Origin of the sequence: Acidovorax lacteus (genome assembly GCF_039540375.1) — a bacterium.
Taxonomy (GTDB): Bacteria; Pseudomonadota; Gammaproteobacteria; order Burkholderiales; family Burkholderiaceae_C; genus Acidovorax_G; species Acidovorax_G lacteus.
In genome coordinates, this window is record NZ_BAABEX010000002.1 from 57,672 (window position 1) to 115,342 (window position 57,671).

Annotated in this window: 49 protein-coding genes (2 of these 49 cut by a window edge); 10 read left to right on the forward strand and 39 right to left on the reverse strand. The window is 65.2% G+C overall.

From position 1 onward, the window contains the following. The 33 genes from rbfA to surE form a co-directional block, all read right to left on the reverse strand. Positions 1-70: the beginning of a 30S ribosome-binding factor RbfA gene (gene rbfA / locus ABD866_RS01115; RefSeq protein ID WP_345060370.1), read on the reverse strand. Its footprint begins 302 nt before the window's first position; only the first 70 of its 372 coding nucleotides appear in the window; it begins with the start codon at positions 68-70; the stop codon falls past the left edge of the window. Between the two features lie 3 nt (positions 71-73). Continuing rightward, positions 74-2,947 (reverse strand): translation initiation factor IF-2, encoded by a 2,874-nt coding sequence (gene infB, locus ABD866_RS01120; RefSeq protein ID WP_345060372.1) that lies wholly within the window; start codon positions 2,945-2,947, stop codon positions 74-76. Between the two features lie 24 nt (positions 2,948-2,971). Continuing rightward, a complete protein-coding gene (gene nusA / locus ABD866_RS01125) occupies positions 2,972-4,459 on the reverse strand; it encodes a transcription termination factor NusA (protein ID WP_345060374.1) in 1,488 nt (495 codons plus the stop codon). 76 nt (positions 4,460-4,535) lie between these two features. Then, positions 4,536-5,111, reverse strand: coding sequence for a ribosome maturation factor RimP (rimP, locus tag ABD866_RS01130; protein WP_345060466.1), 576 nt, complete (start codon positions 5,109-5,111; stop codon positions 4,536-4,538). A gap of 190 nt (positions 5,112-5,301) precedes the next feature. After that, positions 5,302-6,882, reverse strand: coding sequence for a nitrogen regulation protein NR(I) (ntrC, locus tag ABD866_RS01135; RefSeq protein WP_345060376.1), 1,581 nt, complete (start codon positions 6,880-6,882; stop codon positions 5,302-5,304). Between the two features lie 36 nt (positions 6,883-6,918). Next, positions 6,919-8,010: a nitrogen regulation protein NR(II) gene (glnL, locus tag ABD866_RS01140; protein ID WP_425549526.1), complete on the reverse strand. Its 1,092-nt coding sequence runs from the start codon at positions 8,008-8,010 to the stop codon at positions 6,919-6,921. 2 nt (positions 8,011-8,012) lie between these two features. Next, entirely contained in the window at positions 8,013-8,543 is a 531-nt protein-coding gene (locus ABD866_RS01145) for a hypothetical protein (RefSeq protein ID WP_345060380.1), read from the reverse strand. A 231-nt stretch (positions 8,544-8,774) separates the two neighbouring features. Next, the gene (glnA, locus tag ABD866_RS01150) at positions 8,775-10,190 is read right to left on the reverse strand and encodes a type I glutamate--ammonia ligase (protein ID WP_345060382.1); all 1,416 of its coding nucleotides are present in this window, start codon (positions 10,188-10,190) and stop codon (positions 8,775-8,777) included. 168 nt (positions 10,191-10,358) lie between these two features. Continuing rightward, positions 10,359-11,192 (reverse strand): competence/damage-inducible protein A, encoded by an 834-nt coding sequence (locus tag ABD866_RS01155; protein WP_345060384.1) that lies wholly within the window; start codon positions 11,190-11,192, stop codon positions 10,359-10,361. Beyond that, positions 11,189-12,121 carry an EI24 domain-containing protein gene (locus ABD866_RS01160; protein ID WP_345060386.1) on the reverse strand — a complete coding sequence of 311 codons (933 nt, stop codon included), beginning with the start codon at positions 12,119-12,121 and terminating at the stop codon, positions 11,189-11,191. The genes ABD866_RS01155 and ABD866_RS01160 overlap by 4 nt, the downstream gene beginning before the upstream one ends. Positions 12,122-12,168: 47 nt before the next feature. Further along, positions 12,169-13,152, reverse strand: a complete 984-nt coding sequence (locus ABD866_RS01165) for a sterol desaturase family protein (RefSeq protein WP_345060388.1) — start codon at positions 13,150-13,152, stop codon at positions 12,169-12,171. A gap of 8 nt (positions 13,153-13,160) precedes the next feature. Beyond that, entirely contained in the window at positions 13,161-13,961 is an 801-nt protein-coding gene (locus tag ABD866_RS01170; RefSeq protein WP_345060390.1) for a polysaccharide deacetylase family protein, read from the reverse strand. A gap of 26 nt (positions 13,962-13,987) precedes the next feature. Continuing rightward, entirely contained in the window at positions 13,988-14,941 is a 954-nt protein-coding gene (locus ABD866_RS01175; RefSeq protein WP_345060468.1) for a YncE family protein, read from the reverse strand. A 342-nt stretch (positions 14,942-15,283) separates the two neighbouring features. After that, positions 15,284-16,042, reverse strand: coding sequence for a 16S rRNA pseudouridine(516) synthase (locus tag ABD866_RS01180; protein WP_345060392.1), 759 nt, complete (start codon positions 16,040-16,042; stop codon positions 15,284-15,286). Between the two features lie 445 nt (positions 16,043-16,487). Further along, positions 16,488-17,396, reverse strand: a complete 909-nt coding sequence (hflC, locus tag ABD866_RS01185; RefSeq protein WP_345060394.1) for a protease modulator HflC — start codon at positions 17,394-17,396, stop codon at positions 16,488-16,490. A 12-nt stretch (positions 17,397-17,408) separates the two neighbouring features. Next, positions 17,409-18,782: an FtsH protease activity modulator HflK gene (hflK, locus tag ABD866_RS01190; RefSeq protein ID WP_345060396.1), complete on the reverse strand. Its 1,374-nt coding sequence runs from the start codon at positions 18,780-18,782 to the stop codon at positions 17,409-17,411. A gap of 30 nt (positions 18,783-18,812) precedes the next feature. Beyond that, complete coding sequence (gene hflX, locus ABD866_RS01195) at positions 18,813-20,003, reverse strand: GTPase HflX (RefSeq protein ID WP_486303664.1); 1,191 nt, start codon at positions 20,001-20,003, stop codon at positions 18,813-18,815. Between the two features lie 41 nt (positions 20,004-20,044). Beyond that, positions 20,045-20,302 carry an RNA chaperone Hfq gene (gene hfq / locus ABD866_RS01200; protein WP_345060470.1) on the reverse strand — a complete coding sequence of 86 codons (258 nt, stop codon included), beginning with the start codon at positions 20,300-20,302 and terminating at the stop codon, positions 20,045-20,047. A 261-nt stretch (positions 20,303-20,563) separates the two neighbouring features. Next, positions 20,564-21,907: a ribosome biogenesis GTPase Der gene (der, locus tag ABD866_RS01205; protein ID WP_345060400.1), complete on the reverse strand. Its 1,344-nt coding sequence runs from the start codon at positions 21,905-21,907 to the stop codon at positions 20,564-20,566. A gap of 7 nt (positions 21,908-21,914) precedes the next feature. Continuing rightward, on the reverse strand, positions 21,915-23,024 hold the full coding sequence (gene bamB, locus ABD866_RS01210; protein WP_345060402.1) for an outer membrane protein assembly factor BamB: 1,110 nt from the start codon (positions 23,022-23,024) through the stop codon (positions 21,915-21,917). Positions 23,025-23,074: 50 nt separating this feature from the next. Next, complete coding sequence (locus tag ABD866_RS01215) at positions 23,075-23,752, reverse strand: YfgM family protein (RefSeq protein WP_345060404.1); 678 nt, start codon at positions 23,750-23,752, stop codon at positions 23,075-23,077. An 8-nt stretch (positions 23,753-23,760) separates the two neighbouring features. Beyond that, positions 23,761-25,029: a histidine--tRNA ligase gene (gene hisS / locus ABD866_RS01220; protein ID WP_345060406.1), complete on the reverse strand. Its 1,269-nt coding sequence runs from the start codon at positions 25,027-25,029 to the stop codon at positions 23,761-23,763. A gap of 137 nt (positions 25,030-25,166) precedes the next feature. Beyond that, on the reverse strand, positions 25,167-26,438 hold the full coding sequence (ispG, locus tag ABD866_RS01225) for a flavodoxin-dependent (E)-4-hydroxy-3-methylbut-2-enyl-diphosphate synthase (RefSeq protein ID WP_345060408.1): 1,272 nt from the start codon (positions 26,436-26,438) through the stop codon (positions 25,167-25,169). A 5-nt stretch (positions 26,439-26,443) separates the two neighbouring features. After that, the gene (locus ABD866_RS01230; protein ID WP_345060410.1) at positions 26,444-27,436 is read right to left on the reverse strand and encodes a helix-turn-helix domain-containing protein; all 993 of its coding nucleotides are present in this window, start codon (positions 27,434-27,436) and stop codon (positions 26,444-26,446) included. Further along, positions 27,429-28,229: a type IV pilus biogenesis/stability protein PilW gene (gene pilW / locus ABD866_RS01235; protein ID WP_345060472.1), complete on the reverse strand. Its 801-nt coding sequence runs from the start codon at positions 28,227-28,229 to the stop codon at positions 27,429-27,431. Before pilW ends, ABD866_RS01230 begins: the two co-directional genes overlap by 8 nt. 50 nt (positions 28,230-28,279) lie before the next feature. After that, the gene (gene rlmN / locus ABD866_RS01240; protein WP_345060412.1) at positions 28,280-29,401 is read right to left on the reverse strand and encodes a dual-specificity RNA methyltransferase RlmN; all 1,122 of its coding nucleotides are present in this window, start codon (positions 29,399-29,401) and stop codon (positions 28,280-28,282) included. Between the two features lie 66 nt (positions 29,402-29,467). Further along, a complete protein-coding gene (gene ndk / locus ABD866_RS01245) occupies positions 29,468-29,893 on the reverse strand; it encodes a nucleoside-diphosphate kinase (RefSeq protein WP_345060414.1) in 426 nt (141 codons plus the stop codon). A 120-nt stretch (positions 29,894-30,013) separates the two neighbouring features. After that, positions 30,014-31,507, reverse strand: coding sequence for a pseudouridine synthase (locus ABD866_RS01250; protein WP_345060417.1), 1,494 nt, complete (start codon positions 31,505-31,507; stop codon positions 30,014-30,016). Positions 31,508-31,509: 2 nt separating this feature from the next. Continuing rightward, the gene (gene scpB / locus ABD866_RS01255) at positions 31,510-32,235 is read right to left on the reverse strand and encodes an SMC-Scp complex subunit ScpB (RefSeq protein ID WP_345060419.1); all 726 of its coding nucleotides are present in this window, start codon (positions 32,233-32,235) and stop codon (positions 31,510-31,512) included. Between the two features lie 139 nt (positions 32,236-32,374). Continuing rightward, positions 32,375-33,292 (reverse strand): RluA family pseudouridine synthase, encoded by a 918-nt coding sequence (locus ABD866_RS01260; RefSeq protein WP_345060421.1) that lies wholly within the window; start codon positions 33,290-33,292, stop codon positions 32,375-32,377. 158 nt (positions 33,293-33,450) lie between these two features. After that, a complete protein-coding gene (locus ABD866_RS01265; RefSeq protein WP_345060423.1) occupies positions 33,451-34,365 on the reverse strand; it encodes a peptidoglycan DD-metalloendopeptidase family protein in 915 nt (304 codons plus the stop codon). A gap of 13 nt (positions 34,366-34,378) precedes the next feature. After that, entirely contained in the window at positions 34,379-35,152 is a 774-nt protein-coding gene (locus ABD866_RS01270) for a protein-L-isoaspartate(D-aspartate) O-methyltransferase (protein ID WP_345060425.1), read from the reverse strand. Between the two features lie 3 nt (positions 35,153-35,155). Continuing rightward, on the reverse strand, positions 35,156-35,935 hold the full coding sequence (gene surE, locus ABD866_RS01275; protein WP_345060427.1) for a 5'/3'-nucleotidase SurE: 780 nt from the start codon (positions 35,933-35,935) through the stop codon (positions 35,156-35,158). A gap of 174 nt (positions 35,936-36,109) precedes the next feature. Here surE and ABD866_RS01280 point away from each other — a divergent pair, with 174 nt between their 5' ends. The 4 genes from ABD866_RS01280 to ABD866_RS01295 all read left to right on the forward strand — a co-directional run bounded on the left by ABD866_RS01280 (position 36,110) and on the right by ABD866_RS01295 (position 42,328). Beyond that, positions 36,110-37,084 carry an NADPH:quinone oxidoreductase family protein gene (locus ABD866_RS01280; protein ID WP_345060429.1) on the forward strand — a complete coding sequence of 325 codons (975 nt, stop codon included), beginning with the start codon at positions 36,110-36,112 and terminating at the stop codon, positions 37,082-37,084. A 71-nt stretch (positions 37,085-37,155) separates the two neighbouring features. After that, complete coding sequence (locus tag ABD866_RS01285) at positions 37,156-38,691, forward strand: GGDEF domain-containing protein (protein ID WP_345060431.1); 1,536 nt, start codon at positions 37,156-37,158, stop codon at positions 38,689-38,691. Next, positions 38,688-40,280, forward strand: coding sequence for an alkaline phosphatase D family protein (locus tag ABD866_RS01290; protein WP_345060433.1), 1,593 nt, complete (start codon positions 38,688-38,690; stop codon positions 40,278-40,280). The genes ABD866_RS01285 and ABD866_RS01290 overlap by 4 nt, the downstream gene beginning before the upstream one ends. A gap of 230 nt (positions 40,281-40,510) precedes the next feature. Beyond that, positions 40,511-42,328 (forward strand): gamma-glutamyltransferase family protein, encoded by a 1,818-nt coding sequence (locus ABD866_RS01295; protein WP_345060435.1) that lies wholly within the window; start codon positions 40,511-40,513, stop codon positions 42,326-42,328. A gap of 236 nt (positions 42,329-42,564) precedes the next feature. On the opposite strand, the gene ABD866_RS01300 is transcribed toward ABD866_RS01295, so the two are convergent. Then, positions 42,565-44,214, reverse strand: coding sequence for an acyl-CoA synthetase (locus tag ABD866_RS01300; RefSeq protein ID WP_345060437.1), 1,650 nt, complete (start codon positions 44,212-44,214; stop codon positions 42,565-42,567). Between the two features lie 133 nt (positions 44,215-44,347). On the opposite strand from ABD866_RS01300, the gene dnaG reads away from it, so the two are divergent. From dnaG to ABD866_RS01320, 4 genes are all read left to right on the forward strand, one after another. Continuing rightward, positions 44,348-46,282 carry a DNA primase gene (dnaG, locus tag ABD866_RS01305; RefSeq protein WP_345060439.1) on the forward strand — a complete coding sequence of 645 codons (1,935 nt, stop codon included), beginning with the start codon at positions 44,348-44,350 and terminating at the stop codon, positions 46,280-46,282. Positions 46,283-46,540: 258 nt separating this feature from the next. Then, positions 46,541-48,934 carry an RNA polymerase sigma factor RpoD gene (rpoD, locus tag ABD866_RS01310; protein ID WP_345060441.1) on the forward strand — a complete coding sequence of 798 codons (2,394 nt, stop codon included), beginning with the start codon at positions 46,541-46,543 and terminating at the stop codon, positions 48,932-48,934. Positions 48,935-49,177: 243 nt separating this feature from the next. After that, the gene (locus ABD866_RS01315) at positions 49,178-50,200 is read left to right on the forward strand and encodes a Bug family tripartite tricarboxylate transporter substrate binding protein (RefSeq protein WP_345060443.1); all 1,023 of its coding nucleotides are present in this window, start codon (positions 49,178-49,180) and stop codon (positions 50,198-50,200) included. Positions 50,201-50,232: 32 nt separating this feature from the next. Further along, positions 50,233-51,843 carry a methyl-accepting chemotaxis protein gene (locus ABD866_RS01320; RefSeq protein ID WP_425549527.1) on the forward strand — a complete coding sequence of 537 codons (1,611 nt, stop codon included), beginning with the start codon at positions 50,233-50,235 and terminating at the stop codon, positions 51,841-51,843. A gap of 63 nt (positions 51,844-51,906) precedes the next feature. Here the strand turns inward: ABD866_RS01320 and ABD866_RS01325 are convergent, their stop codons facing one another. Beyond that, on the reverse strand, positions 51,907-53,151 hold the full coding sequence (locus ABD866_RS01325; protein ID WP_345060447.1) for a CaiB/BaiF CoA transferase family protein: 1,245 nt from the start codon (positions 53,149-53,151) through the stop codon (positions 51,907-51,909). A gap of 232 nt (positions 53,152-53,383) precedes the next feature. Between ABD866_RS01325 and ABD866_RS01330 the strand changes: the two genes are divergently transcribed. After that, complete coding sequence (locus tag ABD866_RS01330; protein WP_345060449.1) at positions 53,384-53,692, forward strand: winged helix-turn-helix transcriptional regulator; 309 nt, start codon at positions 53,384-53,386, stop codon at positions 53,690-53,692. Positions 53,693-53,770: 78 nt separating this feature from the next. Continuing rightward, the gene (locus ABD866_RS01335; protein ID WP_345060451.1) at positions 53,771-54,130 is read left to right on the forward strand and encodes an FKBP-type peptidyl-prolyl cis-trans isomerase; all 360 of its coding nucleotides are present in this window, start codon (positions 53,771-53,773) and stop codon (positions 54,128-54,130) included. A gap of 134 nt (positions 54,131-54,264) precedes the next feature. Here ABD866_RS01335 and ABD866_RS01340 read toward each other — a convergent pair whose 3' ends face one another. From ABD866_RS01340 to ppsA, 4 genes are all read right to left on the reverse strand, one after another. Continuing rightward, entirely contained in the window at positions 54,265-54,753 is a 489-nt protein-coding gene (locus tag ABD866_RS01340) for a hypothetical protein (RefSeq protein WP_345060453.1), read from the reverse strand. A 161-nt stretch (positions 54,754-54,914) separates the two neighbouring features. Continuing rightward, complete coding sequence (locus ABD866_RS01345) at positions 54,915-57,002, reverse strand: sodium:solute symporter family protein (protein WP_345060454.1); 2,088 nt, start codon at positions 57,000-57,002, stop codon at positions 54,915-54,917. After that, the gene (locus ABD866_RS01350) at positions 56,995-57,327 is read right to left on the reverse strand and encodes a DUF4212 domain-containing protein (RefSeq protein ID WP_345060455.1); all 333 of its coding nucleotides are present in this window, start codon (positions 57,325-57,327) and stop codon (positions 56,995-56,997) included. Before ABD866_RS01350 ends, ABD866_RS01345 begins: the two co-directional genes overlap by 8 nt. 19 nt (positions 57,328-57,346) lie before the next feature. Next, on the reverse strand, positions 57,347-57,671 hold the end of the coding sequence (gene ppsA, locus ABD866_RS01355) for a phosphoenolpyruvate synthase (protein ID WP_345060456.1). It continues 2,069 nt past the right edge of the window; only the last 325 of its 2,394 coding nucleotides appear in the window; its start codon lies off the right edge, out of view; it ends in the stop codon at positions 57,347-57,349.

The window sequence follows — 57,671 nt, forward strand, 5'->3', positions numbered from 1 at the left end:
TCAGATCGCGCTGAATCTGGTCGGCCACTTTGAACGCGCGATTGGGCGCAGACGACTTCTTCGCAGGCATGGCTTACAGCGTCCGGGCGATTTCCTTGATCTCGAAGAACTCCAACTGATCACCTTCCTTGATGTCGTTGTAGTTCCGGAGCTTGATACCGCACTCGAAGCCTTCCTTGACTTCCTTGACGTCGTCCTTGAGGCGGCGCACCGACTCGACTTCGCCCGTGTAGATAACCACGTTATCGCGCAGCAGGCGGAACTTGCAGTTGCGCGTGACCTGGCCCGAGGTGACGTACGAACCCGCCACCGTACCGATCTTGGACGCCACGAACACCGTGCGGATCTCGGCCGTACCGATCTCCTCTTCACGCTGCTCGGGCGCCAGCATCCCGGACATGGCTGCCTTCAACTCGTCCACGGCGTCGTAGATGATGTTGTAGTAGTGGATGTCCACATCGTTGGTCTCTGCCGTCTTGCGCGCGCCGGTGTCGGCACGGACGTTAAAGCCGATGACGATGGCCTTCGAGGCAATAGCCAGGTTGATGTCCGACTCGCTGATGCCGCCCACGCCGGCATACACCAGCTGGACCTTGATCTCGTCCGTCGACAGCTTGAGCAACGAAGCAGCAAGCGCCTCCTGCGAACCCTGCACGTCGGCCTTGATGATGATCGGCAACGTCTGAACTTCGCCTGCCTGCATCTCGGCAAACACGTTCTCCAGCTTGGCCGCCTGCTGCTTGGCCAGCTTCGTATTGCGGAACTTGCCTGCACGGTAGGTGGCAATCTCACGGGCACGGCGTTCGTCGGCAAGCACCATGAACTCGTCGCCAGCTTGCGGCACGTCCGACAGGCCCTGGATCTCGACTGGAATAGAAGGACCTGCCGACTTGGTGGCACGGCCGTTTTCATCCAGCATGGCGCGCACACGGCCATAGGTCTGGCCGGCCAGTACCACATCACCCACTTTGAGCGTGCCCGACTGGACGAGGACCGTAGCCACCGGGCCGCGGCCCTTGTCGAGCTGGGCCTCAATGACCAGGCCCTTGGCGGCGGCATCCACCGGCGCCTTGAGCTCCAGCACTTCCGCCTGCAGCAGCACCTGCTCGAGCAACTCGTCGATGCCCATGCCCGTCTTGGAAGAGACGGGCACAAAAGGCGAATCACCGCCGTACTCTTCAGGCACGACCTCTTCAACCACCAGTTCCTGCTTCACGCGGTCGGGGTTGGCATCGGGCTTGTCGGCCTTGGTGATTGCCACCACGATCGGCACCTTGGCGGCCTTGGCGTGCTTGATCGCCTCTTTGGTCTGGGGCATCACACCATCATCGGCGGCCACGACCAGAATGACGATGTCGGTCGCCTGAGCGCCGCGGGCCCGCATGGCCGTGAAGGCCTCGTGGCCCGGGGTGTCGAGGAAGGACACCATGCCGCGCGGCGTTTCGACGTGGTACGCACCGATATGCTGCGTAATCCCACCGGCTTCGCCAGCCGCCACCTTGGTGCGGCGGATGTAGTCCAACAGCGAGGTCTTGCCATGGTCAACGTGGCCCATGACGGTGACCACCGGGGCGCGCGGCAGGGCTTCGGCCTGCTGCATCGCCGCCGACTCCTCGGCCGTGAAGGCTTCTGGATCGTCCAGAGCCGCCACCACGGCCTTGTGGCCCATTTCTTCCACGACGATCATGGCCGTATCTTGGTCCAGCGGCTGGTTGATGGTGACCATCTGGCCCATCTTCATCAGCGTCTTGATGACCTCGGAGGCTTTGATCGACATCTTGTGCGCGAGCTCAGCCACCGTAATGGTCTCTGGCACGTGCACTTCGATGATGCGCGCCTCGGCAGCGGCCGCTTGCTGGTGGTCGTCGCGGTCGCGATCATTGCCACGGCGACCACGCGGACCGGCGCGCCAGTTGTTGCGACCCACGCCGCCACTACTGTCGCCGCGGGTTTTGATTTCCTTCTTTTTCGCGGTGTCGTTGGCCCAGCTGGACGACAGCTTGGACGACTTGACTTCCTTATTGCCCGCACCGGCGGCAGGTGCGGCAGCACCCGTACGCGCTGCCCCTGCCGTGGCAGAGCCCGTCGCAGGCTTATGCAGCGTGCCCTTCTTGGCATCGGCTCCGGCAGGCTTGGCCACCGGCTTGGCTTCCTCAGGTTTCTTGGCCACCATGACCGCACGCTTGGGCGCCGCCAGCATTGAGCGGATGGCGGCCGCCTCGGCTTCCGCCTTGCGACGGCGGGCCTCAAGATCGGCTGCGCGGGCCGTTTCTTCTGCAGACCGGGCCGCCGATTCCGCAGCAGCTTTCTCACGCGCCTCGGCAGCGGCCTTTTCGCGGGCCGCCGCTTCTGCCGCCTGCTCGCGAGCTGCCTCCGCCTTCTGAGCGCTGGCTTGGGCTCGCTTGGCGGCCTCCTCGGCAGCATATGCCGCAGCGCGCTCTTCAGCTTCGCGTTCCTTGAGTTCGCGCTCTTCACGCTCCTTGCGTTTTTGAGCCAGCTCTTCCTCCTGACGGCGGATCAACTCGGCCTGACGGCGCGCCTCCTCTTCGCGACGAGTCAGCTCCTGCTGCTGCAGCGCTTCTGCATCGCTCTGGGCAGCGGCTCCTTGGACTGAAGCCTCACCTTCGGCGGTCGCATCCAGACCATCCTCACGCTTGATGAAGGTGCGCTTCTTACGCACCTCCACTTGGATGGTACGGGCCTTGCCGCTGGCATCGGCCTGCTTGATTTCGCTGGTCGACTTCTTCACCAGCGTGATCTTCTTGCGGTCCGCGCTGAGGGTACCGTGGCTGGCCTGAAGGTATGTCAGCAGCTTTTGCTTGTCCGACTCAGTCAGCGGGTCGGCGGGAGACGCCTTGCCCACACCGGCTGCACGCAGCTGGTCCAGCAGGATTTCAGGGGACTTCTTGAGCTCGTTGGCGAACTCGGCGACAGTGTTACTCGACATATACGGTTCTTGCCTCCCTGACCCTTACTGCTGCCCTGCGCTGAACCAATGTTCACGCGCCTTCAGAATCAGGGCTTTCGCTTCTTCCTCGGACTGGCCGGTCAGGTCGGTCAGTTCGTCGATGGCCAAATCGGCCAGTTCGTCACGCGTATGCACACCACCCTGGGCCAGCTTGGCGATCAGCTCGGGCGTCAGGCCTTCCAGATCGCGCAGATCCTGGGAGACCTCTTCGACGCTTTCTTCGCGCGCAATCTCGATGGTCAACAGAGCATCCTTGGCTCGCGCCCGGAGTTCGTTCACCGTTTCCTCGTCGAAGCTCTCGATTTCCAGCATTTCGGCCAGCGGCACATAGGCCACTTCCTCAAGGCTGGTAAAGCCCTCGGCGATCAGGATGTCCGCAATCTCTTCATCCACGTCGAGCTTTTCCATGAAGAGCGCCCGAACGGCGGTGGTTTCTTCCGCCTGCTTCTGAGCCGACTCGTTCGCGTCCATGATGTTGATCTTCCAACCCGTGAGGTCAGAAGCCAGGCGCACATTCTGGCCGCCACGTCCGATTGCGATGGCGAGGTTCTCTTCGTCCACCACAACGTCCATGGCGTGCTTTTCCTCATCCACCACGATGGACTGGACGTTGGCGGGAGCCAGCGCGCCGATCACGAACTGGGCTGGGTCTTCGGACCAGAGCACAATATCGACCCGCTCGCCGGCCAGCTCGTTGGTCACGGCATTCACTCGGGTACCGCGCACCCCCACGCAGGTGCCGATGGGATCCACCCGCTTGTCATGGCTCAGCACGGCAATCTTGGCTCGCGAGCCAGGGTCCCTGGCGCAGCTCTTGATCTCCAGCAGACCTTGCTCGATCTCGGGCACTTCCTGCCGGAACAGTTCGATCATGAATTCCGGAGCCGACCGCGAAAGGATGATGGGCGCACCGCGCAGGGTGAGATCCACCTCCATGATCATGGCGCGCACGCGATCGCCCGTACGCAGGTTCTCCTTGGGGATCATCTCGCCCCGGCGCAGACGCCCCTCGACACGACCAGACTCAACAATGATGTCGCCCTTGTCCATGCGCTTGACCGTGCCGGTGAAAATCTTTTCTCCACGCGACATGAAGTCATTGAGCAGCATCTCGCGCTCTGCGTCGCGAATCTTTTGCAAGATCACCTGCTTGGCTGCCATGGCGCCGATACGACCAATCGGCACTGACTCCACCGACTCCTCGATGTACTCGCCCACTTCGATGTCTGCAATCCGCTCCCGCGCATCCATCAGCAGCTCTTCCGCATCGGGATTCTGCAAGCCAGCGTCGTCTGGCACGACCAGCCAGCGGCGGAAGGTTTCGTAGTTGCCGCTGTCGCGATCAATCGACACGCGGATGTCCACTTCGCCGGGATACAGCTTCTTGGTGGCCTGAGCCAGTGCAGACTCCACTGCTCCAAGGACCACGTCCCGCTCGACGTTCTTCTCGCGCGAAATGGCTTCAACCAACATCAACAGTTCGCGGTTCATGCGACAACTCTCCTATTTCTCAATCTGCGCTGGCATCCGGCAACACCGGCCGCCACTCCATGAATCACCTACCGGCTCACGCCGAGGTGCCGCCACGTCCCTTGAAGTCCACGATCGGCGCCAGTCGTGCGTCACGAATCTCGTCCAGGCTGAATCCGAGAACATGCACCGGCGCGGGCGCCCTCTTCTTGCTGACTTTCTGACCAGGCTTGATCACCACCTCGTCACTCCACACAATCTGCCAGTCGCCGTTTTCAGCCCGCTCCAACGTGCCACGAAATTTCTTGCGATTGGCGCTGACTTGCCCGCCTGCCGCAGCCCCCATCGGCGCCTTCAAGGTGATGTCGATCACCGACCCCGTAAAACGCTCGAAGTCCTGGACGTGGCGCAAAGGGCGATCGATGCCCGGCGAGGAGACTTCGAGCCGACGGTACTCGACGCCATCCACCTCCAACGCAAACTGCAGCTGACGCGTGACTTTCTCGCAATCTTCCACGGTAACGAACTGCTCATGCGCTGCCTCATCCGCTTGAGGCGGCGCCCAAGGCAGGTCAATCGTGACACGCAGCAGGCCGCCCGCAGAGCGCTCCACCTCCACGAGGTCATAGCCCAGGCCGATCACAGTTTGTTCAACGATTTGCTGCAGCGCCACGTGTTTCAGTTCAATCCCGGAAAAACGAAAAACCCGACAACCCCCAGAGGCTTCGAGCTCCAAAAGTGAGCGACCAAAAAAAACGGGCGGTTGGTACCCGCCCGTTTGGTCGTGAAGCCGTGATTGTACCGGGTAAATGCCGCAGATGCCAAGGGAATACGGGGAACCGCCGCCGCGGCAAAGCCCGCAATCAGGATTCGTCGGCGCTATCGAGTCCGAGCTCCTGAATCTTTCGGGTGATGGTGTTGCGCCCGATACCGAGACGTTGTGCCGCCTCCATACGCCGTCCGTGCGTCGCGTGCAAGGCCGTGCGGATCAGCCTGGATTCAAAGCGTCGTGTCAGAATGTCCCACACTTCGGCATGTCCTCCGGCAAGAAGCTTTTGGGCCTCGGTCTCCAGTCCTGACTCCCAGGTCGCTCCCTCGGCAACGCTGGAGCTGCCAGTCACGACGCTCGCGGCGGCCAGCGGCAACGCGGAGGGGGACTCCGCCCCCACCACCGCCACGGGTGTAGCCGCCGGCGCGGGCTCTGACGACGACTGAGCTGCCGCCTGCGAGACGTGCCCCCCCGCGCCACCAACAGACCCCGCCAGAGGCGCATCCAACACCTCGGGCGGCAAGTCCTGCAAAGAGATCACCTGAGCGGGGGCCATCACCGTCAGCCAATGGCAAATGTTCTCCAGCTGGCGCACATTACCGGGAAACCCGAACTGCTCCAGGCGCGCCAATGCAGCATCGGAGATCCGCTTGGGTTCGACCCCCAACTGACGTGCACTTTGCTGCAAAAAGTGCCGTGTGAGCATCGGCACATCCTCCGGCCGCTCGCGCAAGGGCGGCAAGCGCAGTCGGATCACATTCAGCCGGTGGAAAAGATCCTCACGGAAGCCCCCCTCTTTGACCCGCCGCTCAAGGTCTTGGTGCGTTGCAGCGATCACGCGCACATGGGCCTTGACCGGAGCGTGGCCTCCCACGCGGTAAAACTGCCCGTCCGAAAGAACGCGAAGCAAGCGGGTCTGAAGATCAAAGGGCATATCCCCAATCTCGTCCAGAAAAAGGGTCCCCCCCTCGGCCTGCTCAAAACGCCCACGCCTCTGGGTTTGCGCCCCCGTGAATGCCCCCCGCTCATGCCCGAACAACTCGGATTCCAACAAGTCTTTCGGAATCGCGGCTGTGTTGATCGCCACAAACGGGCCGTCTGCGCAGGGTGAGTGCTTGTGCAAAGCGCGGGCTACCAACTCCTTGCCAGATCCAGACTCTCCGGTGATCAGCACCGTCACCTGACTCTGACTGAGGCGGCCAATGGCGCGGAACACGTCCTGCATCGCGGGGGCCTGACCCAACATCTCTGGGGCGGCCGCCTGCCGCTCCTCCACCACCTCTTCGCGCTGACTTTCTTCGACAGCGCGGTGGATCAACTCTACCGCCTTGGGCAAATCAAATGGTTTGGGCAGGTACTCAAAAGCCCCACGCTGGAATGCAGAGACGGCACTATCAAGATCCGAGTACGCCGTCATGATGATGACGGGAAGGCCAGGCTGCAGTTCACGCACCTTCTCAAGCAACTGAAGCCCCGAGCCGCCTGGCATGCGAATGTCGCTCACCAGAACCTGCGGCCCCTGGCGGGCAGGGTCCCCCTGCCCCAGATCTGCCAGGGCATCCAGCACTTCACGCGGATGGGTAAAACTGCGCGTGGGAAGGCTTTCCCTTGCCAACGCCTTCTCCAGGACGAAGCGGATCGAGGGGTCGTCATCTACTATCCAGATCGGCTTCATGTGTGGATCTACCTTCCCATTGATTGCGTCAAGACCTTAGGGCAACGGGATCAGGATGCGAAAGTCCGTGCGCCCCGGCACGCTATCGCATTCGATCAGGCCGTGATGGCGTTGTACGAATGTCTGCGCCAAGGTGAGCCCGAGCCCTGAACCGCCGTCACGGCCCGACACCAGGGGATAGAAAATCCGCTCCTTGATGGCATCGGGCACGCCTGGGCCGTTGTCGATGACATGCAATTCCAGTGCCAGCCGGTAGCGTTGACGCCCGAAAGTAACCTGCCGAGCCACACGTGTTCGCAGGGTGATGCAGGCGTCGCCCCTTGCAATCCGCTCGGTCAGCGCCTGCGCAGCGTTCTGCGCCACATTCAGCAGTGCCTGGATGAGCTGCGCACGGTCACCCCGAAACTCGGGGATGGAGATGTCGTAGTCGCGCTGTACCTTTAGGCCTTGCGGGTACTCCACCAGGATCAGCGACCGCACCCGCTCGCAGACTTCGTGAATGTTCACGTCGCCGACCAGATGGGGGTGGCGGTGCGGCGCCAACAGACGGTCCACCAAAGATTGCAGACGGTCGGCCTCATGGATGATGACCTGGGTGTACTCCGACAGTTCGCGGCTGTCGAGCTCCATCTCCAGCAACTGGGCTGCGCCGCGGATGCCACCGAGGGGATTCTTGATCTCGTGCGCTAGATTGCGGATGAGCTCCTTGTTCGCTTGCGCCTGGTCCCGCAGGCGCTCCTCCCGGTCCTGACGGGCCTGCTGCTCCAGCGGCCACAGCTCCACCATAACCTCCTCAGGAGATTCGGCCACTGTGACGTTCACATGCACTGGCACAGGGTCCTGGTGAAGACGCTTGAGTGCCGCCTCGTAACGCAGGGCGGCAAAATCCTGCTCTCGCGCTCCAGTCAACGCTGTTTGCAGCAATGCAGGATCTGCGAAGAAAGCAGCGAACTCCGTTCCCTCCAAGGTACGCCGCGACAAGCCCAGGGTGTTCTCCAGCGAGGCATTGGCAAACTTCACGGTGCCGTCGCGATGGAGTACCGCGATCAGCGTCGATAGCTGGTCCAGACTCTGGAAGCGCTGCTGGTGCTCCACGGTCAATGCCGTGTCGGTACGTTGCACAGGCATGCTCACCGAGGCGGGGCAGGCGGCAGGCGGCTCAGTTCCCGCTTGATCCCTGCGATGTCGCTCTCAGCGCGCGCGACGCTGGCCTTCAGCTCGGCCGTACGCTCCATGTAGCGCTGCGGGTTGCGCAGATCGAGCGCATTGCGCTCCGGATTCCCGTTGTTGTATTCGCGTACCAGGTCTGCGTGACGTGCCTCCGCCTTGCGCAATTCCGATTCGAGAATCGCCCGCGCATCTGCGTCGCGGGCACGCTGGTCGTTGTTGTCCACGCGCGGCCCAGAGGGCGGAGATGCGGGCGCCGCCGGGGCCGCCGCAGCGGCGGCGGCTGCGGGCGCGGCACTGCCGCTGGCACCTCGCGCGCCCTGCACCACAGTCACATTGCCCCCCTCCACCAGTTTGCAGCCACGCTCGCGTGCCTGTTGCGCATTGTTGGTGTATTCGTTGCCGCAGCGATAAATACGGTCTTGAGCCGTCACGGCAAACGGCAGGCTCAAGAGCAGGGTCAAGGTGGTCAGCGTGATCAGGGTATTCTTCATTCGGTGTCCTCGCACGGTCATGCAGGCGCTGCATGGAGTATCCCCCGAATCACCGGGGTCCGCCAAACAGTCAATGGCCGCCGTGTGGATCAACCAAAGACCTCCATCGGCAGACTCCTGTGCATGTCCGTGGTTCCCAACAGACCAGCATGGCCGATGCGGTGACAACAATAGGCCCAGAACAAAAAAGGCGGCCGAAGCCGCCTTCTGTGCAATGCACCGTCGCTGCAATTACAGCGAGTAGTACATGTCGAACTCAACCGGGTGGGGTGCCATGCGGAAGCGCGTGACTTCGCCCATCTTGAGCTCGATGTAAGCGTCGAGCATCGAGTCGGTGAACACGCCGCCCTTGGTCAGGAAGGCACGGTCCTTGTCCAGATACTCCAGGGCCTGGTCCAGGCTGTGGCACACGGTGGGCACCAGCTTGTCCTCTTCGGGCGGCAGGTGGTACAGATCCTTCGTGGCGGCTTCGCCCGGATGGATCTTGTTTTCCACGCCGTCCAGGCCGGCCATCATCAGGGCCGAGAAGCACAGGTACGGGTTGGCCGAGGGATCAGGGAAGCGCGCTTCGATGCGACGGCCCTTGGGGTTGGCCACGTAGGGAATGCGGATCGAGGCCGAGCGGTTGCGGGCCGAGTAGGCCAGCTTCACCGGAGCTTCAAAGCCGGGCACCAGGCGCTTGTAGCTGTTGGTGCCAGGGTTGGTGATGGCGTTCAGGGCACGGGCGTGCTTGATGATGCCGCCGATGTAGTACAGCGCGAAATCGCTCAGGCCTGCGTAGCCGTCACCAGCGAACAGGTTCTTGCCATCCTTCCAGATCGACTGGTGCACGTGCATGCCCGAGCCGTTGTCGCCCTGGTAGGGCTTGGGCATGAAGGTAGCGGTCTTGCCGTAGGCGTTGGCCACGTTCCAGACCACGTACTTCAGGACCTGCGTCCAGTCGGCGCGCTCGACCAGCGTGCTGAACTTGGTGCCGATTTCGTTCTGGCCTGCGCCCGCCACTTCGTGGTGGAACACCTCAACCGGAATGCCCAGCGACTCGAGGATCAGGACCATCTCGGCGCGCATGTCTTGCGTGCTGTCGACCGGAGGCACGGGGAAGTAGCCGCCCTTGGTGGTGGGACGGTGGCCACGGTTGCCACCCTCGAGCTTGGCGCCCGAGTTCCAGGGGGCTTCGTATTCTTCGATTTCGCTGAACACGCGGCCGGGCTCGTTGCTCCAGCGCACGCCGTCAAAAATAAAGAACTCGGGCTCCGGACCAAAGTAGGCCGTGTCGCCCAGGCCGGAGGCCTTCAGGTAGGCTTCGGCGCGCTTGGCGATCGAGCGCGGGTCACGGTCATAGGCCTTGCCGTCGCTGGGCTCCACCACGTCACACTGCAGGAACAGTGTGGTTTCTTCAAAGAACGGGTCAATGTTGGCCGTGTTCGGGTCGGGCATGAGTTGCATGTCCGAGGCCTCAATGCCCTTCCAGCCTGCGATGGACGAGCCGTCAAACGCATGACCGGTGGTGAACTTGTCTTCGTCAAAGTGGGAGATCGGCACGGTCACGTGCTGCTCCTTGCCGCGGGTATCGGTGAAACGGAAGTCCACGAACTTGACTTCGTTCTCCTTCACCATCTTCATCACGTCTGCAACGGTCTTGGCCATCAGGTTCTCCTGGAAAAGCGCGGTTTAAAAAATGACGCCGGTATCTAAGCAGTTTGCGTGCCAGGCGAGTGCACACACGCACAGGGAAGGAGCAGGCTGCGGGCAAAGGTGCACCTCAGCACGGGCCTGCGCACCAATAAAGTGCAACACAAGTCACCCGACCCACACTCACAAGGTTCGCACCATTTCAGGGCCAAGCGTTGCACCAAATTCGTGCAGACCTTGGCGAAGGCGCACCCAAGCCGCAGGAACCTGCTGCGCGGCTCCCTTGACGCCCAGCTCGATATGGCGCCCGTATTGTGGATGATCCACACTGGGCAAGCTGAACACTCGGATCCCTGGGTGCTCGCGTTCCACACTTTCCATGAGCGGCGTCAACGAAGCCTCCATCGCCCCCATGACGATCACCGAATGCTCGGTCTGGGGCGTGCGGTTGAAGTGCTCGGCGTAGTGCTGGTCAAGCACCCACTCGATCATGGGCCAGGCCATCACGGGAAAGCCCGGCACAAAGTACACGGCACCGCCACCGGGCTGGCTGCAACTGAAACCTGCGATCTTGTTGTAGGGATTGGGAATGATGGCAGCGCCGTCCGGGAACATGCCCATGTTGAGGCGGTGCACGTTGTCGGGCCGATCGGGTTCATAGGGCAGGCCCTGCTCGGCGGCCACATCGCGCATGCGCTCGCGGATCAAGTCGGCCGCTCCGGGGTGCAGAACAAGCGGGCGCGAAAGCGCTGCGGCCGCGCACTGGCGGGTGTGGTCGTCGGGCGTGGCGCCGATGCCGCCGCACGAAAACGTGACGGTGCCCGGCGTGGCAAACGCCCGCGACAGCATGGCCGTGATCCGCGCCGGATCGTCGCCGACGTACTCGGCTTGCGACAGCGCCAGGCCGCGGGCGCCCAGCAGTTCAATGATCTTGGTCAGGTGTTTGTCGGCACGCTTGCCGGACAGGATTTCGTCGCCCACGATGATGGCGTGGAACGCGGGGGTGACAGCGGTCATGGGGCAGGGGCTTGGTTGGAAGGCAGCGCAGGCGGTGCAGCGTCTGCAGAGGGTGTGGCGGTGGGCAAGGCCGTGCGCGCAGCACCGGCATCGTCCGCAACCACCGCTGAAGGAGCGACCACGTCGCCCGAGGGCGACTCGGCACGCAGACGCTCCAGCGCCGCCAGGCAAAAATGCGTGAACCACAGCGAGGAGAAGGCAAACACCAGTGTGTAGATCCAGATTGCAATCGGGATCAGGATGTAAAACGCCGCGAGGAACACCACGCCCGAGGCCCAGACCAGGCTGGGCGCAGCGCCCATGTAACCCGTGACCACGCCGATCAGCAGCAGGCCACCGCGGTGACGGCGGAACAGTTCGACCCGCTCCTCGCGCGAGGCGTGCTCGGCCAGCGCATCAAACGCCATCACACGGTAAGTCAGCCAGCCCCAGATCAGTGGCGGAAGGATCAGCACCAGGGGCGGCACCAGCCACAGCGGCATTGAGACCACGAGCGCAATCCCAGCCAGCAGCGTGGACCCCAGCGACCACGCGAGGCTGGCCAGCAGGGAGCCGCCCTGCTTGCGCTCCAGATGGGCGAAGCGGCGCTCCGTGACCAGCGACACCAAGGCGGGCATCATGAAGAGCGCCACGATAAGAAGCACCACCACCACCAGTACAGGTGTGACCAGCAACACCACCAGCAGAGGGGCCACCACGCCCGTCACGTCGCCAAAGCCCAGGTCTTTGAGCCAGGCCCAGAGCCGGCTGAGCCAGCTGGCGGTCTCGATCCAGGCCAACACCCACTGGACGGCGGCGTCCCAGTAAAAATAGCCCAAGCCTACGGCCAGCAGCACCATCAGGCCCAGCGGCAGCATGGACAGCCCAATGACCCGGGGATGCAGACAGTAGGCGGCGGCCCGCCAGAAAGCGTCGAGCAACAAGCGCATGGAGCCAAGCATACCCGCTTGCCCAGAATCCCCTTCGAATCTGGAGATCAGTTGCGTCCCATCAGGCGCAGTACCCCGCGCCACTGCTGCGACCAGAAACCACGGCCGTAGTCGCGCACGCGGCCGTCGACTCCAGGCTCAACCTGATCACGCACGCCGGTCGGCTCGTAGCGGCCGTCGAAAATGGCTGTGCCAAACAGCATGTCCCACCAGGGCAGCAGCACCCCGAAGTTGTGCCCGCCCAGTACCACACGGCCATTGCGCGCCGTGCTCTCGTGACCAATGCCAATGCTGTGATGCCGGCGGTGGAACCAGGGGCTGACCCACAGCCGCCCGCCCAGGCGACCGAAGTCCAGCCGCAGATTCGCATGCTGCAGGCTTTCGCTGAGTTGCGCGATGGCCACGATGGCAATGAACTGCCCTGGCGCCACGCCAATGAGCTGGGCCACGGTGACGATGATCAGGTCGCGCAGCACATCGTCAAGCAGGTGGTTGCGGTTGTCACTCCACATCGTCATCTGCTGCTGCGAGTGGTGCAGCGCGTGCAGCTTCCACCACCATTCGAACTGGTGCTGGCCGCGGTGGATCCAGTAGTCCACGAAGTCGAACACCACCAGATAAAGAAGCAGACTGACCCAGGCGATGTCGGTCACGCCGGGCCACAAATCATCCAGATGGAACGTGCCCAGTCCCGCCGCGCGCAGGCTGCCGAACAGACTGTCGAGTACCGGCCCGAGCGTGAAGAACAGCGCCACACGGAACACGCCCAGCCGGTGGATGAGGGTGTAAAGGATGTCGGTGCGCACGGCCGCGCGGTCGCGCACCGGCTCTACCGGCCACAGGCGCTGCAACGGCCCGATCAACCCGACGATGACCACCAGCTGCAGCAGGCCCACCAAGAGCCAGCCGGTGGCGGCGTAGCCGTCTTCCAGCACATGCCCGAGGCCCGCATGGAAGAGCACGGGCTGCACCACGGCCTCGAACAGCCATTGCTGGGCATCGTTGAACCAGCGTTCAGGCGACCATTCCATCGTTCACCTCATCGCGCTGGCACTGCGGCCAGCGGCTGTCCGTACACCGGGTGCTCGCGCAGTGTGCGAAAGCAGAAACCCCGCTCCTTCAGGCCCGCGATCAGCGGCTCGAGTACGGCCGGGGCCCAGGGGTCCTTACGCGACCAGATGCCCAGGTGGGCCATCAGGATGTCGCCCGCCCGGATATCGCGCAGCGCCTTGCGCAGCAGGGCGTCGTTGCTGTAGGTCTCGCTGGGCAGTTCGTCGCCCAGGAAGCCGGCCGGCGACCAGCCCACATGGCGGTAGCCGCAGGCCTCGGCCGCCCGCACCAGCTGCGGTGAGGTCTTGCCGCCCGGCGCGCGAAACAGTGGCAGCGGCGGCTGCCCGGTCAGCGCCTGCAGCCGGTCGGCGGCTTTGCGGATCTCTGCGCAGTACTCGGCTGCCGTGAGCGTGAAGCTCTGCCCCTGGCGCGGCCCGGCCGAAGGGCGCACGCGAAAGGCCAACGCATCGCCCTGCCCCAGGTCGGCCCGCCAGTAGGTGTGGTCCCAGGTGTGGGACGCAAACGCATGGCCTTCGGCCGCGCGCGCCTTCCACCAGGGCGCCCAGTGATCGCCCAGACTGCCGTCACCTTCCTGGGTGCGTTCGTGGGCGGCAAAAAAGGTCACCCGCACCTGCTGGCGCTGCAGCACCTGGGCAATCAGCGGGGCTACGCCCATGTGACCGGTGTCCAGGGTGAGGTACAATGGTTTATCGCAGGCAAAACCGGCGCTCGTGCTGACCAAACAAGCACAAGCAGCTACCAATTTAATAGCATTGAACGGGCGGGCCATGGCGGGCTCCTGCGGGGTGCGCAGCGTCAGCGCGGCGCGTGCTGCAAGGTCCATACGCCATGGGGCGACTTGCCCACCGGCACCTGACGCACCACCTTGCGCGTTTCGGTGTCGATCACGGTGAGCTTGCGCGCCCAGCGCGAGGTCACGTAGATGTAGCGGCCGTCGGCCGACACATCCATGCAATCCGGACCACCCGGTGCGGGATAGGTGGCCACCAGTGTCTGGGTTTGCATGTCGAGGCGGCCAATGGTATTGGCCACGCGGTTGCTCACATACAGATGGCGACCATCCCCGGCCGCGCGGAATGCATGGGCGCCTGCACCGGTCTTGATGCGCTTGACGGCCTTGGGCTCGCGGCCCGAGATGTCGAACACCTCCACGCTATCGCCCCCCGTCAGACCCACGAACAGCAGTTGGTCGTCGGGCCGACCGTACACGTCGGCGGGCATGGGGCCGGTCTTGATGCGCCAGCGGATGGTCTGCGTGGCAATGTCGATGCCCACCAGCTCATCACTGTCCTGCATGGTCACATAGGCCACCTGGCTGCGACTGTCCACCCAGATGTGGCTGGGCGTACGCCCCGTGGACACGCGTTTGGCGAGCGTGAGGTCCTTGCCATCCCAGCGGTAGAAATCCACATGGTTGAGCCGGTTGGCCGCCGTGATCAGCCACTTCATATCGGGCGTGAAGCGCAGATGGTACGGGTCGATGATGTCGCGGACCGTACGTTGTACCTGGGCGGTGCGCGGGTCAATGAAGGTCAGCGAATCGCCGAGTGCATTGGCGACGATCAGCGACTTCTCGTCGGGCGTGAGGTACAGATGGTGCGGCTCCTTGCCAGTAGGGATGCGGCTGGTTTCCGTCCATGTGACCGGGTCGATCACGCTGATGTTGGCCTCCAGGGAGTTGAGCACGAACAGCGGCGGGGCCGCCCAGACGGCCGCGGCACCACATGCCACCGCCACGGACGCCAGCATGCGCCCCAGACTACGAAACATCACGACACCAACAGCTTACGAACAGGCGACAAGTGTAGCCGCCGCCTACGCCACCCAAGGCCAAGGCAAGGAGCTTTCATGGCCCACATCAAAGGGCAGCACTGGCCCGCCGCCCACGCCAGGGGCTGAGGGCGTTCCGGAACATCGAGCCTCCATCCGCACCGCACAGCGCGCGACTGCACCCGCGCACACGGCCCCGCTCACCGAGGCCTGCCTGCCGTGAGCCGGCGGCCTGCGCCCGCCCCGCCATGCGGGTCACTCGTGCTTGCCCCCCAGCACACGCCGATCTCAAACAGACACTGCGCTGCCACCGGAGAACACTCAGGCGTGTGCTGCTGCGCCGGAAGCCGTCATCAGCGCCAGATCGGCCTCGGTGAGCCAGCGCCATTGCCCCGGGGCCAGGTCTGCAGGCAGGGTGTAGCCTCCGATGCGCGAGCGGTGCAGGGTTTCGACCCGGTTGTGCACGGCCGCCACCATGCGCTTGACCTGGTGGTATTTGCCTTCGGTCAGTGTGAGCTGCAGCGCGTGCGGGCCGGTCTGCACGCATGCAGCGGCCCGCACCGGCGAGGTTTCGCCGTCGAGCAGCACGCCCGCAAGCAACTGCTGCACCTGCACGTCCGTGACGGGATGCTTGGTGCCCACCTCGTACACCTTGGGCACATGCTTGCGTGGCGAAGTCATGCGGTGGATGAAAGCCCCGTCGTCGCTCAGCAGCAGCAGACCGGTCGTGTCCTGGTCAAGCCGCCCGATGGCCTGCACGCCCATCAAGCCGCCCTTGTGCGGCCGCTGGCGCAGCGGCGCGGGCAGCAGTGTGTAGATACTGGGATAGGTCGACGGCTTTTGCGAGCATTCGGTGCCCGCAGGCTTGTGCAGCACCAGGTAAGCCAAGCGCGCATACGGCCATTCGGTGCCCTGCACGCGCAGGCGCAGGCCCTCGGGCTCCACATCGTGGCTGGCCTGCTGGGTTGTCTGCCAGTCACCGCCCTGCTCTGCATACTCGACCCAGCCCTGCTGAACCAGGCCCGCGCAGATGCGGCGGGTGCCAAAGCCCTGGGAATAAAGCGCGTCCTGCAGTTCCATGCTCAGATCCAACGAGAAAAGGAGAGGCGCGACAGGCGGTCACACCCCGGGAAGATGGGTTGGGCGGTCGACGCAGAGATGTGTCACGGCCAGTCCCGCCGTGCAGCCACGCCTGCTGATCGCCTGCACGGCCATCGGAGTATGGCGTGTCAGCGTACGCAGCCGCCCAAACCCAGCTCAGACAAGGCCCTCACACCGTCCACGGCAGCGCCCGACTGCGCGCACGCAGCCGGGCGTTCACGCCGTGTAGGGCTGCCGTGCAGCAGGCTGTGCGAGGCCGCCACGACGGCCTTGAGCGCTCCCAAAACAGGAGCGGCTCGTGCTTGACTTTGTTGGGCCGCAGCCACTTTTAGCCACAACATTTGAAGGGACTCGGCCGACATCCGCAGATGTGCCACCCTAGCGGCCGCGGCCCCATGAGGGGGCCGCGGTAGGCCCCGCCGCGTTACTTCTTGGCCGCAGCGCCTGCGTTGCCTGCCGAACCGTTGCGCAGGGTCTTGAAGAACTCTGAACTCGACGGATCCAGCACCATCACGTCCGACTTCTTGTTGAACGAGGCCTTGTAGGCTTCCAGGCTGCGGTAGAACTGCGCAAACTGCGGATCGCGGCCGAAGGCTTCGGCGTAGATGCGGGCGGCTTCTGCGTCGCCTTCGCCCATGATCTTCTGCGCATCGCGGTAAGCGTTGGCAATCAGAATGTCGCGCTGGCGCTCGGCGTCGGCGCGGATCTTTTCACCCTCGGCCGCACCGGTGGAGCGCAACTCGTTGGCCACGCGCTTGCGCTCGGCTTCCATGCGGCGATACACGGATTCGGTGATGGCCTCGACGTAGTCCACGCGCGTGATGCGCACGTCCACCACGTCCACGCCCCAAGGCTTTTCGCCGCGCACGGTTTCCAGCACCTCACGGCGCACATCGGTCATCAGGTCTTCGCGCTTGACGGAGAGCAACTCCTTCACGGTGCGCTTGTTGATCTCTTCCTGGAACGCGTTGCGCACCACGCGGTTGAGCTGCACAGCGCCGGCGCGCTCGTCCAGACCCACGTTGCGGATGTAGTCCGACGGCTCGGAGATGCGCCAGCGCACATACCAGTCGATCACCACCCGCTGCTTTTCGGCCGTGAGCATGGGCTCGGTGTCGCTGCTGTCGAGCGTGAGCAGGCGCTTGTCGATGTACGACACGTTCTGGAACGGCGGCGGCAGCTTGAAGTTGAGGCCAGGCTCGGTGATGACTTCCTTGATCTGGCCCAGCGCGTACAGCACGCCGAACTGGCGCTGGTCCACCACGAACACCATGGAACTGAGCAGCGCCAGCGCCACCAGCAGGGACGAGGCAATAAATCCGATTCGATTCACGTGGGGCTCCTACTAGCGGGATTCCCGGTCACGGCTGCGACTGCTGTCGCGGCTGCGGGGGTCGGCCGACCCGGCCATGGGCGCGGGGTTGGCGGCGGGAGAGGAAGACGGGTTCACCATGGCTTCGCTGCTGCCCAAGGGCTGCGCAGCCACGCCCTGCATGATCTTGTCCAGCGGCAGATACAGCAGGTTCGAGCCCTGGCGCGACTCAACCAGCACCTTGGTCACACTGCCGTAGATCTGCTGCATGGTGTCGAGGTACATGCGGTCACGGGTCACCTGCGGAGCACGCTGGTATTCGGCCAGCACCGATGAGAAGCGCTGCGCATCGCCCTGGGCCTGCGCCACGATACGCGCCTTGTACGCGGCGGCCTCCTCACGCAGACGCGAGGCAGAACCCACGGCACGGGGGACCACGTCGTTGGCGTATGCCTCGGCTTCGTTCTTGAGGCGTTCGCGCTCCTGGCCTGCCTTGAGCACATCGTCGAACGCAGCCTGCACCTGCTCGGGCGGGCGCACGCCGCCCTGCTGCAGGTTGATGCCCACCACCTCGACGCCGACCTTGTAGCGGTCGAGGATGGTCTGCATCAGCGTACGCACGCGGGGTGCGATTTGGTCACGCTCTTCAGCCAAAGCCGTGTCCATGCGCATCTTGCCCACGACCTCGCGCACTGCCGTCTCAGCGGCCTGTACCACGGCGTCGGCCGGGTTCTTGCTCTCGAACAGCCACGCGCGTGCGTCGTTCAGGCGGTACTGCACGGCGAACTTGATTTCGACGATGTTCTCGTCTTCGGTGAGCATGGCCGACTCGCGCAGGCCCGTGCTCTTGACGATGGTGTCGCGGCCCACGTCGGCCGAGCGGATCTGCGTGACAAACACCAGTTCATGCCGCTCGATCGGGTACGGCAGACGCCAATTCAGACCGGCGCCCTTGGTTTCCTTGTACTTGCCGAACTGCGTGATCACCGCCTGCTGGCCTTCCTGAACGATGAAGATGCCGGTACCCATCCAGATCACGAAGGCAATGCCCAGAATCAGCCCCAGACCGATGCCTGCACCCTTCATGTCGGGCTGAAAGCCTCCCGCTCCCCCCTGTCGGCCACCGCCGTTGCCCCCCGGCTTGCCGAACAGGCCGGAGAGCTTGCGGTTGAGGTCGCGCCACAGTTCATCAAGATCCGGCGGCTGCCCCCCGGGCTGGGGCCCGCGGTTGCCACCACCTGGCGGCGTGGGCGGGGGCGGCGGCGCTGGTGGACGCTCGCCCTCCGGGCGGCGCTCGTCATCGCCGGCATCGGGGCCGCGGCCCCATCGGGGGTCGTTCAGGTTGAACATCCTGCGCCAGCCGGACGCAAGGCCCACTGCGCGGCGCGAAGCATGGAAGGGATTCATTCGAAACAACTCGGGTTAGATGTCCACAACTCAAGGCATTGTGCCCAAAGGATCCTCGGGCTCGTCCAATACGGGACGCCCCCCTGGGGGCATGTCGGCCCGCAACGCCACCTGTCGGGCCATTTCGGCACGCAGTTCTGCCAGGCCCAGCCCGGCCTGCGCGCTGATGAAGATGCGCGGTGTTTCCACGCCCTGCAGATCGTAGGAGTCCAGCAGGTGCGGTGGCCGCTGTGCGTCGGCCATGCGATCGAGCTTGTTGAACACCAGGATCTGCGGCACCTGATCCGCCCCGATTTCCTTGAGTACCTTCTGGACGTCGTCCATGTGCTCCGGAAAGTCGGGGTTGGAGGCGTCCACCACATGCAGCAGCAGATCCGCCTCGGCGGCTTCCTGCAGCGTGGCCTCGAACGCATCGATCAGGCTGTGCGGCAGGTCGCGGATGAAGCCCACCGTGTCGGACAGCGAAATCGCACGCCCCGCTTCGCCCAGATAGAGCTGACGCGTCGTCGGGTCCAGCGTGGCAAACAACTGGTCGGCCGCATAGGCCTTGGCCTTGACCAAGGTGTTGAACAGGGTGGACTTGCCTGCGTTGGTGTACCCCACAAGCGCCACCACGAACACGTCGTTGCGCTCGCGCTGGCGACGCTGGGTAGCTCGCTGCTTCTTGACCTTGGCCAGCCGCTCACGGGTGCGCTTGATCGACTCGGCGATCATGCGGCGGTCCAGCTCGATCTGCGTCTCGCCTGGCCCGCCGCGCGTTCCGATACCGCCGCGCTGGCGCTCCAGGTGACTCCAGCGGCGCACCAGCCTTGTGCTCAGGTACTGCAGCCGGGCCAGCTCCACCTGCAGCTTGCCTTCGTGGCTGCGCGCACGCTGCGCAAAGATTTCAAGGATGAGCAAAGTGCGATCGTTGACCGGCAGTTCGACGTGCCGCTCCAGGTTGCGCTGCTGAGCAGGGCTAAGCGCCTGGTCAAACAGCACTTCGGTCGCGCCGTGCATCAGCGCCAGCTCTCGGATTTCGTCGGCCTTGCCCGACCCCACGAACAGGGCCGCATCCGGCGCACGACGCTTGCAGACTACGCGTGCCACCGGCTCCAGACCGGCCGTCTGGGCCAGCAGACCGAGTTCTTCGAGTTCGACGTCGAAGCGTTCCTTGCCGAAATCGACGCCAACGAGCAGGGCCTTGGGTGTGCGGGCCTGCTGCGTGTCACGCAAGGAAATCGCCTCCGTCCGCCACAGGTGCGGATTGACGGGTCATACGATTAACCGGGGTTGCCGTTGCTCGCGTCGCCGTTGTCGGCCACACTGAAGTTTACGGCGCGCCCAGGGACGATGGTGGAGATGGCGTGCTTGTACACCATTTGCGTCACGGTATTGCGCAACAGCACCACGTACTGATCGAAGGACTCGATCTGCCCTTGTAGCTTGATCCCGTTCACCAGGTAAATCGAAACCGGAATGTGCTCCCGGCGCAGGGCGTTCAAAAAGGGATCCTGCAGAAGTTGGCCTTTGTTGCTCACGATATTCTCCGTGTTCAAGGTGTTGTTGTGATGGCGCACGTTACCACAGCGATCAAGCCTTTCGCAGCTTACAGCCGGAACACCCTTACGAAAAACCGCCCCAATCGGACGGCCCAATGCTCGCCTAACAACCGGCTGGCGGCAGCGCCACGCCCTATGTCGCGGATCCGGGATGCCCCCCCTGGGCAATGATCGGCAGCACCGTTTACACGAGGTGGAAGCGCCCAAGCGCCGACCGCACCACCGGGTGCGCACGAGGTCTCAGGCGTCCTGTTTGTCAGCGTAGGGATTGTGCGCGGTCTTGAACTCGATGCGCAGCGGAGTGCCCACCAGTTTGAACTCCTTGCGGAACCGCCCTTCCAGGAAGCGCTTGTACGCATCGCTGACGTGCTCCAGCGAGTTTCCGTGGATCACGATCACCGGAGGGTTCATGCCTCCCTGGTGCGCGTAGCGCATCTTGGGACGGTATCCCCCTGCTCGTTTCGGACTCTGAAACTGCACCGATTCGAGCAACACCCGCGTCAGCACCGGGGTGGGCATCTTGCAGGTGGCCGAGCGGTACGCTTCGCCGATGGCCGTCCACAGGGGCCCCAGCCCCTGCCGCTTCTTCGCCGAAATAAAGTGTAGCGGCGCAAATTTGAGGAATGCCAGTCGCGTCTCGATCGAACGCTCGAGCATCTGCCGCTGGTAGTCGTCGATCGCGTCCCACTTGTTGATGGCCAATACGACCGCACGCCCGCTCTCCAGCGCATACCCCGCAATGTGGGCATCCTGATCGGTGACGCCCTGGGTTGCATCGATCAGGAGCAAGACCACATGCGCCGACTCGATGGCCTGCAAGGTCTTGACGACAGAAAATTTTTCAATCGCCTCAAACACCTTGCCGCGACGGCGCAGCCCTGCGGTGTCGATGAGCTCGTAGCGCTGCCCTCCACGTTCAAACGGCACGGTGATGGCGTCGCGCGTGGTCCCCGGCATGTCGAAGGCGACGAGGCGCTCCTCACCCAGCCACGTGTTGATCAAGGTCGATTTGCCCGCGTTGGGGCGGCCAGCTACCGCCAGGCGGATCGCACCGGAATCCTCACCAGCGTCTTCGCTCTCCTCGCCGGCCCAGGGAACCAGGTCCAGCGCTCGGTCAACCAGCGAGCGTACGCCCTGTCCGTGAGCCGCTGAGACTGCCTGAACCTCACCCAGCGCGAGTTCGTAAAACTCTGCGAGTTGCACGCCCTCCAGCATCCCTTCCGCCTTGTTGGCGACCAGCACGGTAGGTTTGCCCAACCGCCGGAGATAGTTCGCAATGTCGTGATCCTGAGCCGACAAACCTGCTCGGGCATCCACCACGAACACCACTACGTCGGCCTCGGCAACAGCCTGCTGCGTCTGCTTGGCCATCTCGCGGTAGATGCCAGCTGAGGCATCAGGCTCAAAGCCGCCGGTATCAATCACGATGAACTCGCGCTTGCCCTGACGGCCATTCCCGTAGTGCCGGTCCCGCGTAAGCCCCGCAAAATCGGCCACGATGGCATCGCGACTCTTCGTCAACCGGTTGAACAGGGTCGATTTGCCAACGTTCGGGCGCCCCACCAGGGCAATCACAGGTTTCATGCGTCAATCACTCCGGTCGGAAGCCGAAAAGGGCCCCGGAGCGTGTCAGCACCACCAAGGTGTCGCCTGCTACAACGGGAGCGGCTGCGATGCCGGAACCATCGGTGGTCAAACGATTCAGAGGCGAGCCGTCTTCGCGAGACAGCAGATGCACCAGTCCCGACTCGTCGCCCACGACCACAGAGCGGCCGAGGACCAGCGGCGCGGTAAGCTGCCGGTGCTTGAGACGGTCTGTCGACCACACCCGAGCACCGTCGCGCCGGGCGAATGCCACCACCGCACCGTTGGCTTCGGTCGCGTACACCTTGTCCGCATCACCATCCACGCCCTGCGCGCCAGAGGCGGCCACAGCCCATACCGTGGCGGCGCGGCTCACATCCACGCAGCCCACCGCGGCCTGAAAAGCGCGCGCGCAGACCGTGGTGCCATGACGCGATGTGCGCCCCACCAGCTCCACCAGTCGCTCAACGTCGTTGGTGCCGCGGGGAACCGCCAGCGGACTGTCCCAGAGCAGGTTGCCGTTGTCGGGGTTGACAGCGAAAAGCCGTCCGCCAGCCCCGGCAAGCAGTGTGTTGCCCGAAGGCACCAACACCCCCGCCTGACGAAGTACCAACGGCTCGCCGCTGCGCTGCTGCGACCAGAGGCGGCGACCGGTGTCGGCATCGTACGCAGCCAGCGTCTTGTCAGCGGTTGCCACGAACACCCGTCCGCCTGCCACCAAAGGGCTGGTGTAGACACTACCGCTCAGACGTTGCCGCCAGAGCTCCTTGCCATCCTTGTAGGTTGCCAGCACATTGCTGCGCAGGACAACAGCCACGCGGCTGCCATCAAACCCAGCGCCTGCACTGAGCCCCTCGGCCACCGGAGCGCGCCAGACTTCTCTCCCTGTACGCGCATCCAATACGGTGACCGCGTCATCGGAGGGGATCGCCATCAATGCGCCTTGCGCCTGGATCTCAAGCGGCATCTTGCCAGGCGGATTGACACGCGCACTCCAAGCCTGCTTGACCCCCAGCAGCGGCACGTTGGCTCCCAAATCCGCTGGGGTTGGCTTGGGCGCGGACTTGCCTCCCCACAGCGCGCAGCCCGGCAAGGCTGCAGCCAACGCAGCGGCCAAGAGCCAGGCCCTCCACGAGCGCCGGCCTGTGAACGTCGTCGAAACTGAAATCACGAGCGACCTCCCGCGGCGCCGGCAGACGCCGGCTCGACGCTGACACCCAGCGCATTGAGTTTCACCTCGACGATTCGACGATACTCGACGCCCTCTTGCAGGCCAGACCACGCCTTGCGATAGGCCTCTGCCGCCTCAGCCGCCTTGCCCTGTGCAACCAGAATGTCGCCTGTGCGGTCTGCTACCACCGCATCAAACTCCGGAGGATGCTTCACCGCCAGCGCGGCAAGGGCTGCGTCGTAGTCCTTCTTGTCCATCAATAGCGCAGCGAGGCGCAGCCGGGCGATCGACTTGTAGCCTTCATCGCGGCCGGAATCGGCAAGCCACTGGAGCGTGGCCTTGGCACTGTCCAGTTGCCCAGCGTCCACCTGCTGCTTGGCCAACGACAGCGCGGCCTGCGCAGTCTGCATGGCCGAGGGGAATCGTGCCTTGAGATCGCCGAACGCCTGCTCCGCACGGCCGCCGTCGGCTTGCCGGAGTGCGGCTTCCACGGAGTCGGACAAGGCAGCGGCTTGTGTGGCCTGGCGCACCTGCCACCATTGGTAACCGTTCCAGCCCAGCACGGCACCAGACACCAGCACGACCACCGAGGTGATGAGAGTGCCCCATGTCTTCCAAAAGTGCTTGAGCTGGTCGATCTGTTCCTGCTCTTCGAGGTCCAAGTGAGTTGCCATGGGATGTATCAGGTTAGGTCTTGAGATTGTAGGGAGGACACCCAGACGGAAAGATCGGCCAACGAATGTTCGGCCTGCACACCCGCGCCGTCGCGCAGCTGCTTCACCACGACGGCATCCCGAGCCAGTTCATCGGCGCCGAAGACCAACGCTACGCGTGCTCCACTGGCATCGGCCTTCTTGAACTGCGACTTCATGCTCCCCATGCCTTCGCCACCGGCCGACGCATGCATTTGCACCCGGATGCCTCTCTGGCGCAATTGCTGCAGCACTTGCATCACACGAGGCAGCGAGTCGGCGTCGGGCACTACGGCGTACACGTCTGGTACTGGCGGCGGCGGCGTCTTCGCATGCTCCCGTACCAGTTCGAGCACCCGCTCAACGCCCAACGCCCAGCCCACCGCGGGCGCCGCCTTTCCGCCGATCTGCTCGATCAGGTAGTCGTAACGACCTCCCCCGCAGATGGTGCCTTGAGAGCCAAGACGATCGGTGACAAACTCAAACACCGTCAGGTTGTAATAGTCCATCCCCCGAACCAGTCGCGGATTCACAGTCCACTCAACACCGGCTGCGTCCAGAATGCGCTGCACCTGGTGGAAATGCGCGGCGGAACGCTCGCCCAGGTAATCCATGAGCCGAGGCGCCTGGTTCACCAACTCCTGCATGGTCGGGTTCTTGGTGTCGAGGATGCGCAGAGGATTGCTGTGCAGCCGACGGAGTGCGTCTTCGTCAAGCTGCGACGCGTGTGCCTCCAAGTAGGCGATTAGTGCTTCACGGTGGGCCTTGCGTTCGTGCGGCTCGCCCAGGCTGTTGAGTTCGAGGCGAACGCCTTCCAGGCCGAGTCGACGCCACAAAGTGTGGGCCATCAGGATCAGTTCAGCATCCACCTCGGCCCCGGCAAATCCCAAGGCCTCAGCTCCTATCTGGTGAAACTGCCTGTACCGACCGCGTTGCGGACGCTCGTGGCGGAACATCGGCCCCATGTAGTAGAGGCGCTTGCCGCCCTCGTACAGCAGCGAGTGCTCTGCGACCGCGCGAACCACCCCTGCGGTAGCCTCAGGACGCAAGGTCAGGTGCTCGCCGTTCAGCCGGTCTTCGAAGGAATACATCTCCTTCTCGACGATGTCCGTGACCTCGCCAAGTCCGCGCACGAACAAACCCGTGGGTTCGACGATCGGCGTACGGATATTCCGGTAGCCGTAGGTCGCCATCAGATCCCGCACCAAGGCTTCCAGCCACTCCCATGTGGCCGAGTCAGGCGGCAGGATGTCATTCATACCCTTCACGCCGACGAGTTTCTCAGGGCGGGAAGCGGCTTGCGAGGAGTTAGCAGACGGCACGTTAGATGATCAAAAATTGGAAAGAGGATAAAACCAATACAGGAAAGCGCGGCATTGCAACGCCGGCAACTGACTCAGTCCGGGGTCTTCGCGCTGCCGAAGCGCTGTTCTACGTAGCGTTCAACCAGCGCTTGGAATTCTTCGGCGATACGCTCCCCCCGAAGGGTCAGCGCCTTTTCGCCGTCGATGAACACAGGAGCCGCTGGGGCCTCACCGGTACCCGGGAGGCTGATGCCAATATCAGCGTGCTTGCTCTCGCCCGGGCCGTTGACGATGCACCCCATCACGGCGACCTTCATGCCCTCAACGCCCGGATAGCGTTGCCTCCAGACCGGCATCTGCATGCGCAGAAAATCGTCGATTTGCTTGGCCAACTCCTGGAATGTGGTGCTGGTCGTGCGACCGCAGCCAGGACAGGCGGTGACACTGGGCACAAACATGCGCAGCCCCATCGACTGAAGAATTTCTGCCGCGACGACCACCTCTTGCGTCCGGGCCTCACCCGGCTGAGGCGTGAGCGAAACGCGGATGGTATCGCCGATACCCTCCTGCAGCAGGATGGAGAGCGCCGTCGCCGATGCGACCGTGCCCTTGGTGCCCATGCCAGCTTCCGTCAGGCCTAGATGCAAGGCGTAGTCGCATCGCCGCGCCAGTTCGCGGTAGACGGCGACCAGATCTTGTACGCCACTGACTTTGCAAGACAGGATGACCTGATCAGGATTCATGCCCAACTGGACAGCGCGATCTGCCGAATCGACAGCCGACGTCACCAAGGCCTCGTACATGACCTGCCGCACATCCCACGGCCTAGCTCGCGCACTGTTTTCGTCCATAAGACGTGCCAGTAGTTCCTGGTCCAGGCTGCCCCAGTTGACACCGATACGCACCGGCCGATCCCAACGCATGGCCGCCTCGATCATCTGAGCGAATTGCGTGTCCTTCTTGTCGCCTTTGCCCACATTTCCCGGGTTGATGCGGTACTTCGACAAGGCCTCGGCGCACGCCGGATGGTCGGTCAACAAGCGGTGTCCGTTGTAGTGAAAATCGCCGACCAGCGGGACCACCTCTCCCATCCGGTCCAGCTGCTCACGGATATGGGGGACTGCCGCAGCGGCTTCCGGGGTGTTGACCGTGATGCGAACAAACTCTGATCCTGCGCGGGCCAGTTCCTTGACCTGGATCGCTGTCCCGATGACGTCGACCGTGTCGGTGTTTGTCATCGACTGGATACGCACCGGCGCATCTCCGCCGACGGTGACAACGTGGCCCCCCCACGATACCCGGGCCTGGCGGGAGCGACGGGGCAAGGGCTGTGCCAACGGTATCGCGGAAGCAGAAAGGTTCATGGTGATCACTTGACCTCGAATCGGGCAACGTTCTCGCGTGCCAAGCCTTCAAGACTGAACGGCTTGCCACGGACCAGCACTTCGGTTGCATCAGAACGGCCTACCACCACTGCCAGCGGTGGCGTCCCAGAGACGGAAGCCGACTCATCGGCCGCGAGGGTCTTTTGGAACACGACGTTGCCGCCCATATCCTTCACCTGAACCCAAGAAGACGCCCGGGCTCGGAACACAACCAAGCCGCTCGCGGCAACATCCGCGGAGGAAGGCGCTGCCGTGACGGCAGCCGAGCCTGCGGGCGACATGGAGACTCCCAGCGAGTGGGGGGCAGACGCCTGCACGACTGGTACCGATGCAACACTATCCGGCGCGGCAGAGGAAGGCATAGCCGAAGTCGGTGACGGCTCGGCAACGCCGGCCGCAGGAGCCACCGCCGGAGGAGGCGCCACCGTAACCGCACCCACCGAGGGCGGTTCCGTGGCCGTCACGCCCGTCGATACAGACGGCTGCAGAGACACCGGTGTTGTCGAGGCAGCCAAACGCTGCGACCATGAACTCAGATCCCCGGGCAACCACCAGATCAGTCCAGCACCCAAGAGCAAGGCAGCGATGAGCCACAGCGGCCCCCGCTGAAAAGTTCCAGGAGAGGGCAGACCTGTACCCGGCTTGACCGGTGTATTCAATCCTTGGGGCTGCTGGTTCAGGCGCGGGCTGTCCGTCTGCGGCAACAATCCCAGGACTTCGGAAGCATCCAAACGCAAAGTCCGGCAGATGCTAGACGCAAGCGCCCGCACGAATACCATGTCCGGCAGCTGGTCATGGCGGTCTGCCTCTAGCGCCTCCAGTTTGTGCACCGGCACTTTCAAGGCCATCGCCAAGGCCTCGACATGCATGCCGGCAGACTCTCGGGCCGCTCTGAGCACCTGCCCCGCTGTGCGGGCAGAGGATCCTGCCGGCGACGATGCCGGCGAGCCGAGCAGCGTATCGACCTGCTCACTCATGAAAAGCTCCCCGCTCAAAAGAGGCCAATTCGCGCGAATCTGGAAAACGTCTGCGAAGTTGCTCCGCAAGTTGCCGCATCGCCACCGTATCTCCCAACTGCCGCTCAATCTTGATGCCAAGCCACAGGGACTCCGCATTTGCAAACTCGCCATTGTTCAAGCGGCGAACATAAAACTGCGCCCGAGTAAGCTCGTTGCGACGCAGCAGAAGCGCCCCAAGGTGGTACGCCACCACCGGATTGGCTGCATCGAGTTCGTAGGCCCTGAGCAACACCTGCTCTGCCTGAGCAAACTGCTGCGCTCCGACCAAACACAGGCCCTGCGCCATCAACGTTTTGCCGCGCGCGGTGTACGCGGGGTTGGCTAGCGCCCGCACGAAAACCTGATCGGCTTCCGCATAGCGACCCTGCTGGCACAACAGCCAAGCCTGGTTGTGCAGGATATTCGCGTCGTTCGGACGCAGCGCGAGTGCCCGTCGAAAGCTCTCATCAGCCAGGCCAAGATCACCGAGCCGCATGTAGATGAGCCCGCGCATGTTGTGAGCATCGGGATACGCAGGGTCTGCGGCCAAAGACTGCTTCACCTCATCGAGCGCCACCGTCGTCTGCCCGTTCTCGAAGTAATTGGACGCAAGTTCCAGCCGAATGCGCGCCCGGCGCCTTTGCTCAGGCTCGTCCGAGGCCGTCACGATGGTCGACGCGCCGTCGGTGGCTACCGACGGACTGCTCGCGCAGCCGGACAGCAAGGCGATGGCAGCCAGCCCTACAAGAGCCGCCAGACCGGTCGACCACATGCGCACAGAAGGGAACAGGATCACGTTGGCAGTCTCCTCAGGGGAACATATCAATGGACGGGCTTGAGAGGAATCGTGCGCTGCCTGGCCATGCGGTCCACGGCATTGGTACGGTCCATGACTTCCCCTGCCAATTGGCCACAAGCGGCATCGATGTCGTCGCCACGCGTCTTCCGGACGGTGGTGACGATACCTGCATCGACAAGAATCTGCGCGAATGCCTGCACCACCCGATCAGGTGAACGATGCAGCCCTGAAGCAGGGAATGGATTGAACGGAATCAGATTGAACTTACAGCGAAAACCCGCACCTTGCCTCGAGGAAACCATGTCCACGAGTTCACGAGCATGCGCAGGACTGTCGTTGACACCATCCAGCATGCAGTACTCCAACGTAATGAAGTCACGGGGTGCATGTGCGAGGTAGCGAGTGCAAGCGTCCAGCAGTTCTGCCAGGGGGTATTTGCGGTTCAGGGGAACAAGATGGTCCCGAAGAGCATCGTTGGGGGCGTGCAAGGACACTGCCAACGCAACCGGGCAATCCTGCGCCAAGCGATCCATCATGGGCACCACACCTGACGTGGACACGGTCACCCTGCGCCGCGACAAACCATAGCCGTGATCGTCGAGCATCGCCCTGAGCGCGGGAACAAGAGCAGCATAGTTTTGCAACGGCTCCCCCATGCCCATCATCACCACGTTCGATATGACGCGCGTGTCGGTGCCGAGACGCCGACGGAGTGCATGCTCGGCATGCCACAACTGCGCCAATATCTCGGCGGTCGACAGATTGCGGCTGAAGCCTTGGTGCCCCGTAGAGCAAAACCGGCAGCCGACGGCGCATCCAGCCTGCGAGGACACACAAAGCGTCCCTCGGTCGTCCTCCGGGATGAAGACCGTTTCGACCGCGTTACCGCCACCCACATCGAACAACCATTTGACAGTCCCATCGGCTGACACGTGCTCGGAAACTACCGGCAGCGATGCCACGACTGCGCAGCCGTCGAGCTTGTCCCGCAAACTCTTGGCCAAGTCGCTCATGGCAGAAAAGTCCGCTGCGCCGCGCTGGTGAATCCAGCGGAATAGCTGCACTGCGCGGAAGCGCTTCTCGCCCAACTGCAAACAGAATGCCGCCAGCCCATCCAGATCGAAGTCGAGAAGATTGGTCTTCATGGCGGCAAAAGTCTCAAATCATGCTGGGGGGTCGATGCACGAAAGCGCTCCATCGCCCCGGGGTCATCAACGTGCGAAGACGTTCATGCCAGCGAAGAAGAAGGCCACTTCGGCTTTGGCGGTATCAGGGCCGTCAGAACCATGCACGGCGTTGGCATCGATGCTGTCAGCAAAGTCGGCACGGATGGTGCCGGCCTCTGCCTTCTTGGGATCGGTCGCGCCCATGAGTTCACGGTTCTTGAGAATGGCATTCTCGCCTTCGAGCACCTGGATCATGACGGGGCCGGACACCATGAAGTCCACGAGGTCCTTGAAGAAGGGGCGCTCTTTGTGCACGGCATAGAACTGCTCGGCCTCTTGGCGCGACAAATGGGCCATGCGGGCGGCGACAACCTTCAAACCAGCCGCTTCGAAGCGGGCATAAATCTGACCGATCACGTTTTTGGCAACGGCGTCGGGCTTGATGATGGAGAGAGTGCGTTCGATGGCCATAGTGTTTTCCTGGTTAGCAAAGAAAGGGGCAGCAGACAAGCGCCTGCCAAGACAAAGCCCGTGATTCTAACGGGCTGCAAAAGGGTCTAGCGGCCGGAAGGCCCGGCCTCAGCAAGGGACTCAACGACCAGGGCCACGACGCCCGTTGCGCTTCTGGGCTTGACGCCGGTCTTGCCGCTGACGTGCCAAGCTGTCATGACCGATGTATCCAACCGAAGTCTTCATCGGATCTGGTTGGGACGAGGCACCACGCCCTCCCCCCCCCTTACCTGCCGCCTTGCTGCCATCGCGACCACCACGGGAGCCAGAAGGTCTGCCGTCGCGCTGCGACCGGCCGCTGCCTGCGCGGCGCCCCTCTGCTGCAGGGCCGCCGCCTTGCCGACTACCCTCTGGCTTGCCTGGCATCACTCCAGCAGCCTGCATGAGCCGCCGGATGTCGACATCGTCCAATTCGATCCATGCGCCACGCCGCAGCCCCCGGGGCAGCAGCATGGCTCCGTAGCGGATACGAATGAGACGGCTGACGGCATGGCCGACCGACTCAAACATGCGACGCACCTCACGATTGCGCCCCTCTGATATGGTCACACGGTACCAGCAGTTGGACCCTTCGCCTCCACCCTCCTCAATAGACCCGAAAGCGGCCATACCGTCATCCAGGCGGACACCTTCCAGCAAGCGCTGTTTTTCCTCGTTGCTCAGAGCCCCGAGCACGCGCACCGCATACTCGCGCTCCAGCCCAAACCGCGGATGCATTAGCTTGTTGGCCAGTTCACCCGAACTGGTGAACAGCAGCAAGCCCTCGGTGTTCAAATCAAGGCGGCCGACAGACTGCCACTTGCCATGCGCAAGCTTCGGCAGCTTTCGAAACACGGTCGGCCGATTCTGCGGATCGTCATGCGTGACGACCTCACCCACCGGCTTGTGGTAGGCCAACACGCGAGCCGGCGGCGGATCGATTCGGTAGCGAATGGGCTTGCCATTGACCTTGATCTGATCGCCATACTGGATGCGCTGGCCGATGTGGGCAGGCTCGTTGTTCACCGAGATCCGCCCTTCAAGAATCAGCTGTTCCATCTCAAGACGAGATCCCAGACCGGCCTGCGCCAACACCTTGTGCAGCTTGGGCGTCTCGACCTGGGGCTGCAGCACCCGCTTGGATGGGACGGACTCGGCATCAGGATCCTCATTGTCGAAGCGACCCGACACCACATCCTCAAACCGGTACCCTTCGGGCGAGGCGCCCACTTCAGCAGGCACTCGCCCGGGTTTGCCTGGTCTCTGGCCTGCGCCATCGGACCGCGGCGCGCGCTCTGGGGCGGCAGGAGCAGGGTCCGCTGTATTCAACGGCCCAGCGGCCTCCTCGCGCGGGGCTTCAACACCCGACGCTGCGGATACCTCTGGTGCCAGTGCGGCCTTGGGAACGGCAGTGCGCCGACGCGCCGCCTTCTTTTCGGCGGGCATCGCTTGCACCTCTACCGCCTCTGCAGAGCCCTGCCCCAGCACGCCAGAGGATACTTCTGATCGACGACGAGGAGTCCTCGTCGGCTTGACGGATGCCGCCTCTTCGAGCTTGTCCGGATTCGCACGAGCGCCGGGTGTGTCCTGATTCATGTTCATACCTCTTGCCCCGGATCAGGGGGGATCTCGCCAGTCAGGGGCGATGGCATAAAGCCCGCTTGAGCGAGCGTGTCGGGTAGCGGAGAAGCCTCCGCCGGGAAAAAATCGGCCGTCGTATCCGACGGCGGTGGATGACTCTCACCCTGCGCCATCGGCTCTACGTCCGGGGCAAACTGGGCCGCCATGGCATCCACTACCTGGGCATGGGCCCCTGGGTCCTGCAAAGCTGGCAACTGGTCGAGCGATAACAGTCCAAGATCGTCGAGGAACTGCCGAGTCGTGGCCAGAAGTGCTGGGCGACCCACCGTCTCCCGATGACCAATCACCTCTACCCAGCCGCGATCTTCAAGCTGCTTGATGATCAGGCTGTTGACCGTTACACCCCGGATGTCTTCAATGTCTCCACGCGTGACCGGCTGGCGGTAGGCGATGATGGCAAGCGTCTCCAAGGTCGCCCGCGAGTACTTCTGCGGCTTCTCGGGGTGCAGTCGATCCAGATACCCGCGCATCTCGGGGCGGCTCTGAAAGCGCCAGCCCGATGCCACCTGAACCAACTCGACGCCCCGCTGAGCCCATTCCAGCTGGAGTTCCAGCAACAAGGACTTGAGCGTATCAGCCCCCAGCATGTCCGCAAACAGCGTGCGCAAGTCACGCACCGTCAAAGGTTGCGGTGCGCAGATCAGGGCCGTTTCGAGGACCCGTTTGGCTTCCACCGAATTCATGGTTCAGCTGTCCCGTCGGGAGCGTGGGGCCGACGGGCGGGCCGTCGGGCATCTGAGCGGCAGGTGGAGTGACTGGGCCGAGGCACCTGCGCAGCGGGCCCGCTTGCCGGTGCAAGCAGGGCAGTACGGTAGCGTGGAACTACAGCGCCGAATTGTAGCTCAGGCCCCACGCCTGGACTGCAGCTCCGATATCTGACGCCGGAAGCGACTGCCATTGCATCCACTCTCCCGTGATCGGGTGGCAAAGGCGCAATCGGTAGGCATGCAGAGCCTGACGCTTGAGCGCTGGCACTACCGTCCCACCGTACAACACGTCGGCCACCAAGGGGTGCCCCAGTGCCGCCATGTGCACACGGATCTGGTGCGTGCGGCCGGTATGCAGGGTGCACCGGACCACACAGCCCTCCGCCGACGAAGACAAACACTCCACGTCGGTGCGCGCCTCCTTGCCCGCGTGCTGGGCCAGATCCACCACCGCCATGCGCAAGCGGGTGCGCGGGTCTCGCCCGACAGGCAAAGCCACCGTGCGCGGCGTGGCGCCGATCCAGGGATTATGGACAAGCGCCAAGTACTGGCGAGAAACCTCGCGGGCTGCGATTTGGCGCACCAGCGCGTCCATCGCCTGCCGGGTGCGGGCCACCACCATCAAACCGCTCGTGTCCATGTCGAGACGGTGCACGATGCCGGCCCGCGGCAACTCAGACGCCTTCGGGTCCCTGGCAAGCAATCCATTGAGCAACGTGCCGCTCCAGTGGCCCGGCGCCGGATGGACCACCAGCCCGGCAGGCTTGTCCACCACCAGCAGGTGCTCGTCCTCGTAGAGCACACACAGTGGCATGGGCTCGGGCCGGAAGGCCTGGCTTTGTGCGGTTGGGCGAAGCTCGACCTCCACCAGATCCCCCGTGCGCACGCGCGCAGCTGGCTTGGACGCGGTTCGCCCTTGCAGGCGGACCATGCCCTGTGCCAACAATTGCTGCAGGTAGCTGCGGGAAAACTCCGGAACGGCTTCGACGAGTGCCTTATCGAGCCTCAGCTGGTCCTGACTTGGCGAGATCACGCAACGGCGGGTCTCCCAAGGGTCTTGGCCTGGCTCGTCATGTTCCTCTGCGCCGACACCCTCGGGCTCGGTACGGAAGGAGCCGGTGGCTTGGCCTGCTCCATCACCCGGACCAGCAGCAGATGCGGCCGGGGCAGGCAGCCCTGAAGTTACAGGACTCACCGGGCGGGCAGGTAGCGCGCCGGGTCTACGGGCTTCCCGTTGCGACGGATCTCGAAATGAAGCTTCACGCGGTCGGCATCGGTGTTGCCCATCTCCGCAATCTTCTGCCCCTTGCGCACCGACTGGTCTTCCTTGACCAGCAGCGTCTGGTTGTGAGCGTAGGCTGTCAGATAGGTGTTGTTGTGCTTGAGGATTACCAGATTGCCGTAGCCGCGCAGGCCGGCCCCTGCGTACACCACACGCCCATCGGCAGCAGCCAGCACTGGATCGCCGGCCTTGCCTGCAATGTCCAGCCCCTTGTTGCGCGCCTCGTCAAAGCTCCCTACCAGACTGCCGGAGGCAGGCCAGATGAAAGCTGTGTCATCGTCTCCCGCCGCTGCAGCGGGCACGGGAGTGGGCGCCGGCGCGGGCACCGACGCAGCCGTTGCGGCCGGAGCCGACGACGCTGTACGAGGCGCACTGGCGGTGCTGGCTGCGGGCAGCGGCGTGGATGCCGGCCCAACCGCCTGCGGCACCACGGGCCGCGTGACCACGCCGGTGTCGGCCGCCACCACAGCACCCGGAGGCACCACGCGCAGCACCTGACCGACCTCAATCAGATTGGGATTGTCCAGATTGTTCCAGCGGGCAATGTCTTTCCAGCTTTGGCCGGTCTCCAGACCGATCCGGATGAGCGTGTCACCGGGCTTGACCGTGTAGAAGCCGGGCTTGCCCATGTTTTCGGCCCCCGGCGGAGGTTTGACCGGCATCACCACCGCCGATGTCCCCGATGACGAGGCCGCCGATGCGCCAGCTGCAGAGGTCCCGCGGTCCTCCACAGGAGCCTTGTTGAGGCTGGTGCCGCAGCCAGCAAGCATTGCGCCCGCCACCGCCACCGACATCGCACCCACAAGACCACGCAAACGATTCATAGACTGTTCCCCTTCAGGCAATCCCCGATTTTAGGGGGACAAAATGAACGGGCTCGAGCACGCTTTGTTTCAAGCCGTGCGGGGTTTTGTCGATCACCAGCAACACCTGACCAGCCCCAGACAAGGCCAACGGTGCCACCAGCCGCCCTCCGACCGCCAATTGGTCGCACCAAGCGGCCGGAAGCGCATCGCCGCCAGCAGCGGCGATGATGCCGGCGTAAGGGGCGCCGCGCGGGTAGCCCAGCATGCCGTCACCCAGCATGAGATGCACGTTCGCCAAGCGAAATGGCCGCAGGTTGTCGCGGGCTTTTTCGTGGAGCCCGCGCAGGCGCTCGATGGTGTACACCTCACGGGCCAGCTGGCTCAGCACGGCGGCCTGGTAGCCACAGCCCGTACCGATTTCCAGCACACGGCCCAAGCCGCCCTGGCGCGCACCCTCAGCCTGCAGCAGCAGTTCGCACATGCGCGCCACAATGCTCGGCTTGGAGATCGTCTGGCCCAAGCCAATCGGCAGGCTCGTGTCCTCGTACGCCTGGTTGACCAGGGCGGTATCGACAAAACGATGGCGCTCAACCGTGCCCATGGCCTGCAGCACCGCCGCCGACGCAATCCCGGCCGACGCGAGCCGCTGCACCATGCGTCCACGCACCGCCGCGGAATCAAGCCCCACACCAGTCGGAGATGACACCGCGGGCAGCGCGCCCCCTGCAGCCGGCGTGCTGCGACGCGGTTCGACGGCCGGCGCCTTGGCCGACCACTGCGCAGGAAAACCCGGACGGCGTTGCATCGGTCAGCCGCCCTGCGTCCCGGGCTTCGTCTCCATCTGTCCCGCCATCTCCTGCCAGGCCAGCAACTGCTCGTGGTCGGTCAGGTCCACCTTGAGCGGCGTGATGGCCACGTGGCCGCGGGCGGTGGCGTGAAAGTCGGTGCCCTCTCCGTCGTCTTTGGCAGGCCCCGCGCCGCCAATCCAGTACATCACTTCGCCACGCGGACTTTGCTGGGTAATCACGCGCTCCGCCGCGTGTCGCCGCCCAAGGCGGCAGACCTGCGCTGGCTTCAAGGCTTCCAGCGGCATGTTCGGGATGTTCACATTCAGCAGCCAGGGCGTCTCGCCAATGCGCCCCCCCGCACGCAGCTGCGAGACGATTTCGCGGGCCTTTGCGGCCGCAGCTTCCAGCTCGCCCCAGCCCTTGTCCACCTGCGAAAACGCAATCGCCGGGATGCCGAACAGATAGCCTTCCATGGCCGCCCCGACGGTGCCCGAATAGATGGTGTCGTCGCCCATGTTGGCACCGTTGTTGATGCCAGACACCACCAGGTCGGGCCGGTAGCCCAGCAAGCCCGTCAGCGCGATGTGCACACAATCGGCCGGCGTGCCGTTGACATAGCGAAAACCGTTGGCCCCCTGGTGCACATAGAGTGGGGAATGCAGCGTCAGCGCATTCGATTTGGCGCTGTTGTTGTGCTCAGGGGCAACCACATCGACCTCGGCAATCGCGCTGAGGGCCGCGTGCAGGGCCACAATGCCCGGGGCCTGAAAACCGTCGTCGTTGGAAAGCAGAATCTTCATGGTGCGCAGGGCGAAGTTGCAAGCGATTGTAGGTGTGCCCCGATGCCCCGCGCCGGGGCTCCGGTTGCCGGGATAGTGGTCGCGCGAGGGACAACACCGTGGCGCGGCGGCTGCCTATCATCCGGGCTGACCGGGCTTTAACCGCCCCCATTGCCCACGACCACAGGAGACACCATGCACGCCTGGCTTTGCACCAATCCCACCGGGGTCGAGGCCCTGACCTGGACCGAACAGCCCACGCCCGCGCCCAAAGCCGGCGAAGTGCTCATCGAGATCAAGGCCGCGAGCCTGAACTTCCCTGATCTGCTGATCGTTCAGAACAAGTACCAGATCAAACCCCCGCTGCCCTTTGTGCCCGGCTCCGAATATGCGGGCGTCGTGCAGGCCGTGGGCGAAGGCGTCACACACCTCAAGCCGGGCCAGGCGGTCGCCTGCCTGTCGGGCACGGGTGGCTTTGGCACCCACACGCTGGCACCGGCTGCGCTGTGCATGCCGCTGCCCCCACAGTTCCCGATGGTGGATGCGGCGGCATTCATCATGATCTACGCCACGTCCTACCACGCGCTCATTGACCGCGCGGCGCTGCGCGCTGGCGAAACCGTGCTGGTGCTGGGCGCGGCAGGCGGCGTGGGCACGGCCGCCATCCAGATCGCCAAGGCTGCCGGGGCGCGTGTGATCGCGGCCGCCTCCACCGACGACAAGTGCGCGCTGTGCACCTCCATCGGCGCCGACGCCACCATCAACTACAGCCGTGACAACCTGCGCGATGCGCTCAAGGCATTGACCGATGGCAAGGGCCCCGACGTGATCTACGACCCGGTGGGCGGCGACTTTGCAGAACCCGCCTTCCGCTCGATTGCCTGGCGCGGGCGCTACCTAGTGGTGGGGTTTGCCTCGGGCCCCATCCCATCGCTGCCGCTGAACCTGCCGCTGCTCAAGGGCGCATCCATCGTCGGTGTGTTCTGGGGCGACTTTGCCAAGCGCGAGCCCAAGGCCAATGCGGCCATGATGGGCGAGCTGGCCCAGTGGTACGCGCAGGGCAAGATAAAGCCGGTGATCGACCGCACCATGCCCATGGCCGAGCTGCCCGCCGCCTACGCCCACATGGGCTCGCGCGGCGTCAAGGGCAAGCTGGTACTGGTCAACTGAACCGGCCAGCACGGCCGTGGCTGTGTCACACTCTCGGGCACTTTGTGTGCCCATGAGAACGCTGCCCGGCCATGGCTGAACGTCCCCCCTCGGAAATCGCCCGCGAAACCCTGAAACTGCTGGCCAGCCGGCGGCTGGCGCCCACCCCCGACAACTACCAGGCGCTGTACGACGAGATTGCCGGCAGTCGCTCGGTCATGCCGTTTCCGGACGGTCCGATGGCCAGCATCCTGCGGGTCATGCCCGGACAAACCCCAGCGCAGAAGCGCCTGCTGGGCCAATTCGAGCGGGCGGTGGCCCAGCGCGACTGGACGGCCGTGCAGAGCACGCTGGTGGGTTATGCCAACCTCGCGCTGCAGCCCGCAGCGGGCGCCACTCCGGTGGCGACGGCGAGCGACGATACGCCGCCCGCCAATCTGCCGCCCGACTTTGCCGAGACCTTGGCGCGGCTGGTGGACACCCTGCAGCCCTCTCTGGGTGAAGACGATGCGCGCATGACCGCCATGGCACAGCAGGTCTCCACATTCCTGCGAGACCCGCCCGCACCGATCTCGACCGCGCAGCTCATGCTGCAGAACTTCGTATTCCGTCTGTCGTTCGCCACCGAAGAGCAGGCCGCCATCCGCAGCACGCTGCTGAACCTGCTGCATCTGATCTTCGAGAACATCAGCGTGCTCAGCGTGGACGACAAATGGCTGCACGGCCAGGCGCAAGCGCTGACGGCGGCGTCCACCCCGCCGCTGACGCTGCGGCGGCTCGACGATGTGCAGCTTCGCTTGAAGGACGTGATCTTCAAGCAGACCGAGGCCAAGGCCCGCGCCGTGGAAGCGCAGGAGCAGATGAAGGACATGCTGGCCACCTTCATTGAGCGGCTGGCGCAGATCACCGATTCAAGCACCACCTACCAGGGCACGCTGGAGCGATGCGCCGACCTGATCGGCAAGGCCGAAACCCTGAGCGAGATCGCCCCGGTGCTGCAGGAGGTCATGGCCGCAACGCGCGCCATGGCGCTCGACAGCCGGGTGGCGCGCGAAGAGCTGCAAGACCTGCGGGAGCGCACCGATGTCAAGCGCGCCGAAATTGCCAAGCTGCAGGAAGAACTCGACCGCGCCAGCACGCAGGCGCGGCACGACCCGCTGACCGGCACGCTCAACCGCAAGGGGCTTGACGAGGCCATGGAGCGCGAGATTGCGCGCGCGCGCCGCATGGGCACGCCACTGTGCATTGCGCTGCTGGACCTCGACAACTTCAAGAAGCTCAACGACCGCCTGGGCCACACCGCCGGGGACGCCGCCCTCATGCACCTGGCCCAGGTCACACGCGAAGTCATGCGTCCGCAAGACCTGCTGGCCCGTTACGGCGGCGAAGAATTCGTGATCGTGCTGCCCGACACCACCACCGAGCAGGGCATTGCCGCCATGACGCGGCTGCAGCGGGAGCTGAGCACCCGATTCTTCCTGCAGGGCAGCGAGAAGGTGCTCATCACCTTCAGCGCAGGCGTTGCGCAGATCCACGACAGCGAAGACAGCCAGGACGTGGTGCGCCGCGCCGACCAGGCCATGTACCTGGCCAAGCGCGCCGGCAAGAACCGCGTGCACGCGGCATGAGCGCCCCGCGGCAGGGCCCGCTGGTCGGGCGGCGTGGCTGGCTGGCGATGGCCGCCAGCACCGCGGCCGCCACCAGCCTGCCGCGCTGGGCCTGGGCCACGGCGCCCCTCACGCAAGACCCGTTTGCGCTGGGCGTGGCCAGCGGCGACCCGCTTCCCGACGGCGTGGTCCTCTGGACGCGCCTTGTCGGCCTGCCGGCCGCTGCGCAGCAACCGCTCACGGTGCACTGGGAAGTCGCCCACGACGAGCGCTTTGCCCACGGGGTGCAGCGCGGCCAGGCCACCGCCCTGCCCGGCCTGGGCCACAGCGTGCATGTGGAAGTCCAGGGCCTCGCGCCCGACCGCTGGTACTTCTACCGCTTCCGCCATGGCGATGCGACCAGCCCCACGGGCCGCACGCGCACCGCACCCGCGGCCGACGCCCTGCCCGCTCGCCTGCGCGTGGCCTATGCCTCGTGCCAGCGCTGGGAGCACGGTCACTATGCCGCCTGGCGGCACCTGGCCCAGCACGCGCCCGACCTGGTGCTGTTTTTGGGCGACTACATCTACGAATACGCGCCGCCGCGTGACACCGCCGGGCTGGCGCGTACCTCCAACCTGCCGCTGGCCACCACGTTGGCCGACTTCCGCGACCGCTACGCGCTGTACCGCAGCGACCCGGCCCTGCAGGCCGCGCACGCCGCCTGCCCCTGGGCTGTGACCTGGGACGACCACGAGGTGCAGAACGATTACGCGGGCAACACCGGCGTGGGGGACGACCCGGCGCAGTTGCTGGGCATCCGGGCGGCCGGCTGGCAGGCCTTCTACGAACACATGCCGCTGCGCACCAGCGCCCGCACCGATGCCGCGTTTGGTGCGCTGCAGCTGTACCGCAGCCTCGCCTGGGGCCGGCTGGCCCACCTGCATCTGCTGGACCTGCGGCAGTTCCGCAGCCGCCAGGCCTGCCGCCGCAGCAGCGCAAGCGGTGCGGGGCAGGTGTCGCCCACCGACTGCGCCGAGCTGGTGGACGCCACGCGCACCCTGCTGGGCCCGGCGCAAGAGCAATGGCTGGGCGCCGCACTGCAGGCCGACGCCCGCCCCGACGCCACGCGCTGGAGCGTGATTGCGCAGCAGACGCTGCTGGCCCCGCGCTTACAGCCCTCAGGCCGGCTGTTTGCCGACGGCTGGGACGGCTACCCCGCCGCACGCGACCGCCTGCTGCAGGCCGTTGCCAACGCTTCACCCCGCAACACCGTGCTGCTGGGCGGCGACATCCACCAGAACGTGGTGGCGCGCCTGCACGCGCAGGTGGTGGACGGCGGGCAGATGGCCGGCCCCGTGATTGCCAGCGAGTTCTGCGGCACCTCCATCAGCTCGCGCACCGGGGCCACGCCTGCGCAGATGGACGCCCTGGTGCGCCAGCACCCGCACCTGCTGCTGGCACGGCCCGACAAGCGCGGCTACGGCGTGGCCGAGATCACGCCCCGCCGCTGGACGGCCACCTTGCTCGCCGTGGACGACCCGATGCGCGCCGACAGCGCGGTGGCACCGCTGGCGCGCTTTGTGGTGGAAGACGGCCGCCCCGGCCCACAGCGCGACGACAGCGCCTGAGCGGCGGCCCATGCAGTCCATGCACCGCAGGCACTCAACGCTATTCTTTTGATAGCTGCTCGTGCTTGATTCAAAAGCACGAGCAGCCCATTTGTACCCCAACCACACGAGCGCCACCCACGGGCTCGGCGCGCACCCGCGGCTGCGCAGTACGATGCAGCGTGCACCCCAATTCATCCCTTCGCCCACGACAGGAGTCCCGTATGGTCCGCCCCCGCCCCACCCCTCCCATGTCTGCATCCACCACCGCGACCGCTTGGGCCGTGCTGGCTGCCGCCGCCCTGCTGGCTGGCTGCGCCAGCACCCCGGCCAGCTTCAGCTACACCCCGCCGCCAGCCGCCGCCCAGCCTGAGGCGGCCTCGGGCTACACCGAAAAGCCCGGCTGGGCCACGCAGAAGTTTGCCGTGGCGGCGGCCAACCCGCTGGCCACCGACGCGGGCTACCAGGTGCTGCGCGCGGGCGGCTCGGCGGTGGACGCCGCCATTGCCGTGCAGATGGTGCTGACGCTGGTGGAGCCGCAATCGAGCGGCATTGGCGGCGGTGCGTTCCTGCTGCACTTTGACGGCAAGCAGGTCGAGGCCTTCGACGGCCGCGAGACCGCCCCCGCGGCCGCCGACGAGCGCATGTTCCTGGGTGCCGACGGCAAGCCCATGGCCTTCCACGACGCCGTGGTGGGCGGCCGCTCGGTGGGCGTACCCGGCACCGTGCGCATGCTGGAGCTGGCGCACCGGCAGCACGGCAAGCTGCCCTGGGCGGCGCTGTTCCAGCCCGCCATCACACTGGCTGAAGGCGGCTTCAAGGTGAGCCCGCGCCTGCACACGCTCGTCAAGGGCGACGCCCACCTCAAGAAAGACCCGGTGGCTGCGGCCTACTTCTACAAGCCCGACGGCGACGCGCGCGACGTGGGCTTCAACCTGCGCAACCCCGAGCTGGCCGCCGTGCTGCGCCGCATTGCGGCCGAGGGCAGCAAGGCCCTGCACGAAGGCGAGATCGCCCAGGCCATCGTGGACAAGGTGCGCAACCACCCCAGCAACCCGGGCCGCCTGAGCACCGCCGACCTGGCCGGCTACCAGGCCAAGAAACGCGAGGCGCTCTGCGCCGACCACCCCGTGGCCGCGCGCACCTACCGCATCTGCGGGTTCCCGCCGCCCAGCTCGGGCGCAATTGCCGTGGGGCAGATCCTGGGCATCCTGCGCAACACCAACGCAGGCACGATCCCGCTGCAGGACGGCCTGCCCAACGCCGAGTGGCTGCACCTCTACACCGAAGCCGCACGCCTGGCCTTTGCCGACCGCGGCCTGTATGTGGCCGACCCGGACTTCGTCGCCCCGCCCGCAGGCAGCTGGATGAGCCTGCTCGATCCGGCCTACCTCGCGCAACGCGCCAAGCTGATCGGCCCCTCCAGCATGAAGGTGGCACAGCCCGGCACGCCTGGCGCGGTGAAAACCAGCTACGCGCCCATGCCCGATCAGCCCGAGTACGGCACCAGCCACATCAGCATCGTGGACGCGCAGGGCCGCGCCGTGGCCATGACCACTACCATCGAAGACCAATTCGGCGCGCGCCAGATGGTCAAGGGCTTCTTGCTGAACAACGAACTGACCGACTTCAGCCTGGCCCCCACCGACGCCAGCGGCCAGCCAATTGCCAACCGCGTGCAGCCGGGCAAGCGCCCGCGCTCGTCCATGGCCCCCACGCTGGTGTTCGACAAGGCCACGGGCGAACTGCTGATGAGCGGCGGCAGCCCGGGCGGCGCGGCCATCATCCACTACACGGCCAAGACGCTGTACGGCGTGCTGCACTGGGGCATGCAGCCCCAGCAGGCGATCAACCTGCCCAACTTCGGCTCCATGAACGGCCCGACGCTGCTGGAGGAAAAGCGCTTCCCGCCCGCCACCGTGCAAGCGCTGCGCGCCAAGGGCGCCGAAGTGCGCGAGCAGGCCATGACCAGTGGCCTGCAGGCCATCACCCGCGGCCAGGTGCAGGGCAAACCCATGTGGCTGGGCGGCGCCGACCCGCGGCGCGAGGGCATCGTGATGGGGGACTGAGCGCCCGCCGGGCCCTGGCGTACGCAGGGCCCCAGCGGCGGCGGCCTGTGCCGCCAGGCCCCTGGGCAGGCGGCGCACCGGGTTGCGGCCAACGCCAGATGCATGGCGTGCTACGCGTGCAAGGCGTGTAAGGCCCTGGTGGGCAGAAAGCCAAATAGCCTGCTCGTGCTTATAAATCAAGCACGAGCAGCTATCAAAATCCTAGCAAATGTCTTCCGGCACCTTGTGGGCTGCGGTCACACATCAATCGCCTGCGCCGACCCCGCCTGCTTGCGCAGCTCAAACTTCTGGATCTTGCCGGTGCTGGTCTTGGGCAGTTCGCCAAACACCACAGCCCGTGGCAGCTTGAAGCCTGCCAGGTGGGCGCGGCAGTGCGCCACGATGTCTTCGGCCGTGACCTGGGCGCCCGGCTTGAGCTCGACAAACGCGCAGGGCGTTTCGCCCCACTTCGGGTCGGGCTTGGCGACCACGGCGGCGGCCAGCACGGCCGGGTGGCGGTAGAGCACATCTTCGACCTCGATGGACGAGATGTTTTCGCCGCCCGAGATGATGATGTCTTTGCTCCGGTCCTTGATCTTGATGTAGCCGTCGGGGTACTGCACGGCCAGATCGCCGCTGTGGAACCACCCGCCCCGAAACGCGTCGGCCGTGGCCTGCGGGTTCTTGAGGTAACCCTTCATCGCGATGTTGCCGCGGAACATGATCTCGCCCATGGTTTCGCCGTCCCAGGGCACGGGCTGCAGCGTGTCGGGGTCGAGCACGCGCACGTCGCGCTCCAGGTGGTAGCGCACGCCCTGGCGGGCATTGAGGCGCGCGCGCTCGCCGATGTCGAGCGCATCCCAGGCCTCGTGCCGGGCGCACACGGTGGCCGGGCCGTACACCTCGGTCAAGCCATACACATGGGTCAGGTCAAAGCCCATCTGCTCCATGCCTTCGATCATCGAAGCCGGCGGCGCGGCCCCGGCGACCATGGCCTTGATGCCTGCAGGCACGCCCTGCTTGAGCGCGGCCGGCGCATTCACCAGCAGCCCGTGCACGATGGGCGCGCCGCAGTAGTGCGTGACGCCGTGCTCACGCATGGCGTCGAACACGGCCTGCGCATCTACGCGCCGCAGGCACACGTTGACGCCCGCGCGCGCCGCCACCGTCCACGGAAAGCACCAGCCGTTGCAGTGGAACATGGGCAGCGTCCACAGATACACCGCGTGCTTGGGCATGTCCCATTCCAGGATGTTGGACAGCGCATTGAGCGCCGCGCCGCGGTGGTGGTAGACGACGCCCTTGGGGTTGCCCGTGGTGCCGCTGGTGTAGTTGAGCGCAATCGCGTCCCACTCGTCGGCCGGCATCTCCCAGGCAAAGCCCGGGTCACCCTGGGCCAGCAGGTCTTCGTAGGTGAGCGTGCCCAGGCGCTGGGCGGCCGGGCCGTACAGCGCGTCTTCCACGTCGATGACGAGCAGTGGTTCGGTGCGCTGGCGCAGCGCCAGGGCGCGCGCCATCACGGGGGCAAACTCCGGGTCCACGATCACGCAGCGCGCCTCGCCGTGGTCGAGCATGAAGGCGATGGTCTCGGCATCAAGCCGGGTGTTGAGGGTGTTGAGCACGGCGCCGGCCATGGGCACACCAAAGTGGGCTTCGACCATCGGCGGGGTGTTGGGCAGCATCACGGCCACGGTGTCGTGCTTGCCGATGCCGTGGGCGCGCAGCGCACTGGCCAGGCGGCGGCAGCGGGCATCGGTCTCGGCCCAGGTCTGGCGCAGCGGGCCGTGCACGATGGCCAGCCGATGGGGGTACACCTCGGCGGTGCGCTCCAGAAAACCGATGGGCGTGAGCGGCGCGTGGTTGGCGGCGTTGCGGGGCAGATCCTGGTCGTAGGGGCTGGGGGTCATGGCGGTCTCCTCGGGTCTCCACAAAGGCAGACGGGCATTACAGCAGCCCTGCCTGACGATGGCCTGAGCACCAGCCACCGCCGCGCGGAAGGCCATGCGGGGCACACCACGGGGCCTGGGCCACAATAGCGGCGTGTCCATTCCGCAGTCGTTCATTCAGGAGCTGCTCGCCCGCGTCGATGTGGTCGAGATCGTGGGCCGCTACGTGCCGCTCAAGAAGAGTGGCGCCAACTTCATGGGGCTGTGCCCCTTCCACGGCGAAAAGTCGCCATCGTTCAGCGTCAGCCCGTCCAAGCAGTTCTTCCACTGCTTTGGCTGCGGCAAGAACGGCAACGCCATCGGCTTTTTGATGGACCACGCGGGCATGGGCTTCGTCGAAGCCGTGCAGGACCTGGCCCAGCAGGTCGGCCTGCAGGTGCCCGACGACCGGTCCACGCCGCAAGAGCGCGAACGCGCGGCCGCCCAGCGAGCCAAGCAGCTCACGCTGACCGACGTGCTCGAAAAAGCCGCCGAGGCCTACGCACGCCAGCTGCGCGAATCGCCGCGGGCCATTGCCTACTTCAAGGGGCGCGGCGTGTCGGGCGCGGTCGCCAAGCGCTACGGCCTGGGCTATGCGCCCGAAGGCTGGCGCAGCCTGGCCAGCGTATTCCCCCGCTACGACGACCCGCTGCTCGAAGAAGCGGGCTTGGTGATCACCAGCGAGGACGATGCCGACAAACGCTACGACCGCTTCCGCGACCGGGTGATGTTCCCGATCCGGAACGTCAAGGGCGAATGCATCGGCTTCGGCGGACGTGTGCTCGGCGACGACAAACCCAAGTACCTGAACTCACCCGAGACCCCGGTGTTCCACAAGGGGCGCGAGCTGTACGGGCTCTTCGAGGCCCGCACGGCCATCCGCGAGGCGGGGTACGCGCTCGTCACCGAAGGCTACATGGACGTGGTGGCGCTGGCGCAGCTGGGCTTTCCGCAGGCCGTGGCCACGCTGGGCACGGCCTGCACGCCCGAACACGTGCAAAAGCTGCTGCGCTTTACCGATGCCGTGGTGTTCAGCTTTGACGGCGACGCCGCCGGCCGCCGCGCGGCGCGCAAGGCGCTCGAAGCCGCCCTGCCCCACGCCACGGACACACGCAGCATCCGTTTTCTGTTCCTGCCACCCGAACACGACCCGGACAGCTTCATCCGCGCGCACGGCAGCGACGCCTTTGCCCGCTGCGTGGGCGATGCCGTGCCGCTGAGCCGCTTTCTGGCCGACGCCGCCAGCGAAGGCTGCGACCTCGGCACGGCCGAGGGCCGCGCGCACATGGCCGCCAACGCCCGCCCGCTGTGGGCGGCGCTGCCAGACGGCGTGCTCAAGCGCCAGTTGCTGGCCGACCTGGCGCAACTGGCCCAGTTGCCCGCGGCCGACCTGGGCGCGCTGTGGCAGCAGGTCGCACCGGCCGAACGCGCGCCCGTGCGCCCTGCAGGCGGTGCCCCTACTGACGGCTGGGCACCACCCGAGGCAGCATGGGCTGGCGAGCCCGAGCGCCCGCGCTGGAGCCCCGGCGCCCCACGCCGAAAACCTTGGGAACCGGGCCGTGGCCGTTGGCCGCGCGAAGCCCCGCCGCCCTTCCAGGGACCACGCCCCGCGCCCGCCAGCCGGGCCGACCATGCGGCCCGGTTGCTGCTGTCGCACATGCAGTTTCTGGAAGAGCTGAGCCCCGAAGACCACCAGGCGCTGTGCGCCGAACCGCCTCCCCACGGGCCGCTGTTTGTCTGGCTGGAAGCGCAGTACCACGAGCATGGCGCCACCCCCTGGGCCGTTTTGCAGACGCAGCTGCAAGGCCACCCTTGCGAGGCGCTGGCCCAACGGCTTATGACCGGCTCGCACGCCCAGACCGAAGGCGACGTGCCCGAACTGCGCCTGGAACTGCGCGGGCTGCTCAACCGCATGCTGATCGAGCACATCAAGGCCGAAGAAAGCGCGCTGGTAGCCCAGGTCGCCCAAGACCCGGCGGCCCTGCAGCGCTACCGCGAACTGCAGGCCAAACGTCGCGCGCTGGAGACAGCGGGCAGCCTGCGGACTTGAAAAAAACCGCCAACGCTATAATGTAGGGTTCATCGGCAAGAGCGACAGCAGCACCTCCGGGCCGGGCCACCGTGACGAACGCGCACAACCGCCCTCCATACCGCAAGGACTGCACACCAAATGATCGCCCAGACATCTTGCCCCTGAGGGCCTGCCCTCAACCGCGAAGGCTGTGCCTTCGCTGTGCCTTCTTCCCGCGCCCGGTTCGGTGGCGCTTGCGATTTCTTTGTGTGTCCGTTTTTGAACCCGAGGTTGTCCATGCCTGCTCAAAAGTCCGCGAAGCCGCTCAAGCCTGCCCCCGCCGCGAAGAAGGCCGCGTCCAAAACCACCGCGACCGCTGCACCCGCTGCTGCGCCCGCACGCAAAACGGCGGCCCCAAAGGCCGCCAAGAGCGTGCCCGCACCAGCGCCCGCGGCCAAGAAAGCCAAGACCGTGCCCGTGACTGCCTCCGTCGACAACGCCCCCGAAGAACCGAAGAAGACCACCCGCGCCAAGGCGGCGCCCGCTGCCGCCCCTGCCGATGACGCGCCTGCCAAAAAACGCCCTGGCCGCCCGGCCAAGGCCGCCACTACAGAGGGCAAGGCCCCGGCCAAGCGTGGTCGCAAGCCCAAGGCCGCCGCTGCAGAGGCTGGATCCGATCTGGACGACACCGACCTGTCGGACATTGAATCGGACCTCGAAGGCGAAGTCGAAGCCGAGGTGGAGGTTGCAGCGCCCACAGCCGAGAAGGCCAAGCCGCTGCGCATGAAAATCAGCAAGGCCAAGGAACGCGCGCTGATGAAGGAGTTCGGTCTTGACGAGACCGTGCTGTCGGAAGAGGACCTTGCCAAGCGCCGCTCGCGCCTGAAGACCCTGATCAAGCTGGGCAAGACGCGCGGCTACCTCACGCATGGCGAAATCTCTGACCACCTCCCGGACAAGCTGGTGGACGCTGAGACGCTGGAAGTCGTGATCTCCATGCTCAACGACATGGGCGTGGCGGTGTACGAGCAGACGCCCGACGCCGAAACCCTGCTGCTGACCAACACCGGCCAGACCGCCACGACCGAAGAGGAAGCCGAAGAAGAAGCCGAAGCAGCTCTCTCGACAGTGGACAGCGAATTCGGCCGCACCACCGACCCCGTGCGCATGTACATGCGCGAGATGGGCACGGTCGAGCTGCTCACACGCGAAGGCGAAATCGAAATCGCCAAGCGCATCGAAGGCGGCCTGCAGGCCATGATGGAAGCCATCTCGGCATCGCCTGCGACCATCGCCGAGATCCTCAACATGGGTGAGGAAATTCGCGAGGGCAAGGTCGTGATCTCCACCGTGGTGGACGGCTTCGTCAATGCCGACGAAAACGACGATTACGTGGCCGAGGAAGACTTCGACGAGTACGACGAAGCCGACGACGACGATGGCAAGGGCGGCTCCAAGGCCCTGACCAAGAAGCTCGAAGAACTCAAGAAGCAAGCGCTGGAGCGCTTTGACCGCCTGCGCGAGCTGTTCGAAAAGCTGCACAAAATCTACGACAAGGAAGGCTACGGCAGCCCGGCCTACATGAAGGCCCAACAGGCGGTGTCGGCAGAGCTGATGACCATCCGCTTCACGGCCAAGACCATCGAGAAGCTGTGCGACATGGTGCGCGCCCAGGTGGACGACGTGCGCAAAAAAGAGCGCGAATTGCGTCGCATCATCGTGGACAAGTGCGGCATGCCGCAGGAAACCTTCATCAAGGAATTTCCGCCCAACCTGCTGAACCTCAAGTGGGTGGAAAAGCAGGCCGCGGCCGGCAAGCCCTGGAGCCCTGTGCTGGCACGCAACATTCCGCCCGTGCAAGAGCTGCAGCAGAAGCTGATGGACCTGCAGGCGCGCGTGGTCGTGCCGCTGGCAGAGCTCAAGGACATCAACAAGCGCATGAACGAAGGCGAAGCCACGTCGCGCGATGCCAAGAAGGAAATGATCGAGGCCAACCTGCGCCTCGTGATCTCGATTGCGAAGAAGTACACCAACCGTGGCCTGCAGTTCCTGGACCTGATCCAGGAAGGCAACATCGGCCTGATGAAGGCGGTGGACAAGTTCGAATACCGCCGCGGCTACAAGTTCTCGACCTATGCCACCTGGTGGATCCGCCAGGCCATCACGCGCTCCATCGCGGATCAGGCCCGGACCATCCGCATCCCGGTGCACATGATCGAGACCATCAACAAGATGAACCGCATCAGCCGCCAGCACCTGCAGGAGTTTGGCTTCGAGCCCGATGCGTCCATCCTGGCCGCCAAGATGGAGATCCCCGAGGACAAGATCCGCAAGATCATGAAGATCGCCAAGGAGCCGATCTCGATGGAAACACCCATCGGGGACGACGACGACAGCCACCTGGGCGATTTCATCGAGGACAGCGCCAACACTGCGCCCATCGACGCCGCGATGCAGGCCGGCCTGCGCGACGTGGTCAAGGACATCCTCGACGGCCTCACCCCACGCGAGGCCAAGGTGCTGCGCATGCGCTTCGGTATCGAGATGAGCACGGACCACACGCTCGAAGAAGTGGGCAAGCAGTTCGACGTGACGCGTGAACGCATCCGCCAGATTGAAGCGAAGGCACTGCGCAAGCTCAAGCACCCCAGCCGTTCGGACAAGCTGCGCAGTTTCATCGACTCGCTCTGACACGACGGCGCGTGCCCGGCGACCTAGCACGCATCGGTTCACAAAGCCCCGCGGCACCCGCCTCGGGGCTTTGTGTTTTTGGGGTGGCGTTCCGGCCAAGGTGCACCACCGAACCGTACGGGTTAACCCGTAGAAAAGGCCACTCCAGGGACAGCCGAATGACAGCTTGATCGGGAACCATGGGCGCACTCACACTGTCACGGAGGAGACATGCCCCCAAGCCAACCAGCGCCCCTGCGCCCCATGGCCCTGCCCGAGCTTCCATCAGGCGCACGCATGAGCCGCCGCCTGGCCCTGCTGCACTGCGCGACGCTGGCCGCTCTGCCCAGCCTGGCATGGGCGCAAACTGCGCGCCCTGCCACCACAGCAAGGCCCGCACGGCTCGCACCGCAATTGCGCATCGTGATTCCGGCCAACCCGGGCGGTGGCTGGGATCAAACCGGACGTGCGCTCGGTGCGTCGCTGCTACAGGCTGGGCTGGCCGAACAAATCGACTACGAGAACGTCGGCGGCAAGGGCGGAACGCTCGGCCTGGCGCACTTTGCCGACAAGTACAGCGGCGACTCCAATGCACTGCTGGTGGGTGGCATGGTGATGGTGGGCGCCGTGGCATTGCAAAAGCCCCGAGTGGACCTAAGCCATGTACGGCCGGTGGCCCGGCTGACGTCGGACTATCTGGTGGTGGTGGTCCCGGCGCAGTCGCCGATCAAGAGCACCCGCGACCTCGTGGCGGCCTTGCGGCAAGACCTCAAGTCGGTACCGATTGCCGGCGGCTCGGCGGGCGGCGTGGACCACATGTTTGCCGGGGTGCTCGTGCGGGCCGCCAAGGCCGCTCCGGACGCGCTCGTGTATCGCCCCCATGCAAGTGGCGCCGATGTGGTGGCCGCCCTGCTCAAGGGCGACGCAGTCGTCGGTATCTCAGGCTACAGCGAAGTCAGCGAGGCGTTGGGTCAGGGCACGCTGCGCGCCATTGGGGTGTCCGCGCGCCGTCCGGTGTTCGGCCTGCCGACCTTCCGCGACCAAGGACTGGACGCTGAGATGGCCAACTGGCGCGGTGTGTTCGCGGGCAGGGACATTCCTGCGGCCCGTGTGGCCGAATGGGCTGGCGCCCTTGAATACACGGCCGCGCAGGAACCCTGGCAAAAGGCGCTGCACAAGAACCGCTGGGAATCGGCCTGGCTCACGGGCAAAGATCTGAGCGAGTTCATTGAACTGAGCCAGACGACTGCCAGCGTGATGGCCTACCTGCTCAAGCTCAAGAGTTGAGCCTGCTCATGAACCTCCGACTGAACGCATCCATGAACATGTCGCGCTTCTCGATTGGCACCCGCATGACGGCCGCGCTCGGCCTGGTGCTCACGCTGGTGATCGGAGCCGCGCTGTTTGGCGTGGGCTCGCTCTACCGGGCCCTGCAGACCTACGACACGACCGTGCAGCAGCGCGTCGCCCAAGAGCGCGCCGTCAGTCGCATGGAAAGCGATTTCAAAACCCAGGTGCTGGAGTGGAAAAACACCCTGCTACGGGGTGAAGACTCGCGCAAGCGCGAACTGCACTGGAAGGCCTTTGAGCAGGCCGAACAGCGGGTGGCTGAGGCGGCCCGCGCGCTGGCCCCCACACTGCCCGAGGCGGCCGAGCGGGAGGCGCTGGCGCGCTTTACCGACGCCCACACCCGCATGGCAGCGGGTTACCGCAAGGGCTTCGAGGTGTTCCAGTCGCTGGGCTTCGTGCCCGCTGCTGGCGATGCCGATGTGGCAGACATCGACCAAGGCCCCGCACAACTGCTAGCCGCCCTGAGCCAGCAGGTGGCCGCCAGCAGCGCCTCCATCGCCCGGGAAGCAGAACGAGACGCGCAGCGGGCACTGGTCAGCAGCCTGCTGGCCCTGGTACTGTTTGCGGCGCTGGGTGCGTTGGCAGGCGTTCTGCTCACACGCTCGGTGGTGCGCCCGCTCCAGACGGCGGTAGAGGTGGCCCACCGCGTGGCCGCAGGCGACCTCAGCACGGAGATTGCTGCGACCGGACGCGACGAAACCTCTCGCCTGCTGCAAGCACTGGCCGCCATGCAGGAACAACTGGAGCAAGTGGTGTCGAACGTGCGCCACAACGCCGAGGGGGTGGCCAGCGCGAGCGCGGAAATTGCCCAGGGCAACGCGGACCTCAGCCATCGCACGGAAGAGCAGGCTGCATCGCTGGACGAGACCACCCAGTCCATGCAGCAACTTGAACACACTGTGCAGCAGAACGCCGAACATGCGCGCGAGGCCAGCGCGCTGGCACGCAGCGGCTCCAACGTGGCAGAACGCGGAGGAGCGGTGGTGGGTCAGATGGTGGACATGATGCAGACCATCCAGGACAGCGCACGCCGCATTGCCGACATCACCGGAGTGATTGACAGCATCGCATTCCAGACCAACATCCTGGCCCTGAACGCCGCGGTGGAGGCCGCCCGCGCGGGCGAGCAGGGACGCGGCTTTGCCGTGGTGGCCAGCGAGGTACGCCATCTCGCCACGCGCAGCGCTGACGCAGCCCACGAGATCAAGGCCTTGATCCAGACCAGCGTCGAACGCGTGCAGGCCGGGTCGGAACTGGCGCGCGAAGCAGGCAGCACCATGACCGAAGTGGTGACGGCAATCCAGCGGGTGAGCACCCTCATGGGCGAGATCAGCGAAGCCAACGACCGCCAGACCCAAGACATGGTCCGCGTCACCCAAGCCATCGTGCGGATGGACGAAGCCACGCAGCAGAACGCAGCGCTGGTCGAGGAGAGCGCCGCAGCAGCCGGCAGCCTCAGCGCCCAGGCGCGGCAACTGGTCGATGCCGTGGCCGTGTTCCGCCTGCACGCTACCGCTGCCCAGGCTGCAGCGCTGGTGCCGGCTGGTACGTCCGTGCGCCCTGCCTTGCGCCACGGCTGAGGCAGCGGGTCCAGACAGCCGCCCTCAGCCACCGGAGCAATCAGGCTAGTGGGGTGGTATCGGTCAACGCACCGCCCCGCTGGCCTGCAAGGCGGCGCACTCGGCCGGGGTATAGCCCAGGCCCTGCAGCACGGCCAGCGTGTCTTGCCCGAGTGGGGGCGGATTGGCGCGCACGCCAGGCCTTTGCCCGCCGATGCGCAGCGGCAGCAGGGCTGTGCGGGCCGATTGCCCGGCACGCTCGCCATCGGGCAAGGTGATCTCGGCCAGTCCGCCCGTGGCCTGAAGATGCGGGTCGTCGAACAGTTGTTCAGGCCGCGCAATGGGGGCATACGGCAGCCCGTGGCGCTCAAACCGCTCAGCAATCTCACTTGCGCGGAATCCAGCCAGCCGCTGGCGCAGATCCGGCATGAGGGTCGGGCGGGCGCGCACCCTGTCGTTGTTGGTCGCCAGACGCGGATCGGCACGCAGATCGTCGAACCCAAAGGCGTCGCAGAAGGTCGCCCACTGCGCATCACTGACGGCGGCCAGGAAAATCTGCTCCCCGTCCTGTACGCTGAACACGTCGTACAACGCCCAGGACGAAATGCGTTCCGGCATGGGCGCGGCAGGCTGCCCCGTGACCGCGTACTGCATCATGTGCTGCCCGACGAGGAACACGTTGTTCTCGAACAGAGCCGAATCGACCTCCTGCCCCCGCCCGGTGATACCGCGCTGCATCAATGCGGCCATGGCACCGATGGCGCCGAACATGCCACCCATGATGTCGTTCACACTCGCGCCAGCGCGCAGCGGATCGCCGGGGCGGCCTGTCATGTAGGCGAGCCCGCCCATCATCTGCACGACTTCGTCCAGCGCCGTGCGGTGCTCGTACGGCCCTGGCAGAAAACCCATGTGGTTCACATAGATGAGCCGGGCGTTCTCGTCGGCCAAGCCCGCGTAGTCCAGCCCGTACTTGCCCATGACCCCGGGTTTGAAGTTCTGCACCACCACGTCGGCCGACAGCGCCAGCCGCCGAGCCGCCTCCAGGCCCCGGGGGTGCCGTAAATCAAGCGCCACGCTGCGCTTGTTGCGGTTGAACATCGGAAAAAAGCCCGCCCCCGCTCCCAGCAAGTGGCGCGTGCGGTCGCCCTCGATGGGCTCGACCTTGATGACTTCAGCCCCGAGGTCGCCCAGCACCATGCCGCAGGTAGGCCCCATGACCATGTGGCTGAATTCGACCACGCGCACACCGGCCAAGGGCAGCGCGCCACCAGCGGCAGCAGTGGATCGTCGGGCAGAGTCGGCAACGGGACGGGAAGAGTCGGTCATGGCAAGGAATCTTGAGCGGGCCGGAGCTGGCCACCAGCAACACGCTGCAGCAACGTCGCAGAGATGCAACAAAATGCAGCATGTAAACCCTTAAATCTGCCGCCAGCGTACAGCAAACAAGCACGACAAGCTACCAAACTTGTAGCAAATACGGTTCCGCGCTATAGTCGGCCGCAGGTTCGGGGGCCCTGTGCTGCCCGGTGACACAATCCCAGCGCCAGGAGAAGCCTGCATGAGCTCCAAGGAAAACGCGGCCATCAACCAGCTGTTCGAACGGCTTGAGTGCCGTTACGCACTGCGCGTGCTGTGGGCGCTGCGCGACGGACATCCACAGACGTTCCGCCTGCTGCAAGACAGCGTGGGCGGCATCACGCCCAACACCCTCAACACCCGCATCAAAGAGCTGCGCGAGGTTGGCTTGATCGACCACGGCAGCGACGGCTACACGGTGACCTCGTCCGGTCAAGACCTGCTCAAGCGCCTGAGCGACGTGCAGGCCTTCGCCACACGCTGGGCATCGGGGCGCGCCCGCGGCAAGTAAGCGCACTGCGCTCCACCACGGCTTCTGGCTTTGCCTGCTGGGCACCAGAAGCTTTTTTCATCCTTGCGAAAGCACACCATGGCAATGATCACCACGGCCTCTGGCCTGCAGTACGAAGACACCGTCGTTGGCGAGGGCGCCGAAGCCGCACGCGGCCAGAACGTATCGGTGCATTACACCGGCTGGCTGTACCAGGACGGACAACAGGGCGCAAAGTTCGATTCGAGCCTGGACCGCCGCGCGCCGTTCGACTTTCCGCTGGGTGCGGGCATGGTCATCAAAGGGTGGGACGAAGGCGTGCAAGGCATGAAGGTGGGCGGCAAGCGCACGCTCATCATCCCGGCGGCCCTGGGCTACGGTGCCCGCGGTGCAGGCGGTGTGATCCCGCCGAATGCCACACTCAAGTTCGACGTAGAACTGCTGGCCGTGGGCCGCTGAGTCTGGGCCCTAGGGCTGCCGTGGCGCTGCAGTGCTGCGGCAGCCGCCCATGCGGGGCTGGCAGGTTGCAGCAGCAGCCCATCAGCTGGCTCAGCTCACGATTGCCCTGAGCTGCACGGAGACCCATCAGGCGGTCAGGCAAAAAGCGCCTGGCGCAGGCGCTCGTATTTGGCCTCCCCCACCGCTTCGCGGATCTGCGGAGCGAGCGCGGCGAGCGCCTCGTAGTTCATCGCCCCCTCCACTGCCAGATTCAGACGGAAGCCCCGCAGCCCCAGGCCAGCCGTCAACTCTGTGGCTACGGGATAGGCATCCTGGAATCGCTGCATCATCGAGCGGCCGGTTTCCGGCACGCCGCCCGAGGCGGGGGCCGCCACCACCGGTGCGGCAGGCGCAGGCGCTGGTGCCGACTCTTGGCCCAGGGGCGCCAGCACGCCCAGATCCCGCATCGCCTGAATGTCTGCCTCGGTGATGCCCATGGCAGCCGTGGCCGCCAGCACATCGGCCACGGTGCGCTTGCCGTCAAACAGGATGAAAGCAGAGCGCTGGCGTGGCGTCAGTGCGCCGTGCCGGTCCTTGAGCAGTTGCTGACCGGCCGATGTTTTGACGAGAACCGTGGAAGGCATGCGTGGTGTAGATGAAAGCCGTCCTGCAGATTCGCACAGCGGGCCAACGACAACCACCCGGGTAACCCTTAGAGACGCGTGATTCGCCCTGCAGGGGAGCCGTATCCGTCGCCAACACGACAGCCCCGAGCCGCGAGGAAGGGCTCGCCCACGCTTGGGGCTCAAATTTCGCGGCGGTCAACCGGGAGGCGTCCCGGACGGGTGAGGCGACTTACAGCCACTGCCACCAGAGCACCGACCGGCACTCCAAACACGCCTGCCGAGATGGGCTGGATACCGAACCAGAGCGTGTCTGCAATCAGCCAGGAAGGCAGGCCGCGGAACGCCGATACATGCGAGAGCATGTAGTACACCGTGATGCCCAGCCCACAGAGCATGCCCGCCACGGCCCCCTGGCGCGTGGTGCCGCGCCAAAAGATACCCAGCACCATGACGGGCACGAAGGCCGAGGCCGCGAGCGAGAAAGAAGCCGACACCATGGGCAAAATGTCCGACGGCTTGAGCGCCGCCACAAACGCCGCCGACAGCGCCACCGTGAGCAGCGTGAACTTAGTCAGAATCACGCGCTGCTCGGGCGAGGCTTCCCGCGCACGTTCGCGAAAGTACAGGTCGCGCACGAGCGCGTTGCTGATGGTGAGCAGCAGGCCGTCGGCGGTGGACAGCGCCGCCGCCAGCCCGCCCGCGGCCACCAGGCCCGACACCACATACGGCAGCCCACCCAGTTCGGGGGTGGCCAGCATGATCAGGTCGGCCCCGAAATGGATCTCGCCAAACTGCACGATGCCGTCGCCGTTCACGTCCTCCACCGACAGCAGCGACGCATCCACCCGCGCCCACTGGGCCATCCAAGCGGGCAAGGCCTCGAAGCTACTGCCCACCAAGTTGTGCAGCACTTCGTACTTCACAAGCGCCGCCAGCGCAGGCGCACTCAGGTACAGCAGCGCGATGAAAAACAGCGACCACCCCACCGAGGCACGCGCCGCCGCCACCGTAGGTGCGGTGTAGAAGCGCGTGAGCAGGTGCGGCAGCCCGGCCGTGCCCACCATCAGGCAGAACATCAGCGCCAGGAAGTTGCGGCGAGCGAGTTCGTACTCGGCCTGCTCTTCTGCAGTGCCGTCAGGATCCCCAGCGTAGGCGGTGGCATGGCGCGGCAGCCCTCCCAGAGGCCGCGCGCGCTCATAGTTCTCGCGCATCTCGCGTGTCCAGCGCTCGCGGGCGGCGGCGGCGTCCCGCGGCAGCGAGGCGAGTTCCCGGCTGGCCGCCACGATCAGGCCCACGTCGGCGTTCTGCGCACGCAGCTGGCGAATGCGTTCGCGCGCGCGCTCGCGCTCCTGCTCCAGGGCAGCCTCCACGTTCTCTAGGCGCCGCTCATAGTCACGAGCACGCTCCAGGTAAGCCTGCACCACCTGGTTTTCCGCGGGCGAATCGAGCAGCTGAGCCTCCAGGTCGGCGATCTTGCCAATCTGCGTGCCATACACCAGGGGAGCCATCGGGTTGCCCAACTGCTTGTACGCCAGCCACGACACCGGGATCAGGAACGCCAGCAGCAGCACCACATACTGGGCCACCTGCGTCCAGGTGATGGCCCGCATGCCCCCCAGAAACGAGCACAGCAGCACGCCGCCCAGGCCGAGCATGATGCCGATCTCGAACTGCACCCCCGTCAGGCGCGAAGCAATCAGACCCACGCCATAGATCTGCGCCACCACGTAGGTGAACGAGCACAGCACCGCCGCCAAGGCCGCAATCACGCGTGGCCAGCGGCCACCAAAGCGCACATGGAAGAAATCGGGCACGGTGTAGATCTGCATGGCCCGCAGGTGCGGCGCGATCAGCATGGCCAGAAGACAGAAACCGCCCGTCCAGCCCAGCAGATAGGCCAGCCCGCCAGGCTGACCCGGACTGCCTGAAAAGCCCTGCAGGTAGAGCGCACCCGACAGGCTGATGAACGAAGCCGCGCTCATCCAGTCGGCGGCAGTGGCCATGCCGTTGTAGAACGGCGGGATGCGCCGCCCGGCGACGTAGTACTCCTCCGAATCCGAGGTGCGGCCATACACGCCGATGCCGGCGTACACCATCACCGTGAGGAACAGGAAGATCGGACCGATCCAGTGGCGCGACAGGCCTTCGTGCTCGGCCCAGGTCATGAGCGCCAAAAAGGCGAGTACGCCCAGTACGTACAACGCCAGGATGCGGTGCAGCCGTCGCTCGTAGGCCGCCCCGGAGAGTGGGCGGAGCGGCTCAGCCATGCCGGTCTGTCGGGCTGAGCGGCGCACCGTCGCCTGCGGCGACCTCGGCCGCTGCGCGCGCATCGGCCGCCTCAAAGTGGTTCATCGCCACGCAGTACACCACCACGATGCCGATGAACACCAGCACAGCCCCTTGCGCAGCCATCCAGTAGGCCAGCGGCCACTCGCCCAACAACAGGTTTTGCAGGTCACGGGCGCAGTAGGCCGTGCCGAACGATACGAGCGCCCAGACCGCGAGCAGCACAGCCTTGAGCCGCAGATGCCGCGCATCGTGCAGCACGGCCACCGCAGACTCCTGCTCGGACTCGGGCGGGATGGGGGCCATGTGCCGCACGGCGGAACGGTCAACCCGCGGCCAGTTGCTGCCAGGTGGCGATCACGCTGTCGGGGTTGAGCGAGATCGACGAAATACCCTCCCGGGCCAGCCACTGGGCAAAGTCCGGGTGGTCGCTGGGCCCTTGGCCGCAGATGCCGATGTACTTGCCCTGCGCACGGCAGGCCTGGATGGCCTGGTGGATCAGCGCTTCCACCGCCGGGTCGCGTTCGTCGAAGTCTTGGGCCAGCAGCTCAAGGCCCGAGTCGCGATCCAGGCCCAGCGTGAGCTGGGTCAGGTCGTTGGAGCCGATCGAGAAGCCGTCGAAGAACTGCAGGAAGCGCTCGGCCAGGATG

Bases quoted from the DNA above. Each gene is read 5' to 3' on its own strand.
- ABD866_RS01160 (WP_345060386.1), bottom strand. From the start codon at position 12,121: ATGCGCTTGTTGCTCGACGCTTTCTGGCGGGCCGCCGCCTACTGTCTG.
- ABD866_RS01145 (WP_345060380.1), bottom strand. From the start codon at position 8,543: ATGAAGAATACCCTGATCACGCTGACCACCTTGACCCTGCTCTTGAGC.
- ispG (WP_345060408.1), bottom strand. From the start codon at position 26,438: ATGAACCTTTCTGCTTCCGCGATACCGTTGGCACAGCCCTTGCCCCGT.
- ABD866_RS01325 (WP_345060447.1), bottom strand. From the start codon at position 53,151: ATGACCGACTCTTCCCGTCCCGTTGCCGACTCTGCCCGACGATCCACT.
- ABD866_RS01265 (WP_345060423.1), bottom strand. From the start codon at position 34,365: ATGAATCGTTTGCGTGGTCTTGTGGGTGCGATGTCGGTGGCGGTGGCG.
- ntrC (WP_345060376.1), bottom strand. From the start codon at position 6,882: ATGAAGCCGATCTGGATAGTAGATGACGACCCCTCGATCCGCTTCGTC.
- ABD866_RS01250 (WP_345060417.1), bottom strand. From the start codon at position 31,507: ATGAATCAGGACACACCCGGCGCTCGTGCGAATCCGGACAAGCTCGAA.
- ABD866_RS01295 (WP_345060435.1), top strand. From the start codon at position 40,511: ATGTCTGCATCCACCACCGCGACCGCTTGGGCCGTGCTGGCTGCCGCC.
- ABD866_RS01165 (WP_345060388.1), bottom strand. From the start codon at position 13,152: ATGGAATGGTCGCCTGAACGCTGGTTCAACGATGCCCAGCAATGGCTG.
- surE (WP_345060427.1), bottom strand. From the start codon at position 35,935: ATGAAGATTCTGCTTTCCAACGACGACGGTTTTCAGGCCCCGGGCATT.
- ABD866_RS01340 (WP_345060453.1), bottom strand. From the start codon at position 54,753: ATGCCTTCCACGGTTCTCGTCAAAACATCGGCCGGTCAGCAACTGCTC.
- ABD866_RS01300 (WP_345060437.1), bottom strand. From the start codon at position 44,214: ATGACCCCCAGCCCCTACGACCAGGATCTGCCCCGCAACGCCGCCAAC.
- ndk (WP_345060414.1), bottom strand. From the start codon at position 29,893: ATGGCCATCGAACGCACTCTCTCCATCATCAAGCCCGACGCCGTTGCC.
- glnL (WP_425549526.1), bottom strand. From the start codon at position 8,010: ATGCCTGTGCAACGTACCGACACGGCATTGACCGTGGAGCACCAGCAG.
- ABD866_RS01345 (WP_345060454.1), bottom strand. From the start codon at position 57,002: ATGGCTGAGCCGCTCCGCCCACTCTCCGGGGCGGCCTACGAGCGACGG.
- ABD866_RS01270 (WP_345060425.1), bottom strand. From the start codon at position 35,152: ATGCAACGCCGTCCGGGTTTTCCTGCGCAGTGGTCGGCCAAGGCGCCG.
- glnA (WP_345060382.1), bottom strand. From the start codon at position 10,190: ATGGCCAAGACCGTTGCAGACGTGATGAAGATGGTGAAGGAGAACGAA.
- nusA (WP_345060374.1), bottom strand. From the start codon at position 4,459: ATGAACCGCGAACTGTTGATGTTGGTTGAAGCCATTTCGCGCGAGAAG.
- hisS (WP_345060406.1), bottom strand. From the start codon at position 25,029: ATGAATGACATCCTGCCGCCTGACTCGGCCACATGGGAGTGGCTGGAA.
- ABD866_RS01290 (WP_345060433.1), top strand. From the start codon at position 38,688: ATGAGCGCCCCGCGGCAGGGCCCGCTGGTCGGGCGGCGTGGCTGGCTG.
- hflK (WP_345060396.1), bottom strand. From the start codon at position 18,782: ATGAATCCCTTCCATGCTTCGCGCCGCGCAGTGGGCCTTGCGTCCGGC.
- ABD866_RS01230 (WP_345060410.1), bottom strand. From the start codon at position 27,436: ATGAGTGAGCAGGTCGATACGCTGCTCGGCTCGCCGGCATCGTCGCCG.
- rpoD (WP_345060441.1), top strand. From the start codon at position 46,541: ATGCCTGCTCAAAAGTCCGCGAAGCCGCTCAAGCCTGCCCCCGCCGCG.
- ABD866_RS01315 (WP_345060443.1), top strand. From the start codon at position 49,178: ATGGCCCTGCCCGAGCTTCCATCAGGCGCACGCATGAGCCGCCGCCTG.
- rlmN (WP_345060412.1), bottom strand. From the start codon at position 29,401: ATGAAGACCAATCTTCTCGACTTCGATCTGGATGGGCTGGCGGCATTC.
- ABD866_RS01170 (WP_345060390.1), bottom strand. From the start codon at position 13,961: ATGGCCCGCCCGTTCAATGCTATTAAATTGGTAGCTGCTTGTGCTTGT.
- der (WP_345060400.1), bottom strand. From the start codon at position 21,907: ATGAAACCTGTGATTGCCCTGGTGGGGCGCCCGAACGTTGGCAAATCG.
- ABD866_RS01330 (WP_345060449.1), top strand. From the start codon at position 53,384: ATGAGCTCCAAGGAAAACGCGGCCATCAACCAGCTGTTCGAACGGCTT.
- ABD866_RS01285 (WP_345060431.1), top strand. From the start codon at position 37,156: ATGGCTGAACGTCCCCCCTCGGAAATCGCCCGCGAAACCCTGAAACTG.
- ABD866_RS01350 (WP_345060455.1), bottom strand. From the start codon at position 57,327: ATGGCCCCCATCCCGCCCGAGTCCGAGCAGGAGTCTGCGGTGGCCGTG.
- ABD866_RS01215 (WP_345060404.1), bottom strand. From the start codon at position 23,752: ATGGCAACTCACTTGGACCTCGAAGAGCAGGAACAGATCGACCAGCTC.
- pilW (WP_345060472.1), bottom strand. From the start codon at position 28,229: ATGTGGTCGACCGGTCTGGCGGCTCTTGTAGGGCTGGCTGCCATCGCC.
- ABD866_RS01335 (WP_345060451.1), top strand. From the start codon at position 53,771: ATGGCAATGATCACCACGGCCTCTGGCCTGCAGTACGAAGACACCGTC.
- ABD866_RS01175 (WP_345060468.1), bottom strand. From the start codon at position 14,941: ATGCTGGCGTCCGTGGCGGTGGCATGTGGTGCCGCGGCCGTCTGGGCG.
- infB (WP_345060372.1), bottom strand. From the start codon at position 2,947: ATGTCGAGTAACACTGTCGCCGAGTTCGCCAACGAGCTCAAGAAGTCC.
- scpB (WP_345060419.1), bottom strand. From the start codon at position 32,235: ATGAATTCGGTGGAAGCCAAACGGGTCCTCGAAACGGCCCTGATCTGC.
- ABD866_RS01180 (WP_345060392.1), bottom strand. From the start codon at position 16,042: ATGGAACTGCAGGACGCGCTTTATTCCCAGGGCTTTGGCACCCGCCGC.
- ABD866_RS01320 (WP_425549527.1), top strand. From the start codon at position 50,233: ATGAACATGTCGCGCTTCTCGATTGGCACCCGCATGACGGCCGCGCTC.
- ABD866_RS01280 (WP_345060429.1), top strand. From the start codon at position 36,110: ATGCACGCCTGGCTTTGCACCAATCCCACCGGGGTCGAGGCCCTGACC.
- ABD866_RS01155 (WP_345060384.1), bottom strand. From the start codon at position 11,192: ATGACCGCTGTCACCCCCGCGTTCCACGCCATCATCGTGGGCGACGAA.